Source organism: Pantoea endophytica (assembly GCF_002858935.1).
GTDB lineage: Bacteria > Pseudomonadota > Gammaproteobacteria > Enterobacterales > Enterobacteriaceae > Pantoea > Pantoea leporis.
This window is the reverse complement of sequence record NZ_PJRT01000002.1, coordinates 341,300-384,547: the sequence shown is the minus strand read 5'-3', so window position 1 is coordinate 384,547 and position 43,248 is coordinate 341,300. Positions and strand designations below refer to the sequence as shown.

Annotated in this window: 40 protein-coding genes (1 of these 40 running past the window's edge); 25 read left to right on the top strand and 15 right to left on the bottom strand. The window is 56.0% G+C overall.

Translation table 11 applies throughout. The annotated features are described in order from the left end of the window. The 3 genes from PZBJ_RS02510 to PZBJ_RS02500 form a co-directional block, all read right to left on the bottom strand. The coding region (locus tag PZBJ_RS02510; protein WP_420818490.1) for a DDE-type integrase/transposase/recombinase at positions 1 to 617 on the bottom strand (617 nt) is incomplete at its 3' end. 162 nt (positions 618 to 779) lie between these two features. Further along, positions 780 to 1,319: a HutD/Ves family protein gene (locus PZBJ_RS02505; protein ID WP_101761028.1), complete on the bottom strand. Its 540-nt coding sequence runs from the start codon at positions 1,317 to 1,319 to the stop codon at positions 780 to 782. Then, positions 1,316 to 2,671 (bottom strand): formimidoylglutamate deiminase, encoded by a 1,356-nt coding sequence (locus PZBJ_RS02500; RefSeq protein WP_101761027.1) that lies wholly within the window; start codon positions 2,669 to 2,671, stop codon positions 1,316 to 1,318. The genes PZBJ_RS02505 and PZBJ_RS02500 overlap by 4 nt, the downstream gene beginning before the upstream one ends. Before the next feature lie 85 nt (positions 2,672 to 2,756). On the opposite strand from PZBJ_RS02500, the gene hutI reads away from it, so the two are divergent. The 7 genes from hutI (at position 2,757) to PZBJ_RS02465 (ending at position 9,752) form a co-directional block, all read left to right on the top strand. Then, entirely contained in the window at positions 2,757 to 3,974 is a 1,218-nt protein-coding gene (hutI, locus tag PZBJ_RS02495; protein ID WP_101761026.1) for an imidazolonepropionase, read from the top strand. Then, positions 3,971 to 4,762, top strand: a complete 792-nt coding sequence (hutG, locus tag PZBJ_RS02490) for an N-formylglutamate deformylase (RefSeq protein WP_101761025.1) — start codon at positions 3,971 to 3,973, stop codon at positions 4,760 to 4,762. Before hutI ends, hutG begins: the two co-directional genes overlap by 4 nt. 392 nt (positions 4,763 to 5,154) lie before the next feature. Then, positions 5,155 to 6,006 carry a transporter substrate-binding domain-containing protein gene (locus PZBJ_RS02485; RefSeq protein WP_101761024.1) on the top strand — a complete coding sequence of 284 codons (852 nt, stop codon included), beginning with the start codon at positions 5,155 to 5,157 and terminating at the stop codon, positions 6,004 to 6,006. 12 nt (positions 6,007 to 6,018) lie between these two features. Beyond that, on the top strand, positions 6,019 to 6,738 hold the full coding sequence (locus PZBJ_RS02480) for an ABC transporter permease (protein WP_101761023.1): 720 nt from the start codon (positions 6,019 to 6,021) through the stop codon (positions 6,736 to 6,738). Between the two features lie 11 nt (positions 6,739 to 6,749). After that, a complete protein-coding gene (locus PZBJ_RS02475; RefSeq protein ID WP_101761022.1) occupies positions 6,750 to 7,478 on the top strand; it encodes an ABC transporter permease in 729 nt (242 codons plus the stop codon). Position 7,479: 1 nt separating this feature from the next. After that, a complete protein-coding gene (locus PZBJ_RS02470; protein ID WP_101761021.1) occupies positions 7,480 to 8,274 on the top strand; it encodes an ABC transporter ATP-binding protein in 795 nt (264 codons plus the stop codon). Continuing rightward, entirely contained in the window at positions 8,271 to 9,752 is a 1,482-nt protein-coding gene (locus tag PZBJ_RS02465; RefSeq protein WP_101761020.1) for an HAL/PAL/TAL family ammonia-lyase, read from the top strand. The genes PZBJ_RS02470 and PZBJ_RS02465 overlap by 4 nt, the downstream gene beginning before the upstream one ends. A gap of 33 nt (positions 9,753 to 9,785) precedes the next feature. Here PZBJ_RS02465 and PZBJ_RS02460 read toward each other — a convergent pair whose 3' ends face one another. Further along, entirely contained in the window at positions 9,786 to 10,415 is a 630-nt protein-coding gene (locus tag PZBJ_RS02460) for a flavin reductase family protein (RefSeq protein WP_101761019.1), read from the bottom strand. Between the two features lie 127 nt (positions 10,416 to 10,542). Here PZBJ_RS02460 and rlmF point away from each other — a divergent pair, with 127 nt between their 5' ends. Next, complete coding sequence (gene rlmF / locus PZBJ_RS02455; RefSeq protein ID WP_101761018.1) at positions 10,543 to 11,469, top strand: 23S rRNA (adenine(1618)-N(6))-methyltransferase RlmF; 927 nt, start codon at positions 10,543 to 10,545, stop codon at positions 11,467 to 11,469. Between the two features lie 2 nt (positions 11,470 to 11,471). Here the strand turns inward: rlmF and ybiO are convergent, their stop codons facing one another. The 6 genes from ybiO to rhtA form a co-directional block, all read right to left on the bottom strand. After that, complete coding sequence (gene ybiO, locus PZBJ_RS02450; RefSeq protein WP_101761017.1) at positions 11,472 to 13,748, bottom strand: mechanosensitive channel protein; 2,277 nt, start codon at positions 13,746 to 13,748, stop codon at positions 11,472 to 11,474. A gap of 185 nt (positions 13,749 to 13,933) precedes the next feature. Continuing rightward, positions 13,934 to 14,656 carry a glutamine ABC transporter ATP-binding protein GlnQ gene (gene glnQ / locus PZBJ_RS02445; protein ID WP_101761016.1) on the bottom strand — a complete coding sequence of 241 codons (723 nt, stop codon included), beginning with the start codon at positions 14,654 to 14,656 and terminating at the stop codon, positions 13,934 to 13,936. After that, positions 14,653 to 15,312 (bottom strand): glutamine ABC transporter permease GlnP, encoded by a 660-nt coding sequence (glnP, locus tag PZBJ_RS02440; protein WP_007887744.1) that lies wholly within the window; start codon positions 15,310 to 15,312, stop codon positions 14,653 to 14,655. The genes glnQ and glnP overlap by 4 nt, the downstream gene beginning before the upstream one ends. An 85-nt stretch (positions 15,313 to 15,397) precedes the next feature. Next, positions 15,398 to 16,144 carry a glutamine ABC transporter substrate-binding protein GlnH gene (gene glnH, locus PZBJ_RS02435; RefSeq protein WP_036647919.1) on the bottom strand — a complete coding sequence of 249 codons (747 nt, stop codon included), beginning with the start codon at positions 16,142 to 16,144 and terminating at the stop codon, positions 15,398 to 15,400. A 322-nt stretch (positions 16,145 to 16,466) separates the two neighbouring features. Continuing rightward, a complete protein-coding gene (gene dps, locus PZBJ_RS02430; protein ID WP_036620516.1) occupies positions 16,467 to 16,970 on the bottom strand; it encodes a DNA starvation/stationary phase protection protein Dps in 504 nt (167 codons plus the stop codon). A gap of 297 nt (positions 16,971 to 17,267) precedes the next feature. Then, complete coding sequence (rhtA, locus tag PZBJ_RS02425) at positions 17,268 to 18,176, bottom strand: threonine/homoserine exporter RhtA (RefSeq protein ID WP_101761015.1); 909 nt, start codon at positions 18,174 to 18,176, stop codon at positions 17,268 to 17,270. A gap of 379 nt (positions 18,177 to 18,555) precedes the next feature. Between rhtA and ompX the strand changes: the two genes are divergently transcribed. Beyond that, a complete protein-coding gene (gene ompX / locus PZBJ_RS02420; RefSeq protein ID WP_101761014.1) occupies positions 18,556 to 19,068 on the top strand; it encodes an outer membrane protein OmpX in 513 nt (170 codons plus the stop codon). Between the two features lie 141 nt (positions 19,069 to 19,209). On the opposite strand, the gene PZBJ_RS02415 is transcribed toward ompX, so the two are convergent. Further along, positions 19,210 to 19,404: a hypothetical protein gene (locus tag PZBJ_RS02415; RefSeq protein ID WP_101761013.1), complete on the bottom strand. Its 195-nt coding sequence runs from the start codon at positions 19,402 to 19,404 to the stop codon at positions 19,210 to 19,212. Positions 19,405 to 19,605: 201 nt separating this feature from the next. Between PZBJ_RS02415 and mntR the strand changes: the two genes are divergently transcribed. From mntR to PZBJ_RS02380, 7 genes are all read left to right on the top strand, one after another. Continuing rightward, positions 19,606 to 20,064 carry a manganese-binding transcriptional regulator MntR gene (mntR, locus tag PZBJ_RS02410; protein WP_101761012.1) on the top strand — a complete coding sequence of 153 codons (459 nt, stop codon included), beginning with the start codon at positions 19,606 to 19,608 and terminating at the stop codon, positions 20,062 to 20,064. Between the two features lie 20 nt (positions 20,065 to 20,084). Next, positions 20,085 to 21,194, top strand: coding sequence for an SLC13 family permease (locus PZBJ_RS02405; RefSeq protein WP_101761011.1), 1,110 nt, complete (start codon positions 20,085 to 20,087; stop codon positions 21,192 to 21,194). Positions 21,195 to 21,309: 115 nt separating this feature from the next. Next, positions 21,310 to 22,437 (top strand): HlyD family secretion protein, encoded by a 1,128-nt coding sequence (locus tag PZBJ_RS02400; protein WP_101761010.1) that lies wholly within the window; start codon positions 21,310 to 21,312, stop codon positions 22,435 to 22,437. Beyond that, positions 22,434 to 24,002, top strand: coding sequence for a DHA2 family efflux MFS transporter permease subunit (locus PZBJ_RS02395; protein ID WP_101761009.1), 1,569 nt, complete (start codon positions 22,434 to 22,436; stop codon positions 24,000 to 24,002). The genes PZBJ_RS02400 and PZBJ_RS02395 overlap by 4 nt, the downstream gene beginning before the upstream one ends. Before the next feature lies 1 nt (position 24,003). Further along, complete coding sequence (locus PZBJ_RS02390; RefSeq protein ID WP_101761008.1) at positions 24,004 to 25,533, top strand: efflux transporter outer membrane subunit; 1,530 nt, start codon at positions 24,004 to 24,006, stop codon at positions 25,531 to 25,533. 417 nt (positions 25,534 to 25,950) lie between these two features. Continuing rightward, positions 25,951 to 26,352: an H-NS family histone-like protein gene (locus tag PZBJ_RS02385; protein ID WP_101761007.1), complete on the top strand. Its 402-nt coding sequence runs from the start codon at positions 25,951 to 25,953 to the stop codon at positions 26,350 to 26,352. A 192-nt stretch (positions 26,353 to 26,544) separates the two neighbouring features. Beyond that, the gene (locus PZBJ_RS02380; RefSeq protein WP_064741202.1) at positions 26,545 to 28,137 is read left to right on the top strand and encodes an ABC-F family ATPase; all 1,593 of its coding nucleotides are present in this window, start codon (positions 26,545 to 26,547) and stop codon (positions 28,135 to 28,137) included. 67 nt (positions 28,138 to 28,204) lie between these two features. Here PZBJ_RS02380 and moeB read toward each other — a convergent pair whose 3' ends face one another. Both moeB and moeA read right to left on the bottom strand, forming a co-directional pair. Next, a complete protein-coding gene (gene moeB, locus PZBJ_RS02375; protein ID WP_101761006.1) occupies positions 28,205 to 28,972 on the bottom strand; it encodes a molybdopterin-synthase adenylyltransferase MoeB in 768 nt (255 codons plus the stop codon). Then, positions 28,972 to 30,207 carry a molybdopterin molybdotransferase MoeA gene (gene moeA / locus PZBJ_RS02370; RefSeq protein WP_276308730.1) on the bottom strand — a complete coding sequence of 412 codons (1,236 nt, stop codon included), beginning with the start codon at positions 30,205 to 30,207 and terminating at the stop codon, positions 28,972 to 28,974. The genes moeB and moeA overlap by 1 nt, the downstream gene beginning before the upstream one ends. Positions 30,208 to 30,565: 358 nt before the next feature. Between moeA and PZBJ_RS02365 the strand changes: the two genes are divergently transcribed. From PZBJ_RS02365 to gsiD, 5 genes are all read left to right on the top strand, one after another. Next, positions 30,566 to 31,531, top strand: coding sequence for an isoaspartyl peptidase/L-asparaginase family protein (locus PZBJ_RS02365; protein WP_101761004.1), 966 nt, complete (start codon positions 30,566 to 30,568; stop codon positions 31,529 to 31,531). A 9-nt stretch (positions 31,532 to 31,540) separates the two neighbouring features. Continuing rightward, positions 31,541 to 33,397: a glutathione ABC transporter ATP-binding protein GsiA gene (gene gsiA, locus PZBJ_RS02360; protein WP_101761003.1), complete on the top strand. Its 1,857-nt coding sequence runs from the start codon at positions 31,541 to 31,543 to the stop codon at positions 33,395 to 33,397. Positions 33,398 to 33,460: 63 nt separating this feature from the next. After that, positions 33,461 to 34,996, top strand: coding sequence for a glutathione ABC transporter substrate-binding protein GsiB (gsiB, locus tag PZBJ_RS02355; protein ID WP_101761002.1), 1,536 nt, complete (start codon positions 33,461 to 33,463; stop codon positions 34,994 to 34,996). Between the two features lie 49 nt (positions 34,997 to 35,045). Beyond that, positions 35,046 to 35,966: a glutathione ABC transporter permease GsiC gene (gene gsiC / locus PZBJ_RS02350; RefSeq protein WP_061717203.1), complete on the top strand. Its 921-nt coding sequence runs from the start codon at positions 35,046 to 35,048 to the stop codon at positions 35,964 to 35,966. 10 nt (positions 35,967 to 35,976) lie between these two features. Then, positions 35,977 to 36,882 (top strand): glutathione ABC transporter permease GsiD, encoded by a 906-nt coding sequence (gsiD, locus tag PZBJ_RS02345; RefSeq protein WP_101761001.1) that lies wholly within the window; start codon positions 35,977 to 35,979, stop codon positions 36,880 to 36,882. 56 nt (positions 36,883 to 36,938) lie between these two features. Here gsiD and PZBJ_RS02340 read toward each other — a convergent pair whose 3' ends face one another. Beyond that, on the bottom strand, positions 36,939 to 38,600 hold the full coding sequence (locus PZBJ_RS02340) for a methyl-accepting chemotaxis protein (RefSeq protein WP_101761000.1): 1,662 nt from the start codon (positions 38,598 to 38,600) through the stop codon (positions 36,939 to 36,941). Between the two features lie 114 nt (positions 38,601 to 38,714). Here PZBJ_RS02340 and PZBJ_RS02335 point away from each other — a divergent pair, with 114 nt between their 5' ends. After that, entirely contained in the window at positions 38,715 to 39,164 is a 450-nt protein-coding gene (locus tag PZBJ_RS02335; RefSeq protein ID WP_101760999.1) for a DUF4385 domain-containing protein, read from the top strand. On the opposite strand, the gene rimO is transcribed toward PZBJ_RS02335, so the two are convergent. Then, the gene (gene rimO, locus PZBJ_RS02330) at positions 39,161 to 40,486 is read right to left on the bottom strand and encodes a 30S ribosomal protein S12 methylthiotransferase RimO (protein ID WP_101760998.1); all 1,326 of its coding nucleotides are present in this window, start codon (positions 40,484 to 40,486) and stop codon (positions 39,161 to 39,163) included. The two genes, PZBJ_RS02335 and rimO, sit on opposite strands and share 4 nt — an antisense overlap. A 315-nt stretch (positions 40,487 to 40,801) precedes the next feature. Between rimO and PZBJ_RS02325 the strand changes: the two genes are divergently transcribed. The 3 genes from PZBJ_RS02325 to PZBJ_RS02315 form a co-directional block, all read left to right on the top strand. Continuing rightward, positions 40,802 to 41,437, top strand: a complete 636-nt coding sequence (locus PZBJ_RS02325; RefSeq protein ID WP_101760997.1) for a carbonic anhydrase — start codon at positions 40,802 to 40,804, stop codon at positions 41,435 to 41,437. A 116-nt stretch (positions 41,438 to 41,553) separates the two neighbouring features. Then, positions 41,554 to 42,210 (top strand): DUF3313 domain-containing protein, encoded by a 657-nt coding sequence (locus tag PZBJ_RS02320; RefSeq protein ID WP_101760996.1) that lies wholly within the window; start codon positions 41,554 to 41,556, stop codon positions 42,208 to 42,210. Positions 42,211 to 42,314: 104 nt separating this feature from the next. After that, a protein-coding gene (locus tag PZBJ_RS02315) for a PQQ-dependent sugar dehydrogenase (protein WP_101760995.1) crosses the window boundary here: on the top strand, positions 42,315 to 43,248 show its 5' portion. It continues 200 nt past the right edge of the window; the window shows 934 of its 1,134 coding nt (coding positions 1–934); its start codon is at positions 42,315 to 42,317; the stop codon falls past the right edge of the window.

Genomic DNA, 43,248 nt, shown 5'->3' with positions numbered 1-43,248 from the left:
GAACCGTTATCCATCGTCATCCGGTCCGGCAGGCCGTAACGTTCAAAGACTCTGACCAGCTGCTTCTGCACCGTCTCACGCCGCTCATCAGCGCAGTGTACGAGGCAAAGCGAGAAGCGGGAGTGATCGTCAAGGAGGGTAAGCGGGTGGCAGCGGCCGCCGCCAAAGGGAAAATGCCCCTTGAAATCCATCTGCCAGAGCTGGTTCGGGGCCGCATGTTCAAACCGGCCCGTGGCCGGGACACCCGGAGCTGAGCCCGGCAGCAGGTCGTGGCGGGCCATCAGGCTGTGGACGGTGCTGAAGGCGGGCATGCGGTGTCCGCGGTCTTCGAGCCAGCGCTTTATCTTGCGCGCGCCCCAGTGCTGATGAAGTTCATGCGCCATACGAAGCAGGTCAGTGATGTCGTCAGACGAGCGGTTGGGAGAGTGATGGGGTATGCAGGGGCGGTCCTCAAGACCGGATTCTCCCTCTTCAGCCCAGCGGCGAAGCCACTTGTAGGCAGTGGCGGAAGAAATGCCGTAGTGACGGCAGAGTGCGCGGATGTTCGCCCCGCCTTGCGAGGCGAGCAGAACAAACTCTTTACGTAATGACATGGTATCTCTCGCATCCCAGGACATAAGCGACTCCATAAACGGGTTCTTATGCCTTAGTTGTAAGTGTCTACCATGTCCCCGAACAAGTGTTCACCATGTCCCCGGACTGTACACAGGCGGGAGAGGGGGACTAATTGCGCCTTCTCCCGCGTGCGGGAGAAGGCTGGGATGAGGGGAACGCGGCACTTATTCAACCCGACTGAGCATCACAAACAGCAGGCTGGCATCTGAGGTTAACGGTTCAAGCTGCGTAAGTTCATCCATCCACCACACACCTTGATTGACGGCTAGTTTTTCCCCCGCCGATGTTTGCCATTCTCCCGCCAACACCCACGCCACGCCGTTTTCACTGCTGGCCGTTTTTTGCTCAACGGTAACCTGAGAATGCCAGCTGTCGCGGCGCGTCATGATATTAAAATCCTCACAGCTGCCGCGAATGCGGGCCTCAATCGCCCATTCACCGGGAAACGGCCAAGGTTGATGCGGCTGTAAAACGTGTTCCCCGTGATTGCCGCGCAACAGCACGCTATCGCCGTGCAGCAGGGTAATCACGCGATCGATGCCGGGAAAAGGTGAAAACGGCCCGTCGGCGGAGATGGTAGCGATGCTGGCGCGCCAGGCAAACTGCGCGTCGCCCGGCGGATAGCTGACGATTTCTCGTGTTTCACCGCCGCCGTTGCGCCAGCGGCTTACCGGAAGCTGGTCGTAGGCAAAACGGGTGCTCATTGTAATGCCCTCATCGCCCCGGCAAAGTTCGCTGCTGCACGCTCTTCTGCAGCATGATGGCCTTCGCTGATCACCTGCTTGCCCGCCACAAACACGTCGCGGATCTGTTCGCGCTGGCCGCCAAACAGCCAGCGGTTCAACAGCGCTGTGCTGCTAACGCTGCTGAGGAACGCGTCTTCTGCCAGCACCAGCCAGTCAGCACGTTTGCCTATCGCCAGTTCACCTGCCGGCAAACCACACGCCTGCGCGCCACCCTGTGCGGCTTGCTGCCACAGCAGATCGCCTATGGAAGGTTGATTGGGCAAGGTGATGCGGTTGCGACGACGATCGCGCAGTCGCTGGCCGTACTCCAGCCAGCGCAGCTCTTCCAATGCGCTAAGCGACACGTGGCTGTCGGAGCCAATGCCCCAGCGGCCGCCGCGCGCGATGTACTCCACCGCTGGGAAAATGCCGTCGCCGAGGTTGGCTTCCGTGGTCGGACACAATCCCGCCACCGCGCCGCTTGCCGCCATGCGCTGAATTTCGTCGTCATCAAGATGAGTGGCGTGAATCAAGCACCAGCGCTGATCGACCGCGAAGCGATTGAGCAGCCACGCCACCGGACGCTCACCGCTCCACGCCAGGCTGTCGTTAACCTCTTTCTCCTGCTCGGCAACGTGAATGTGCACTGGCACATCCTGCGGGCAGGCGGCTAATACTTCGTGCATCTGCGCTTCATTCACCGCGCGCAGCGAATGGAAGCAGATGCCATGATTAAGCAGCGGCTTATCCGCGCTCCAGCTCGCCACGCGCTGCTGCTGTTGCAGATAGGCGTCGGTTTGCTGAATGAAACGGCGCTGGCCGTCGCTGGCCGGTTGCGAACCAAAACCGCTGTAGCTGTAGAGCACCGGCAGCAAGGTTTGACCGATGCCGGCGGTCTCCGCCGCCGCCATCAGTGCCAGCTGCATGGCATCATCGGCGTAGGGTTTGCCGTGCGCATCGTGGTGCAAATAGTGGAATTCCGCCACCTGGCTGTAGCCGCCTTTCAGCATGTCGATGTAAAGATGCGTGGCGATAGCGCCAACCTGCTCGGGCGACAGGCGCTGCACCATGCGATACATCAGATCGCGCCATGTCCAGAAGCTGTCCTGCGGATCGCCCGCCACTTCAGCCAATCCCGCCATCGCGCGCTGGAAGGCGTGTGAATGCAGATTCGCTATCGCCGGAATCACCGGTCCGGCAAGACGCGTAGCATCGCCGGGCTCGCTGTTGGGCGCGAGTTGGGTGATCTGTCCGGCTGCGTTGGTGGTAATCAGCACGCGCTCATGCCAGCCGTCGGCCAGCAGTGCGCGTGGGGCAAAATAGGTTGTCATGGTTGATCCTGCATGGCGGAAAGTTGTATATACATATACATACTTTGAAGCGCAGTGTAAATCGCCCAACGCGAAGGGGAGTGGGATGGCAGAAACAGAGCAGATCGACAGCCTGTGGCTGGGGGCCGACATCGTTACGATGCGTGACGGGCACTACAATCTGATTGCCGACGGCGTGCTGGCGGTCGATCAGGGAAAACTGATTTGGGTGGGGCCACGCAGTGAATGCCCGGCTTTTTCCGCGCGCGAACAGCACCAATTTTCCGGCGGCATCATCACGCCCGGTCTGGTGGATTGCCATACGCATCTGGTGTTTGGCGGCGATCGCAGCCAGGAGTTTGAGCAGCGTCTTAATGGTGTGAGCTATGCAGAAATCGCTGCGCAGGGCGGCGGCATTCTTTCCACGGTGCGCGCCACCCGCGCGGCCTCGCAGCAAGAGCTGGTGGCAAGTGCGCGCTGGCGACTGGATCGCCTGCTGGCGGAAGGCGTCACCACGGTAGAGATCAAATCCGGTTACGGTCTCGATGAAGCCAGCGAACTGACCATGCTGCGCGCCATTCGTGAGTTGGCGGAAACGGTGCCTGCCGATGTGCAGGCCACTTGCTTAGCCGCGCACGGTTTCCCGCCGGAGTTTAAAGACAATCCGCAAGGCTGGATCGATATCATCTGCCAGCGCCTGTTACCGCAGGTGAAAGCAGAAGGGTTGGCGGATGCGGTGGATGCGTTTTGCGAGCATTTGGCCTTTTCTCCTGAGCAAGTTCGCACGGTCTTTGATGCCGCCAAAGCATTGGGCATGCCGGTGAAACTGCACGCCGAGCAGCTTTCGGCGCTGGGCGGCGCGGCGCTGGCGGCCAGTTACGGTGCGCTCTCCGCCGATCATCTGGAGTACGCCACCGCAGCGGATGCGCAAGCGATGGCGCAGCACGGCACCGTGGCGGTGTTGCTGCCAGGCGCGTTTTATCTGTTGCGTGAAACCCAGCGTCCGCCGGTAACACTGTTCCGTGAACACGGCGTAGCAATGGCGCTGGCCAGCGATGCCAATCCGGGCACCTCACCGGCGCTTTCGCTGCGACTGATGTTGAACATGGGCTGCACGCTGTTTGGTTTAACGCCGGAAGAGGCGTTAGCGGGCGTGACCTTGTGGGGCGCCAAAGCGCTGGGATTACAGCACTCGCACGGTTCGCTGGAAGCGGGCAAGGTGGCGAATTTTGTTCACTGGCCGCTGGCGCGTCCGGCTGAGCTGGTTTACTGGCTGGGCGGCGAATTGCCGTGCCAGGTTATTTATCGTGGAGAAGCGCAATGACACCTTTTCATTTTACCGCCGGTAAGATTCCGCTGCTGGTCAGCATTCCTCACGCCGGCACGCAGTTAACGCCGGAAGTGGACGCCGGCCTGAGCGACGCAGCGCGCGGCCTGCCGGATACCGATTGGCACTTGCCGCTGCTGTACGATTTTGTGCGCGATCTCGGCGCCAGCGTGTTAATTGGTCACTATTCACGTTTTGTTATTGACCTTAATCGCCCGGCGGATAATCAGCCGCTCTACACCACGGCGACCACCGGCTTGTATCCGGAAACCCTGTTCGACGGCAGCCCCACCTTTGCACCGGGTAAAACGCCGAGCGCCGAGGTACGCCAGGGTTATCTGGACACGATTTGGCAGCCTTATCATCAACAGCTGCAGCAGGAGCTGGCACGCCTGAAAGCTGAACATGGCTACGCATTGCTGTTTGATGCGCACTCGATCGCCTCGGTGATCCCGCGGCTGTTTGAGGGGCGTTTACCGGATCTCAACATCGGTACCAATGATGGCGCCAGCTGTTCAACGGCGGTGATCAACGCGATCAAACAGGTGTGTAATGCGCAAAACGATTACAGTTGGATCGCGAACGGACGCTTTAAAGGCGGCTATATTACCCGCGCCTACGGCCAGCCGGATCAAGGCGTGCAGGCGGTGCAGCTGGAGCTGGCGCAGCTCAATTATATGGATGAAACCCCGCCGTTTGCCTGGCAGCAGGATCGCGCAGCGCAGCTGCAGAAGGTACTGAAACCGCTGATGCAGGCGTTTCTAGACGCCGGTAAATCGAACTAAATCCCCGCACCTATTCGTAGCGGCGCAATTTATTGCACGTTATTCAGATTGGCAATGTGGTCGCCATTCATACGCGCGATTAATCGCGCCACTACGATTCATGTTCCTGCACCATCACAATGCACACCTTGCCTCCTCGCGGTGCAATATTACGTCCATCGCGTGACCATCTCCCTGAATTTGCGGCTTTGCCGATTTGGCATAGTGCTTGCTAGGTTGTATGTACAAGTAAAGACCGCGCAGCGATTATTAATTTTTATACTGGCTGGCTCACAAAAAGCTTATGCCGACAATGATCTGCCGCACGCTAACTTGTATATACATGAAAGGTCATCTGCAAATATTGCACAAGCAGAGACTGCCAAATTCGATTAATAGCCAGGAGAAGCCGCATGACGCACCGCGCCCCGATTCGCCGTTTTTGCCTCACGACCCTGTTTGCCAGCCTGATGATCAGCGGCATTGCCGTCCAGGCGAAAGAGTGGAAATCGATCACCATCGCTACCGAAGGCAGCTATGAACCCTGGAACCTGACGCTGCCGGGCGGCAAGTTGGGCGGCTTTGAACCGGAACTGATGGAAGACCTGTGCAAGCGCATGGGCATTCAGTGCAAGCTGGTGGTGCAGAACTGGGACGGCATGATCGCCGGCCTCAACGCCGGAAAATATGACGTGATCATGGATGCGATTGTCATCACGCCAGATCGTAAAAAAGTGGTTAACTTCACCACGCCATACGCTTCAACGCCCGCCACCTTTATCACCACTAAAGACAATCCGATGCTGCCGGCCGATCACAACATCATCAAGCTGCATGACGACGAGAAAGCGATCAACGCGGCAATTGCCCCACTGAAAGCGGCGCTGAAGGGTAAAACCATTGGTATCGCTTCCGGCACGGTTTACACGCCCTTTATCGACAAGTACTTCAAAGGCGATACCGAGGTACGCGAATACACCTCTTCGGCGGACGCGATGCTCGATCTGCAATCCGGTCGTATCGATGCGGTGTTCGATGACGTGACCTTTGCGCAATCGATGCTGGCGCGCAAAGAGAACAACAATCTGGTCTTCAGCGGCCCACAGCTCGGCGGTCCAATTTGGGGCGAGGGCGAAGCGATGGGCGTACGCATGGCGGATAACGATCTGAAAGCCAGGCTGGATGAGGCGATCCATGCCGCGCTGGCTGACGGCACGGTGAAAAAGCTCAGTGAGAAGTGGTTTAAAACTGACGTAACTCCGTAAGTGAGGTGAAAGATGATGAGCCTGCTGAGTTTTGGTGCTGATGGTTGGGGCCGCCTGATCCTGAGCGCCGCCTGCACCACGCTGCTGCTGTCGCTGGTGGCGCTGATGATTGGTGCGGTGGTCGGTTCCGGTGTGGCGGCCGCCAAATTATCGCCTCAGCGCTGGCTGCGCTGGTTGGGTGAAGGCTATTCGGTGGTGTTTCGCGGCATCCCGGAACTGCTGGTGATCTACCTGTTCTATTTTGGTGGATCCGGCCTGATTACGCTGGTTGGGCAGATGTTCGGCGCAGATGGCTTTATCGAAGCGCCGCCGTTCCTGATTGGGGCGCTGGCCATCGGGCTCATCTCGGGTTCGTATCAGGGTGAAGTGTATCGCGCGGCGCGTCTGGCGCTGGCCAAAGGCGAAGTGGAAGCGGCGGTGGCGATTGGCATGCCACGCTGGCGCATTGCGCAACGCATTCTGCTGCCGCAGGTGGTGCGTTACGCGCTGCCGGGCATGTCGAACGTGTGGCAGATGAGCCTGAAAGACTCGGCGCTGGTGTCGGTCACCGGCATCGTCGAGCTGATGCGCGCCAGCCAGGTTGCGGCGGGATCCACGCGCGATTACTTCACGTTTTATCTGGTTGGCGCTGCCTGTTATCTGGTGCTGACGCTGGTGTCTAATCATGCGTTTCGTCGGGCAGAGTCGCGCCTCGGACGCGCGTGGCAAAGTCGCACTGCGGCGCAGCATTAAGGAGCAGCAGCATGATCGACTTCGCTTTTCTCTCGGATACCTTCCTCAAGCTGAGCGCCGCGCTGCCGGTGACGCTTGGCCTGTTTATCAGCGCCTTTCTCTGCGGCGGCATATTGGCGATTGGCATTTTGTCACTGCGCATGAGCCGCTGGCGGGTGCTGAGCGGCTTCGCACGCGGCTACATTCTGGTGTTTCGCGGCTCGCCGCTGATGATTCAGCTGTTTCTCATCTATTACGGTCTTGGCCAGTTTGGCGTCATCCGCCACAGCTTCGTCTGGCCGTTCCTGCGCGAGCCCTTTATTTGCGCGGTACTGGCGCTGTCACTCTGTACGGCAGCCTACACCGCTGAGATTTTGCGTGGAGCGCTGCTCGCCGTACCGGCCGGACAAGTGGAAGCCGGTCTCGCCTGCGGCATGTCGCGCTGGCTGCTGCTGCGCCGCATTATCGCGCCGATCATGCTGCGCTATGCGCTGCCGGCGTACTCCACCGAAGCGATTTTGCTGGTGAAATCCACCGCACTCGCCAGCCTCGTCACCGTGTGGGACGTGACTGGCGTGGCGCAGCAGATCATTCAGCGTACCTATCGCACCATGGAGGTGTTTGTCTGTGCGGCGGCGATCTACCTGATCCTCAACTTTATTATCGTCCAGCTATACGCGCTGTTAGAGCGCCGTCTGACCCCGGCGCATCGTGTCGCAAAAAAGCCGATGCCCGCCGTTAAACCGCTTGCCGGAGAGTAATATGCATTCCACATCACCCGTTACCTTATCCGCCACTGATATCCATAAATCCTTTGGCGCGATGGAAGTTCTGAAAGGCATTTCGCTACAGGCGCATCAAGGCGATGTCATCTCGATTCTTGGTGCCAGCGGCTCGGGCAAAAGTACCTTGCTGCGCTGCATCAACCTGCTGGAAACGCCGGATGCTGGCGTGGTGAGCGTCGGCGGTGAAACCATTGAGATGAAACGCCATGCGCGCGGCCATCAGCTGGCGGCCAATCCGAAACAGATTGAGCGCTTGCGTTCGCGCCTTGGCATGGTGTTCCAGAGCTTTAATCTTTGGTCGCACATGACGGTGCTGCAAAACGTCATTGAAGGGCCGCACTATGTGCTGAAGCGCGACAAGAAAAGCTGCATCGCCCAGGCGGAGCAACTGCTGGATCGCGTTGGCTTACTCAATCGCAAGGATTTCTACCCGGCGCAACTCTCGGGCGGCCAGCAGCAGCGCGTGGCGATTGCCCGCGCGCTGGCGATGGATCCGGAAGTGATGCTGTTTGATGAACCGACTTCGGCGCTCGATCCAGAACTGGTGGGCGAAGTGCTGAAAGTGATGCGCAGCCTGGCGGAAGAGGGGCGCACCATGCTGGTGGTGACGCACGAAATGGGCTTTGCGCGCAACGTCTCCAACCGCGTGGTGTTTATGCATCAGGGCACCATTGATTGTCAGGGCGCGCCGGAAGAGATGTTTGGCGCCCAGGGATCGCAGCGCTTTAAGCAGTTTATCTCCAGCCATCACGGCGCGGAGCAGCCAGCATGACCATTGTATGGGGCGACAGCCCATTAACCTGGCAAGAGCTGGTGCAGGTGGCGCGGCACAACGCGGAACTGAGTTTGAGCGTCAGCGCCTGGCAGCGTATTGCGCAGGGGCGCGCGATTGTCGATGAGATTGTCGCCAGCGGCCTGATAGCTTACGGCATCAATACCGGCCTCGGCGCGCTGTGCAACATCACGCTGCCGGAAGATCAGCTCAGCCAGCTGTCGCGCAATACGCTGCTGAGTCACGCCTGTGGCGTGGGTCCGCTGCTGACGCGTGAGCAGGCGCGCGCCATTCTGTGCGCGGCGATTGCCAATTACAGCCACGGCAAATCGGGCGTGTCGGTGGCGCTGGTGCAGCATCTGCTGGCGCTGCTCAATCAGCAGATAACGCCGCAGGTGCCGTCGCAGGGTTCGGTCGGCTACCTCAGCCATATGGCGCATATCGGTCTGGCGCTGATTGGTGTCGGCGACGTGGAGTATCAAAACCAGATCATGCCCGCGGCGCAGGCGTTAACGCTGGCGGGATTACAGCCTTATCGTCCGGGGGCCAAAGAGGGTTTGAGCCTGGTCAACGGCACGCCGTGCATGACCGGCTTGTCCTGCCTGGCGCTGGATGATGCGGCGCGTTTGCTGGATTGGGCCGATGTCACCGGTGCGATGAGTTTTGAGGCGCTGCGTGGACAGCGGGTGGCCTTTGATGCCGAAGTGATCGCGCTGAAAGCCAGTCCGGGCATGCAGCTGAGCGGTCAGCGCTTACGCGCATTGCTGAGTGATAGTCCGCTGCTGGCGACCAGCGTTGGCATTCGCACCCAGGATGCGCTCAGCCTGCGATCCATGCCGCAGGTACATGGCGCCAGCCGCGATCAGTTCGATCACGCGGCGCGCCAGATTGAAACCGAACTCAATGCCTGCACCGATAATCCGCTGGTGCTCGGCACGGCGGATAACTGGCGCGTAGTGTCGCAGGCTAACCCGCACGGCGAATCGGTGGCGATGGCGGCGGATCTGCTGGCGATTGCCATGGCGGAAATCGGCAGCATCGCTGAGCGGCGGCTTGATCGTTTGGTCAATCCGCTGGTGAGCGGCTTGCCGGCGTTTCTGGTGGCGCAGCCGGGCGTTAACTCCGGCATGATGATTGCGCAGTATGTGGCGGCGTCACTCTGTGCGGAGAATCGCCAGCTGGCGCAGCCGGCGGTGCTGGATAACTATGTGACGTCGGGTTTGCAGGAGGATCATCTCAGCCTCGGCACCGGCGCGGCGCTGAAGCTGCTGAAGCTGGTGGGCAACGTGTGGCAGATTCTGGCGATCGAGTATCTGCTGGCGGCGCAGGCGCTGGATTTCCACGGCGAAGAGCAGCTGGCGCAGGGAACGGCGCAGGCATTGCGACGCTTGCGCGCGGTGGTTGCCAACTGGCAGGAAGACCGCTGGCTGGCACCGGAGATCGCGCGGGCGGTAGAGGTGTTGAAGAGCGGTTTGTAACATGGTCGCCATTTACGGCGACCTGACCAAGGATCAGCGGCGAGCGTCCGGGCGCACCAAATCGAAACGCAGTTCTTCGCTGATGCCGTAATAGGCCGACGGGCCTCCGGCACGCAGGATCGGCTGCGCTTTGGCCGTTTGATAAATACCCTCTTCCAGCAGGGCTTCATCAATATGAATGGCGACCGCTTCGCCCAGCACCAGCCAGCTATCAATCGGCTGGCCTTGGGCATCCTGCAACTGAATCAACTGCGTCAACTTACACTCAAAATTCACCGGGCTTTCCGCCACCATGCTGACATTGACATGTGACGCTGCAAGCGGCGTTAATCCCGCCAGCGCAAACTCATCCTGTTCGGACGACACTGATGCGGAGCTCTCATTCATCGCCTCGGCCAGCGGACGCGTGGCCAGATTCCAGACAAACTCTTTGGTCTCTGAAATATTTTGTACGCTGTCTTTCCAGCCGCTGCTGGCAAAACCAATAATCGGCGGATGATAGTTAAAGCAGTTAAAGAAGCTGTAGGGCGCTAAATTGCGAACCCCGCTGGCGCTTTGCGAGCTGACCCAGCCGATTGGGCGAGGGCCGACGATGGCGTTCAACGGATCGTGCGGCAAACCGTGTCCCGCGCGGGGCTGATAAGAGTAACGCTGACGAGTCATAACCATCCTTATAAGAGAACCTGAGTGTGGTGCACTAATCTCATCTAATACGGTGAATTCGATTAAGCGCATTGTGCGATGCCGCTAGCCAGAGTATCTTACGCCCGCGCTATTTTCCGGAGAAACTATGAACAAGCCAGCCGCCACGTCACCTTTCCATCCGCGTAACCGCCACCAGGGCCGTTATGATTTTGCTGCTCTGACCGCAGCCCATCCGCCGCTGGCGGTGAAAGTGCGTCCCAACGGCTACGGCGAATTATCGGTGGATTTCGCCGATCCTGAAGCGGTGATGCTGCTGAATCAGGCGCTGCTGAAGCTGTTCTACAACCTCAACTGGCAGCTACCTACAGGTTATCTGACGCCGCCGGTGCCGGGCCGTGCCGATTACGTGCATGCGCTGGCCGATCTGCTGGCGAGCGACAACGGTGGCGTGGTTCCACGCGATCTGGATGTAATGGATATCGGCTGCGGCGCGAACTGCATCTATCCGCTGATTGGCAACGCCGAATATGGCTGGCGCTTCACCGGCACCGATATCACCGCCGAAGCGATTACCGTGGCCGGGCAGATTGTGGCGAGTAATCCGGGCTTGCAGCGCGGCGTGCGTCTGCGTCGGCAAAAAGAGCCCTCGGCGATTTTCGCCGGCGTGGTGCATAAGAATGAACGCTATCATGCGGTGCTGTGCAATCCGCCTTTCCATTCATCTGCGGAAGAGGCGGCCAGCGTGGGTCAGCGCAAAACGCGCAACCTTGGCTTAGGCAAAAATGCGCCGCTCAATTTTGGTGGCCATCACAACGAATTGTGGTGTGACGGCGGCGAGCGCAAGTTCGTTGGTCAAATGATTGCTGAAAGCGTGACGCACTCAGACGCCATTATTTGGTTCACCTCGCTGGTCTCGCGCAAAGAGAATTTACCGGCGCTGCGCGACCAACTGCGCGATCTCGATGCTTATGAAGTGCGCATCATCGAAATGGCGCAAGGTCAGAAGCAGAGCCGCTTTATCGCCTGGACGTTCCAGCCGCCGGCGACGCGCGCCAAACGGCTGAAACGCTAACCTCATTGCGCCGGCGGCAACGCCGGTAAGCTGGCAGCGGTGGTAATATCGCTGCCGGTTTGCATCACTGCTACCGTTTGATGCGGCGCTTTAATGCCGGCCGCATCAAAATGCTTCTTCACCTTATCATCCAGCGCAAAACGTACCGTCCACTGCTTCAGCGGCTGGGTGGTGAATGACACGCGCACGGTAAAGGATTGGTTGGTTAATCCCACTAATCCGGCAAAACTCGGCTCGCCAATCACCATGCCGCGAATCTCCGGGTTCTCCAGCAGCTCTTTCACCGCGCCCTGCAGCGTTTGGTTAACGCGTTCGGTATCTTCACTGCGATCCACATCGTAGTTCGCCACGAACGAGCCGATGCCGCGCACAAAGTTGGCGAAGGTGGTGATCGATGACCACGGAATAATGTGATACGCACCGGTATCCTGACGCACGCCCACCGAGCGAATCGACATGCGCTCTACGGTGCCGGTGATCGGGCCAATGGTGACTAAATCACCGGTGTTCATGCCGTTCTCAAACTGGATAAAAATGCCGGTGATGATGTCTTTCACCAGCGTTTGCGAACCGAATGATACCGCCAGACCGAGCGCACCGGCACCGGCTAGCAGCGGCGCAATATTCACGCCCACTTCCGACAGCAAAATCATAATGGTGATGGTGCTTATTACGACCGCCAGCGCGTTACGAAACAGCGTCAGCAGCGTGCGGGTGCGTGCGCTCGGCATGGGGCGGCCATGCGAATCCGAGGCGAGGCGACTTTCGATCAGGCTTGCCAGCAGCGTCCAGCCGACTGCCGACAGCAGCACAATGATCACGATACGAATCAGCACATCCACCATTTTTTGGCCGGCGCCAAGCGTGAGCCAGTGCCAGAGATCAAACAGATTCCATGCGTTGAGCAGCAGCAACAGCGTGGCAAACACCGTGACCACGCGCGCCAGTTTCAGCAGCGCTTTCACCCAATCGTTAACGCGCTTTTGCAGCTCGGGATAGTTGCGGCGCATGTCGGGCGACAGCGTGACGGTTTTGCCAATCCAGCGCGTCAGCATGCCGGAAATCAGCGCAGCGATAACCACGATCGCCAGGCTGCGCACCGTGGCGGACATCATAAACTTCAGGCTGTCGCCGGGATTGAAGATCGAGAACAGGAACAGCGCGATACAGTAGGCGCTGGCCAGCCAGTGCCACACCATGCCAAAGGCGCGGATGAACAGCGCAAAGAAGCTCAAGCTGCGATCGGCAAGACGCGACAGTTCATGATGGATGTTGCTTTTGTTGCGGAAAATCAGCCACAGCGCCCAGCCGGTCATGATCCCCATAATCAGCATGTTGACCAGCGCCGCCACCTGAATATTCACCTGATTGGAGACAATCGGCACCACCACCAGTAAACCGTAACCGATGATGCCGCTTAGCCAGCTCAAACGTGTGTTCCAGTAGCTGGCGCGCGCATCGGTTAAGTGGAAGAAGCGCAGCGAAGGGAAACGCGGGCAGAATATCAGCCGCAGCACCGCTTTAAAGAACTCAATCAGCGCGAAAGCGTTAAGGAAAAGGCCTTGCTGATAGGCGATGGTGCGGTTGTTGTTGTGATAGTTGTCGCTGATGATCTGACCGACAAACAGCGTCAGCGCTAGCAGCACAATATCGAGCACAAAGGCCATCAAGATAGTGGCGGGCAAGTGCAGCCACTTGGTGCGCTCAAGGTTTTGATCGCGTCCCCAGCGGCCCATGCGGCGCCACACCGGCCACATCAGGCGGCGTGTCAGCCAGTAAAATGCAAACACCGCGGCGGAGAGCGCAGCGAAGTATTTCAGCGCGTTGAAGAAGGTTTGCTGGTTAAAGGATTTGTGTGGCGCATTGGTGATGTTGTCATGCAGTTGCACAAACTGCGCGGCCACCGCGCCGCCATATTCACGCGTTACGCTGGTGACGCTCTCCAGTACCGTGAGATCGTCCTGATTGGCCTGCGGCGGCGCCAGCACCGGTTGGTCGCTGGTGGATTGGCTGTTGGCAGCCTGACGTAACTGATCGATCAGCTCCTGACGCGAGGCGTTGTTATCCAGAATATTCGCCAGCGCGGCATAGGCGGCTTTTTTCTCGTCTAAGCTGGGTTCGCCTTCGGCTTTATCATCCGCTGCCGGGGTTTGCGACTGCTGTGCTGCGACGGCCGCCTGCGGCAGATTAACGGCCTGCGCCGGGGGAATGAGAAACAGAGTGAACAAACTGAAGAGTAACCACACGGCTGAACGCCATGGTGGGCTGGCAGACGACATCGCTTTTCTCCTTTAGCTTCGCGCAGCGGCACAAGAGAGAAGTATAGTCAGTGATGGAAGGTGAAGATTTTGAAAAGGAAAATTGAATCGTGGTACCTGCCGTAGTGGCGCGATAAATCGCGCCGCTACAAATGCTGCATGTAAAAAACCGCCGCCGAAAATGGGCGACGGTTTAATGGCAGAGCTTAGGATACGTGCTGCAGGAACTCGCGCAGACGGTCGCTCGGCGGGTTGGTGATCAGATCGTCCGGGTTGCCATCTTCTGCGATGGTGCCTTTGTCGATAAAGATCAGACGCGAAGCCACTTTTTGGGCGAAACCGACTTCGTGCGTCACGATGACCATCGTCATGCCTTCTTCCGCCAGATCCTGCATCACTTTCAGTACTTCGTGACGCAGCTCGGGATCCAGCGCTGAGGTTGGCTCATCAAACAGCATCATCTTCGGTTTCACCGCCAACGCACGCGCAATCGCCACGCGCTGCTGCTGACCACCGGAAAGCTCAGACGGGAAGTGGTGTGCACGCTCGGCGAGGCCCACTTTACCCAGCAGCTCACGCGCCAGCTTATGCGCTTCCTCTTTCTTCGTACCACGCACGCGAATCGGACCAAAGGCGACGTTATCCAGCGCGCTCATCTGTGGGAACAGATGGAACTGCTGGAACACCATGCCTGCTTCCTGACGAATCAGTCGCTCATCCACTTTCGGATCATTGACCTTCATACCATCGACGATCAGCTCGCCGGTGGTGATCTCTTCCAGCTTGTTGATGCAGCGCAGCAGCGTGGATTTACCGGAACCGGAAGGTCCGATAATCACCACCACTTCGCCTTGATTAATCTTCAGGTTGATGTTGTGCAGAACCTGAGTCTGGCCGAAATTCTTCGAGACGTTTTTAAATTCAATCACAGAATTTTCATCCTTTTCTCAATACGGCGCAGCACAAAGCTCAACACCAACGTAATAACCAAATAGATAATGGCAACGGCGCTCCAGATCTCCAGCGCGCGGAAGTTACCGGCAATGATCTCCTGACCCTGACGCGTCAGTTCGGCCACGCCAATCACGATAAACAGCGACGTATCTTTGATGCTGACAATCCACTGATTACCCAGCGGTGGCAGCATACGGCGCAGGGCCAGCGGCATGATCACATAACGCAGGGTCTCGCGGCGCGACAGACCCAGCGCCAGACCCGCTTCACGGAAGCCTTTATTAATCGACAGTACCGCACCGCGCGTGATTTCCGCGATATAAGCGCCGGAGTTGATCATGATGGTGACCACCGCCGCGCTGAACGGATCGATACGCAGATCCGGGAAAGCCATCGGCAGGGCGAAGTAGATAAACATCACCTGAACCACGATTGGCGTGCCGCGAATCAGTTCGATGAAGACTAAGGCGATGTTGTTGGTGATCCAGCCGCCGTAGGCGCGGGCAAAACCGGCAACTAAACCGATAATTAAACCGCCGACCAGGCCGAGGACCGAGATCAGCAGGGTCATTTTGGCGCCTTCGATTAAAATCGGCAGGGCAGGCCAAATGACGCTCCAGTCAAACTCCATGGTGTGACTCCAAAATCTGTTGCGTGGAAATGTAAAAAGCAGGGAGTGTCAGGCTCCCTGCTGGAAAAATCGGCTCAGGCCGCAATTATTTTGGTTCAGTACCGAACCATTTTTTATAGATGGTGTTGTAAGTGCCGTTATCGCGCAGAGTTTTCAGGGCGCCGTTCACTTTTTCACGCAGGTCGTCGCTGCCTTTCGGGAACGCGATGCCATACTGCTGCGCTTCAATTGACTCGCCTACCGCTTTGAAGCGGCCTTTACCGGCGGTGTTGATGAAGTACAGGATGTTCGGCGTATCGTGCAGCACGGCGTCAGCACGGTTAGTGCCTAACTCCATGTACGCGTTGTCGATGTTAGGGAACTGGCGCAGGTCTTTAGACTTGATGTGCGCTTTGGCGTAATCCACCGAACCGGTGCCGCTCTTCACCGCCACCACTTTGCCGTTCAGATCGTCAATGCTCTTAACGTCTTTTTCATTCTCGCGCACCATCACCAGCAGGCCGCTTTTGTAGTAGCCGTCAGAGAACTCGATGGCTTTTTTACGTTCTTCGGTGATGGTGATACCCGCCAGCGCCAGGTCAATGTTTTTGGTTTGCAGCGCAGGAATGATGCCGCTGAAGTCCATTGGCTTGAAGGCGTAATCCAGTTTCAGTTCTTTCGCTATGGCATCCCACAGATCGATGTCAAAACCGACGTATTTATCGCCTTGTTTGAACTCAAAGGGAACGAATGCGGTGTCGGTTGCGACGATCAGTTTTTTGTCTGCTGCGGTGGAGGAAAGCGAGAAGGCCAGCGCCAGCGCGGCCACGGAGACTTTAATCAATGACTTCATCATTTTTTTCCTTATTACCCCTCAGGCCTGGTGGCCCGATGTACGGCCTATCATATGAAAAAATTATGCCAACTTTTCATTTTGCTCGAAATCAGTAGTTTTAAGCACTTGCTGACACGATTTTGCGCAGAAGAAAAGTTTTGCACCTTATTGGTGCTTCATTTTGGTGCGTGGTGCTGTTGTGGTGCAGGCACAGTGTGCACCAAGGGCGGGGAGAGCGAAAGAAGGGATTAAGGAAATGTTAACAACGTCAAAAAAAGCACCACAATGTTACAGACGTAAAAAAAGGCGGGATAACCCGCCTTCGTTATAACACTGAAATTTATTCAATATTCGATTCGATAAACCACAGGAATTTATCCAGATCGCGCGATGCCGCAGTGAAGATGTCAGCGGTATCTTCATCGCTGACTTCAGTGATAGCTTTACGCGTGTCATTCGCCACAATCGCATAGCGATCGGCCAGCGCTTTCAGGTGATCCTGCACGCTGTGAATGTTCAACGGATAGCTTTTCAGTGGTGTTTTATCGTTGACGATCTGAGTGGTACCCAGCGCCACGCCGCCTAGCTGAACTACACGTTCAGCGATAGTGTCCTGGTGATCGGTAATGGCGGTACGGAAACCATCCAGCATCTCATGTACGCCAATAAAGTTGGCGCCACGCATGTTCCAGTGCGCCTGCTTGGTGATCAGCGACAGGTCAATAAACTCCACTACCAGACGGTTGAGCACCTCGATGGTCGCTTTTTTATCGCTGTCAGCGACGTCATTACGGGTGTAAATCAGATCAGACGATTTAGTTTTAACCAGTTTTGCGGTACTCATCATTAATGTCCTCTTATTGATGGTTGTCCTAATCAAGCACGGAAATAAGTATAGCAGCAGTTTTTTAACTTGCAGGGTTGATTAAATCAATGACAGGAATAGATAAACCTTAATATTGCTCAGGGATTGTGCATCTTGACGATTATTTCAGTTAAAACAGATGCTTGTGAGGTATGTTAATTATTTATTAAACGTGTTGCAAAATAATAACGGAAAAATCTTAATACCGCGTTAAAAATGATAATGAGAATGCTTCTATATTTAGCCTGCCGCGCAGCAGGCTGAATTATTGAATATTTATTGCGGATGCGTAATGTCGACTTCGCTTATTTTTGCGCTTTTTTGTTTCATGGTGAGCGTTGAACCGGCCGAGGCGATGATGATCGCCAGCAGCGCAATCCACTGCTTCAGCGTCAATAGCTCGCCCAGGAATAACATGCCTGATAACGCCGCCATCGCCGGTTCCAGACTCATTAAGGTACCAAAAATGCGTGCCGGCAGTCGTGTCAGCGCCATCATCTCTAAAGAATAGGGAATGGCGCTGGAGAGCAGGGCGATCAGCAGTGCCAGCGGCAATACTTCCCAATGCCAGATGCCCGGCGCGGCAAAGGTCAGGCCGAGCGGCACAAAAATCACCGAGGCAATTAGCGAACCCATCGCCACCGTCGCCGGACCATGCTCCGCGCCGGCACGCTGTCCTGCAAGGATGTACACCGCCCAGCAGGCACCCGCGCCTACCGCCAGCAACGCACCGAGCGGATCGATATGACTCATCCCTTCACCGATGGGCAACAGGAACCACAAACCCGCCACCGCCAGCAACACCCAAAGAAAATCAAGCGGACGACGCGCGCCGATCAACGCCAAAGTCAGCGGACCCAAAAACTCCAATCCGACGGCAACGCCCAGCGGCACGGTGCGAATCGCTAAATAGAAGAGATAGTTCATGCAGCCCAGCGCCAAGCCGTACATCAGCAGCGGTTTGCGCTGCTCGCGCGTGAAGCGCAAACGCCAGGGTTTAAAGATAATGCAGAGAATCAGGGTGCCAAGACCAAGACGCAGCGCGGTAATGCCGGTGGCGCCAACGGTGGAAAACATCGATTTTGCCAGTGAAGCGCCGCCCTGTAGTGAGAGCATGGCAATCAGCAGCACAGCAATAGGGAACAACACCGGGGCCATATTTTTGGTCGTCAGAGGGGCAGACATCCTGTAATCCATTCCTTTTATTTATTAACAGTAGAGCAACAAGCGCTCAGTGTAATGGAATCTCAGGCAAATAAGGAGACGCGAATCGGGGAAATAAAACGCGCTGACAGGTCAGAATTTGGCCATTTTTAGTGCCATTTCCGTAAAGAAACGTCAGGTTAGTTTAGGAATTTACTTAAAGGCATTTTTTGTGATCGTTATTTATGTTGCAGGAATATGATGCTTTTTATAAGTAAAATGAATGACATAGGAAACTTCATTAACTTTCTGTTACACCAAACAATCTGTTAGACAACAAAATGCGGGCAGAGTTTCTTGCTGTTTTTTGTTATATTTAAAGCGTTGTCAGGAGAGAAGTATATTCACATTTGAGGTGGTTATGAAAAAAATTGCATGTCTTTCAGCATTGGCTTGTGTACTTGCAGTTTCTGCAGGTTCTGCCATGGCACAAAGCACCGTTACCGGTGGTTACGCTCAGAGCGATTATCAAGGCGTTGCTAACAAAGCAAACGGCTTCAACCTGAAATATCGTTACGAAGACGGTACTAACCCACTGGGTTGGATCGGTTCTTTCACCTATACCGAAAAAGATCGTACTGATGCTGGCGCTTATAACAAAGCTCAGTACTACGGCATCACCGGTGGTCCTGCTTACCGTCTGAACGACTGGGCGAGCATCTACGGTGTTGTTGGTGTGGGCTACGGTAAATACCAGCAGAACGACAATTCAGTACGTTCTAAGTCTGATTCAAGCGACTACGGTTTCTCTTACGGTGCGGGCATGCAGTTCAACCCAATCGAAAACATCGCCGTTGACGTGGGTTACGAGCAGAGCCGTATCCGCAACGTTGACGTTGGCACCTGGATTGCTGGCGTAGGTTACAGCTTCTAAGTTCTTGCTTAGACCAGTTGCACAATAAACGGTCCTTCGGGACCGTTTTTTTATGGGCGCGATTAACGATTTACCTGCCGCCAGAAACACAAAGCCCGCTACATGAGCGGGCTTTATTGGAATTTGTATGCGTCAGGAACGTTAGCCGCGCCAGATTAGTTTTGGGCACGGACGTTCAACCAGCTGTTTGCCGGTGAGCTTTTCAATCAGCATCAAGCGCAGCGCAAACGGCGAGCGGGTCAACAGGCACAGCAGCGATTTCAGCTCAAAAGCCGGTTTGCTTTGTTCAGCCTGGAAACATTTGCCACAGTCGAGGCAGTTTTTCATGGTAGTCATGTTCACCTCCCGAGTGAATGACGACATTTCTTTGTAGCCTTTATAAGCTATTCGCTTACATTATCAACAAAGATAGCACTGGCTATACTCTTTAGCCAACACTATTTAGGAAAAATTTGTGCTTATTTGTGCCTGGTTTACAATGGGCGCAGCCAGCCCGCACCGCAGGTAAAGTGCGGCAGATAATAAAGAGGAAGTTAGATGAGTCGTCGTGCAAAAATCGCCACCAACATGCCCCAGGGCCCGCTAAAAGAGATAGAGGAGCATGTCGAAGGATTTCGTCAGGTGCGCGAGGCGCATCGTCGTGAGCTGATCGATGACTACGTTGAATTAATTTCTGATTTGATTCGTGAATTTGGCGAAGCGCGTCAGGTGGATATGGCTGCACGTTTGGGGGTTTCCCAGCCGACAGTGGCGAAAATGTTAAAGCGTCTTGGCACCACCGGCTTGGTTGAGCAAGTGCCTTATCGCGGTGTATTCCTCACCGCCGAAGGCGAGAAGCTGGCTGAAGCGAGCCGCGTCCGCCATCATATTGTTGAAACTTTCCTGTTGGCGCTGGGCGTTAGCCCGGAAACCGCGCGCCGTGATTCAGAAGGCCTGGAGCATCACGTCAGTGATGAAACTCTGGCCGTGTTCCAGAAATTCTACGAGAATCGCTAACTACAAGGCCTTCCGCCATCATGCCCAATCTGCTTCGTTCTTTTATGCGCGATCGTATTTTGCATTTGTTGTTGCTGTTGGGTGTGATAATGTTGCCGCTGGCGAATTTCCGCTGGTCGCAACTGCCTTCCGCTGTGGACTGGCATACCATCATGACGCTCACCGGCTTACTGGTGCTGACCAAGGGGCTGGAAAACAGCGGCTATTTTGATGTGCTCGGCGCACGTCTGATTCAGCGTTTTCAGCATGAACGCGCATTGGCGTTATTCATGGTGTGCGCCGCCGCGTTGCTCTCCACTTTTCTCACCAACGATGTTGCGCTGTTTATTCTGGTGCCGCTGACGCTGACGCTGCGTAAATTCTCGCGGCTGCCCATTTCGCGCCTGATCATTTTCGAAGCCTTGGCAGTGAACGCGGGTTCCTTACTGACGCCGGTTGGTAACCCGCAAAACATTCTGCTGTGGAGTCACGGCACGCTTAGCGTGCCCGGTTTCATTGCGCAGATGGCGCCGCTGGCGGCATTTTTACTGCTTTCGCTGATGGCGTTAACCTGGTGGAGTTTCCCGGCGCGCGCGATCCAAAAGCATGAGCAGAGTGAAACTCAGGCGTGGCGCAAACCGTTGTTCACGATTAGCGTGCTGCTGTATATCGTATTTATCGTCGCGCTCGAGCTGAAAATGACCGGCTGGGCGCTGCTGCTGGTGGCGGCCTGTTTCCTGATCATGGCGCGCAGCGTGTTGATCAGCATCGACTGGAGTTTGCTGCTGGTGTTCGTGGCGATGTTTATCGATGTCTTCCTGTTGATGCATTTGTCCTGGCTGCAGCCTCACTTTGCCGCTATCGGTCAGCTAGGCGAGGGCGGAATCTATTTGCTGGCGATTGGCTTGTCGCAATTCATTAGTAACGTTCCCGCCACCATTCTGCTTTTGCAGAAAGTGCCACCGTCGGAGGTGCTGGCGTGGGCGGTGAATATCGGCGGATTTGGCTTATTGCCGGGTTCGCTCGCCAACCTGATTGCCTTGCGGATGGCGCAGGACGCGCGCGTTTGGTGGCGTTTCCACTTGTTTTCCATCCCGATGCTGGCCTGGTCGATGTTAGGCGGATGGCTGCTGTTACACCTCATGCGTTAGCACCGTGCCAATGTCGGCTTGTGTAAAGTTGCATTGGCATTTGTCAATTTCCCATCTAAGGTTATGTTGACCGTTTTTGCCCGGGAATCGGGACAACTGCCTACGATGAAAAATTATGGAAAACCAGAATCAACCGTCTGAACGCGATCAGCAGGATCCGCAAAAAACCGCCAATACCCATCAAGATAACAACGAACCAGAACGTAAACGTCCCGGAAAGAAACCACTGATTTTTCTCGCCATTGTGGTGGTGATTATGATCGTGGTGGGATTATGGTTTTGGCTCACCACGCGCAATATCGAAAGCACGGATGATGCCTTTACCGAAGGCAATGCGGTGACCATCGCGCCGAAAGCAGCCGGATATGTGGTCAAGCTGCTGGTGCATGATAACCAGCGCGTGAAGCAGGGCGATTTGCTGGTGGAGATCGATGCGCGCGACAGTGAAGCGCAGCGCGATCAGGCCAAAGCCCAGCTTGGCTTGGCGCAGGCGCAGCTGCATCAGGCGCAGGCGCAGTTAGCCTTGTCCCGCGTGCAGTATCCGGCACAGCGCGATCAAGCTCTCGCCGATCAGGCCAAAGCGCAGGCCAATTTGCTTAACGCCCAGGCCGATTATCGTCGCCAGCGCGGTGTTGATCCGCGTGCCACTTCACAGCGCAATATTGATACTGCCGCCGCGCAATTGCGTTCGGCTGAAGCGCAACTGCAAAGCGCTAAGGCGCAGGTTGAAGTGGCTTCTCAGGTGAAGCTGCAAATCCGCCAGCAGGAAACCAATGTGGAAGCGCGTGAGCAGCAGGTTGAGCAGGCGCAGGCGCAGCTCAACACCGCCGAATTGAATCTCTCATATACCCAGGTTCGCGCACCTTACGATGGCTTTGTCACCAAGCGTAACGTGCAACTCGGCACGCTGGTTCAGGCTGGCAGCGCGCTGTTCTCGCTGGTTTCGCCTGAAATCTGGATTAATGCCAATTTCAAAGAGTCACAGCTGGCGCGCATGAAGCCGGGTAATAAAGTGGAAATCAGTGTCGATGCCTGGCCGGATATGAAGCTGGAAGGACATGTGGATAGCGTGCAGATGGGATCAGGTTCCCGTTTCTCCACCTTCCCGGCGGAAAACGCCACCGGCAACTACGTGAAAATCGTGCAGCGCGTGCCGGTGAAAATCGTTATCGATAAAGGATTGGATCCCAATCATCCGCTGCCGCTGGGCTTGTCGGTTGAGCCGAAGGTCACAGTGGAATGAGTGCGAGCGAAAGCTGGCGTCCGGCCAGCAATCCGTGGCTGGTCGCCATTACGGTGACGCTGGCGGTGTTTATGGAGATCCTCGACACCACCATCGTCAACGTCGCGCTGCCACACATTGCCGGTTCGCTCTCCTCCAGCTACGACGAATCGACCTGGGTTTTAACCTCTTATCTGGTGGCGAACGGCATCGTGTTGCCCATTTCGGCGTTCTTCAGCCGCCTTTTTGGCCGCAAGCAGTTCTTCCTGATTTGCATCGTGATGTTCACCATCTGCTCCTTCCTGTGCGGCATCGCAACGGAGCTGTGGCAGATCATTCTGTTCCGCATCCTGCAGGGCTTTTTTGGCGGCGGATTGCAGCCGGTACAGCAATCGGTGCTGCTCGATTACTTCAAAGCGGAAGATCGCGGCAAAGCCTTTGGTCTATCGTCGATTGCGATTATCGTCGCGCCGGTGATTGGTCCGACGCTGGGCGGCTGGATCACCGACAACTACAGCTGGCGCTGGGTGTTCTTCATTAATATTCCAGTCGGTATTTTGACGGTAATGGCAATTTACCAGCTGCTGGAAGATCCGCCGTGGGAGCGCAAGTGGGATAAAGGCCGCCTGAAGATCGACTACATTGGCATCAGCCTGATCACGCTGGGACTTGGCTGTTTGCAGGTGTTCCTCGATCGTGGCGAAGATGAAGATTGGTTTGCCTCGCACTTCATTCGCCTGTTCGCCATGCTGGCGGTGATCGGCATTATCGGCGCCATTTATTGGCTGCTGTATGCACGCAAACCGGTGGTCGATCTTAGCGTAATGAAGGATCGTAACTTCTGGGTGGCGGGCTTGCTGATGGCGGGCATGGCGATGATTTTGTACGGCAGTTCGGTGGTACTTCCCCAACTGGCGCAGCAGGATCTCGGTTACACCGCAACCTGGTCGGGGCTGGTGCTGTCGCCCGGCGCAATATTGATTGTGCTGACGATACCCATCGTGCTGAAGCTGATGCCGATTGTGCAAACGCGCTACATTATCGCATTCGGCTTCACCTGCCTTGCCAGCGCCTTCTTCTATTCCACCCGGCTTACGCCCAACGTTGATTTCACCACGCTGGTGTTAATGCGCAGCGCGCAGTCGATTGGCCTTGGCTTCCTGTTTGTGCCGCTGACCACCATTGCGTTCATCACCGTGCCGCAGCGATTAAACGCCGATGCGTCGGCGCTGTTCACCATGTTCCGTAACGTCGCGGGTTCGATCGGAATTTCGCTGTCGACGGCGGGCATTACCGAACGCATGCAGACGCGATCGGCCAACATGGTGCACAACATGTCGCCGCTCAATGAGCCTTACAATCTCACGCTGCAGCATTGGGCTGATTCGATCCGTAATTTCACCACCGCAGTGGGCGATCCGCTGGTGCTGGCGAGCGGGCAGCTCTACCAGGAGATGATCGCGCAGGCCCGTATTCTGGCGTACATCGACGTATTTACGGGCCTGAGTATCGTGGCGTTGCTATTGATTCCATTTTGTTGGTTGCTTTCGCCGATCAAGAGCGAAGGCAGTGCAGGAGCACATTAAAATGAGTAAGTTTTCGCGCTCTACGCCGTCACTGACGTTGCTGGCGCTGTCACTGTTGCTGGCCGGATGCGCCGTAGGACCTGATTATCAGCCGCCGCAGGCGCACACGCCGGGCGGTTACCATGATTTGCCTTCACAGCAAGCGTCTAAGCCGCTGGCGGCAGCGACCAATCCGCTGTGGTGGAAAAGCTTTAACGATCCGCAGCTTGATAGCCTGATTGAGCGCGCTATTGCCGGCAACTTAACGCTGCAACAATCGGTGCTGCGTATTGCCGGGGCGCGTGAGCAGCTGGCGCAGGCGCGCGGTGGGTTATTCCCTTCGCTTAACGGCTCGGCAAAAGTGACCCGTCAGCAGCTCGGTTTAAAAGGCTTGCTGAAATCCAACGGCGTTTATGACCAGGTTGATAGCGATGTCGCCAGCCAGCTCAACGGTTTAGACCATTCCGTCACCCTGTATCAGGGCAGCTTTGACGCCAGCTGGGAGCTGGATCTATGGGGCAAAGTACGCCGCCAGATGGAAGCCGCGGATGCTCAGCAGCAGGCGGCCATTGAGCAACGCAACGATGCGCTGGTCTCGCTGGAAGCCGAAGTGGCGCGCGCCTATCTGCAATTGCGCGGTTCGCAGGCGGTGCTGGCGACCTTGCAGCAGCAAATTGAGGTCGCGCAGCAAACCTGGGAACTGACAAAGAGCCAGCAGCAAAACGGCTTAGCGCCGACCACGGATGTGGAAAATGCCCGCGCGCAATTAGCCTCGCTGAATGCGCAGCTGCCGCAATATCAGGCGCAGCAGTTGCAGGCGATGAACGGTTTGGCGGTGCTGCTGGGTAAAACACCGGGCGCACTGGATAACGAATTGATGAACAAAAAACCGCTGCCTGATTTGCCGAAATTGGTGCCGGTGGGCATTCCGTCAACGCTGGCGCGCCGACGTCCGGATATTCGCCAGGCTGAAGCCACGCTGCATGCGCAGACCGCGAATATTGGCGTATCCGTTGCCGAGCTGTTCCCCAGCTTGTCGCTCACCGGGCAACTGGGCGTGCGAAATACCGATGCCAGCTATCTGGATGACTGGAGCAGCCACTTCTTCAGCGTTGGTCCGTCGCTGTCGATTCCAATTTTTCAGGGCGGCCGTTTAGTCTCCAGCGTAAAACTGGCGCGCGCGCAGCAAGCCAGCGCGGCGCTCGATTATCGGCAAACGGTATTAACTGCGCTGCAGGATGTGGAGAACGCGTTGGTCAGTTATCGCGCCGATCAGCAGCAGGTTATAGCGCTGGATGAAACCACCGGCGCACTGCAACGTGCATTTGATTTGGCCAGCGACAGTTATCGTCAGGGTATTTCCACCTTCCTCGATGTATTAGATGCGCAGCGACAACTGGCGCAAGCTAAAGCGCAATCGACACAGGCGCGGATGCAAAGTGCACTTGATTTAGTGGCGTTATATAAAGCGCTGGGCGGTGGCTGGGAACCTTATCAAAACGTCAATTTGCCAGACTATTCTGTGTTTGGTCCCGCAACGGAAGTGCATTAATTTCCCTTAGCAGCCGGTTAAACACCGGCTTTTTTTATCGGCACGATATGAAAAAATGAGATTCTTCTCTCATCCCGGGCAATATAATAATCCGTGATGACATCAGGTTTTACGTTACACCATTAATCCTTGCTTACCATTATGCTCACTAATGCTGCAGCGCGTAATAGCCGCTAAATGATTGTTTATTACCTGGGAATATTGCTTTGAAATCGATTCCAGTTGCTACATATGGAACACATTACGGTTGTTAATTCAGGGTTAATTAAAGCGGTTATCCGCGTTTTAAACCCTAACGTAAGAAATATGTAAGCAACTTCAGATTAATCCGGGCAATAAAATTAATTTATTTTTTTATTTGAATTAGGTAATCTTGCCACTACAGTTTATTTAACCCCCTTAAGCAAGGACATTGTGATGAGTGACGCATTTAAAGTTCTGAACAACATTCGCACATTACGTGCACAGGCTCGTGAACTGCCATTGAGCGATCTGGAAGAAATTCTGGAAAAATTAACGGTTGTCGTGACTGAACGTCGTGACGAAGTAAACGCTGAAGAAGCGCAGAACCGCGAAAAAGAAGAGAAGCTGTCTAAATATCGCGAAATGCTGCTGGCTGATGGTATTGACCCGAACGAATTACTGGGCGCTCTGGAAGTTGGTAAAAAACGCGCTAAGCGTGCACCACGCCCGGCAAAATATTCCTACACCGACGAAAACGGTGAAGTAAAATCTTGGACCGGTCAGGGCCGTACACCAGCAGCGATTAAAAAAGCGCTGGATTCAGGTAAAAGCCTCGACACTTTCCTGATCAAATAATCCGCACAATCCTTGTAAGTGGGAGCCGGGGGCAAATGCCCCCGGCTTTTTTGTTGTTTTTATTTCTTTATGAGCAACAACACCTTTAGCCCAACGTAACGTCTGCCTCTGGCGCAGAGGTGGCGTCCGGGTGCCCGCTTCTGGCATAATGCCCGCTGTTTTTTCCTCCACTGCGTAACAAAGGTCAATGCCGTGTTAGTTTCCAGCAATATCACCATGCAGTTCGGCAGTAAGCCGCTGTTCGAAAATATCTCCGTTAAATTTGGCGGCGGTAATCGTTACGGTTTAATCGGTGCGAACGGCAGCGGTAAATCTACCTTTATGAAAATACTGGGCGGCGATTTGGCGCCAACGGGTGGAAATGTTTCCCTCGACCCAAATGAGCGTATCGGTAAGTTACGTCAGGACCAATTTGCCTTCGAGCAATATAGTGTGCTGGACACCGTGATCATGGGCCACAATGAATTGTGGGCAGTGAAGCAAGAGCGTGACCGTATATATGCATTGCCAGAAATGAGCGAAGAGGAAGGCTATAAAGTGGCCGACCTTGAAGTCGAATACGGCGAGATGGACGGTTACAGTTCAGAATCACGTGCCGGTGAATTATTACTGGGCGTTGGCATTCCTGTGGAGCAGCATTACGGTCCGATGAGCGAAATTGCGCCGGGCTGGAAATTGCGTGTCCTTTTAGCGCAGGCATTATTTGCCAATCCTGATATTTTGTTGCTCGATGAACCGACCAACAACCTGGATATCGATACCATTCGTTGGTTGGAGCAAGTGCTCAACGAACGTAACAGCACCATGATCATCATTTCGCATGACCGTCACTTCCTGAATATGGTGTGCACGCACATGGCGGATCTGGATTACGGTGAACTGCGCGTTTATCCGGGTAATTATGACGAATATATGACCGCGGCTACCCAGTCACGCGAACGTTTATTATCGGATAACGCCAAGAAGAAAGCGCAAATTGCCGATCTGCAATCGTTTGTTAGCCGTTTTAGCGCCAACGCCTCTAAATCGCGTCAGGCGACTTCGCGTGCCAAACAGATTGATAAAATTAAGCTGGAAGAAGTTAAAGCCTCCAGCCGTCAAAACCCGTTTATCCGTTTTGATCAGGATAAGAAGCTGTTCCGTAATGCGCTGGAAGTTGAAGCGCTGACCAAAGGTTTTGATAACGGTCCGCTGTTTAATAAACTCAACCTGATGTTAGAAGTCGGCGAGAAATTGGCGATTCTCGGTGCCAATGGTATCGGTAAAACTACGCTGCTGAAAACGCTGGTCGGTGAACATACGCCGGATAGCGGCACAGTGAAATGGTCTGAGAATGCGCGCATTGGTTATTACGGCCAGGATCACGCGGAAGACTTCGCTGACGATCTGACGGTATTCGACTGGATGAGCCAGTGGAAGCAGGAAGGCGATGACGAACAGGCGGTGCGCAGTATTCTTGGTCGTCTGCTATTTGGTCACGACGAGATCAACAAGCCCGCTAAGGTGCTGTCCGGTGGTGAGAAGGGTCGCATGCTATTTGGCAAGCTGATGATGCAAAAGCCAAACATCCTGATCATGGATGAACCGACTAACCACCTGGATATGGAATCGATCGAGTCGCTCAACATGGCGCTGGAGATGTACGAAGGCACCCTGATTTTCGTCTCGCACGACCGTGAGTTTGTTAGCTCGCTGGCTACCCGCGTGATGGAGATGAAAGCCGATCGTATTATCGACTTCACCGGTAACTATGAAGATTACCTGCGCAGCCAGGGTATTGTTTAATTGTGAAAAACCAGGTGCGCATGAATGCGCACCCTACGAAAACCCGCGACTTACATCTGTAAGGTCGTCATTCATGGCGACCTTGTTCACCACACACTTCACAATGCGCATCCTGCGCCACCTTCATGCTGCGGAACTCCGCGCTCATCGCGTCGTACATCAATAAGCGTGCGCTAGCAGGTTGACCGAACGCCGTCAGCACTTTTAAGGTTTCCATCGCCTGCATTGCACCAACTACGCCAACCAGCGGCGCCATCACGCCGGCTTCTACGCAACTTAATACCTGATCGCCAAACAAACGGCTGATGCAACGATAACACGGCTCGCCGGGCTGCCAGGTAAATACGCTGAGCTGGCCTTCCATGCGAATCGCTGCGCCGGAAATCAGCGGCACCTTGTGCTGAAAACAGAGGCGGTTGATCTGCTCGCGGGTATCGACGTTATCGGTGCAATCCACCACCGCATCATGGCGCGCAATTAACGTGCTGAGCTGCGCGTCATCCAGCTGCGCATCAATCGGCTCCAGCTGGCAATGCGGATTAATTGCCGCCAACTGCTGCTGCGCCGAGGCGACTTTCGCTACGCCAATTTTCGCATCACTGTGCAGGATCTGGCGCTGGAGATTACTGAGGCTAACGCTGTCGAAATCGAGCAACGTGAGATGTCCCACACCCGCCGAGGCCAGATAGGGCGCCGCCGCACAGCCGAGTCCGCCGAGGCCGATCACCAACACCTGTGCCGCCTTTAGCTTCTCCTGGCCATCAAAATCAAAACCGCGCAGGACAATCTGACGGTTATAGCGCAGCATCTCTTCATCGCTCAACTCAACGCTCATTAGCCCTCCAGCAAGCTATTAAAGGCTTCGATCTCCACCCATTCGCCCGGTTCCACATCGCCGCGCTCGCGCTCCAGCACCACAAAGCAGTTAGCCAGCGCGAACGAGCTGAACACATGCGAACCTTGCGCACCGGTGCTGCGCACTTCCAGCACACCATCGTCACCGCGGCTGAGAATCGCACGCTGGAAGTCGAGACGACCCGGCGATTTCTTCAAACGCTGGGTGGCGCGCGCACGTTGGCGTAGCGGCATGATGCGCGTGGTTTGGCCGGTTAAGGTGGCCAGCAGCGGCTGGACCAATTGATAGAAGGTTACCGCCGCAGAAACCGGATTGCCCGGTAAACCGCAGAACCAGCTGTTGGCCAGGCGACCAAAAGCAAAGGGTTTGCCCGGTTTGATCGCCAGTTTCCAGAAGGTAATAGCGCCGAGCTCTTCCAGTATCGCACGGGTGAAATCGGCTTCGCCAACCGACACGCCGCCGGTGCTGATCACCACATCGGCCTGGCGATCGGCTTCGGTAAAGGCGGTACGCAGCGCCGCCTGATCGTCAGCAATCACACCGAGATCGATCACTTCGCAGCCCAGCTTGTTAAGCATTAACGCCACGGTAAAGCGGTTGGTATCGTAAATCTGACCTTCCGCCAGCGGCTGGCCGACCGCCTGCAGTTCATCGCCGGTGGAGAAGATTGCCACGCGCAGTTTGCGCAGCACGCTGACTTCAGCAATCCCCAGCGACGCCAGCAGCGGCAGTTCGGCCGCACCAAGGCGCACACCGGCGTCCAGCACCTGTTTGCCCGCCTGAATGTCTTCACCGATGCGACGAATATTTTGCGCAGCCTGCACCGGCGCGGTAATCACAATGCCGCCGTCGCGTTGCTCCGTTTGCTCCTGCATCACCACGGCGTCACAACCGGCGGGAATCGGCGCGCCGGTCATGATGCGGATCACGCTGCCCGCGGGCCACGCACCGTTAAACGGCGCACCGGCGAAGGCTTTACCGGCCACCGGGAACACGCGATCGGGTGCGATGTCGGCCAGACGCAGCGCGTAACCATCCATCGCCGAGTTATCAAACGAGGGGACATCGAGCGGCGAGTTGATCGGCCTGGCGGTGATACGTCCGGCGGCCTCAAACAGCGAGACGTTGATCGAATCGCTAATCGGCGTCAGCTGTTGCAGCATCTTTTGCTGCGCGTCTTCGAGGGAGATTAATCCTGCGGTAAAAGGTTCCATGTCCATCTCTGCCTGGTTAATTTCAGATGCGGTCTATTATGGGTAATGCGTGGCCGTTAAGCGAGAGTGCACTTTACTCAATCAATGCACATTCCGTAGCGGCGCAATTTATTGCGCGATAAATCGCGCCGCTACGGAATGTGCGAATGGTAAAATGGTTTTCCTGTTTTACAGGTGCGCATCCGCTAAGCACATCACAACCAAAAAAGCATAATCCACAATAAAAGGTTATGACCGCGCAGGCAGTTTCTGCTTTACAAGATGAGGGTGCCTTTCTATAGTCGAAAATTGCCAAAAAAAGATGAAAACCATTCTAAATCAGTGTTTTTGGTTCTGATTCCTTAACAGGGTACCGGTTATGGCTAAAGCAGTTATCGCAATTCACGGCGGTGCGGGCGCGATTACGCGTGCGGCAATGAGCGCCGAAAAAGAGCAGCACTATCGTCAGCAACTCACCGCAATCGTTACCGCAGGCCAGCAAATTCTTGCGGCGGGCGGCAGCGCGTTAGATGCCGTTACCGAAGCCGTACGCCTGCTGGAAGAGTGTCCGCTGTTTAACGCTGGCAAGGGCGCGGTGTTCACTCATCAGGGCACGCATGAACTCGATGCCAGCATTATGGATGGCCGCACGCTGGACGTCGGCGCGGTCGCGGGCGTCAGCCACATCCGCAATCCGATTCTGGCGGCGCGTAAGGTGCTGGAGAATAGCCCGCACGTACTGTTTATCGGTGCGGGCGCAGAAGCTTTCGCCGCTGAGCAAGGTTTAGCGCCGGTCGACGCCGATTTCTTCTCCACGCCAGAGCGCTGGGAGCAGCTGCAGCGCGCGCTGCACAGCCAGCAGATGGTGCTGGATCACGACGGCGAAGCAAACAGTCACAGCGACGATCCGCTGGACCCGGATCGCAAATTCGGCACCGTCGGTGCGGTCGCGCTCGATCTTCAGGGTAATCTGGCGGCCGCCACCTCAACCGGCGGCATGACCAACAAACAGGCCGGTCGTGTGGGCGATTCGCCTTTAGTCGGCGCAGGCTGCTACGCCAGCAACGACACCGTAGCGGTCTCCTGTACCGGTACCGGCGAAGTGTTTATCCGTACGCTCGCCGCTTACGACGTGGCGGCGCAGATGCATTACGCCGGACGCTCGCTGCAACAGGCCACCGCCAACGTCATTCATGACAAAGTGCAAGAGCTGGAAGGCAGCGGCGGGCTGATTGCCATTGACGCCGCAGGAAATGTGGCGCTGCCGTTTAACAGCGAAGGCATGTATCGCGGATTCGCCTATGTGAATGGCGATGTTGAGGTAGCGATTTACCGCGACAGCTAAGGAGCAGGCATGACGGACCAACAGCTGCAGTTTGCGCCGGAGCAGGTTCTGGCGGTGCGCGATCTTAACGTGCGCTTTGAGCATGAAGGGCGCATTACCGAAGCGGTACGCAACCTGTCGCTCGACCTGCATCGCGGTGAAACTCTGGCGCTGGTGGGCGAATCGGGCTCGGGCAAATCCGTCACCTCGCTGGCGCTGATGCGCTTGATTCAGCAGGCCGGCGGCGAAGTGAGCGGAGATATCCAGCTGCGGCGTCGCAATGGCGAGGTGCTGGATGTGATGCGCGCGTCGAACGGTCAGATGCGCAAAGTGCGCGGCGCCGATATGGCGATGATCTTTCAGGAGCCGATGACCTCGCTCAACCCGGTGTTTACCGTTGGCGAGCAGATTGCGGAATCCATCCGTCTGCATCAGGGAAAAAGTCACCAGCAGGCGCTGGCGGAAGCGCGGCGCATGCTCGATCTGGTGCGCATTCCCGAAGCGCAAAATGTGTTATCACGCTATCCGCATCAACTCTCAGGCGGCATGCGCCAGCGCGTGATGATTGCCATGGCGCTGTCGTGCAAACCGGCGCTGCTGATTGCTGACGAACCCACCACCGCACTCGACGTCACTATTCAGGCGCAAATTCTGCAGTTGATCCGCGTGCTGCAAAAAGAGATGCAGATGGGGGTGATTTTCATCACCCATGATATGGGCGTGGTGGCGGAGATGGCCGATCGCGTGCAGGTGATGTATCGCGGCGATGTGGTAGAGCGCGCGTCGGTGCAGCAGCTGTTTGCCGACCCGCAGCAGCCCTATACCCGCGCGTTGCTGGCGGCGGTGCCCAAACTGGGGGCGATGCATGGCCAGCCGCTACCGGCTAAATTTCCCTTATTGCATAGCAACGGACGTGAAGAACAGGCCGCGCCGCAGGACACGGTGCGTCACGATCGACCGCCGATTTTGCAGGTGCGCGATTTAGTCACGCGCTTTGATATTCGCGGCGGTTTACTCAATCGCGTTAAACGCCGCGTGCACGCGGTCGAGAAAGTCAGTTTCGATCTCCATGCCGGTGAAACGCTGGCGCTGGTGGGGGAATCCGGCTGCGGAAAATCCACTACCGGGCGTTCGCTGCTGCGGCTGGTAGCCAGCCAGGGCGGTACCATTACTTTTGACGGCCAACGCATCGATGCGCTGCAGGGCAATGCGCTGGCGTCGCTGCGTCGCGATATCCAGTTTATCTTCCAGGATCCTTACGCCTCGCTCGATCCGCGTTTGACCGTGGGTTTTTCGATCATGGAACCGCTGCTGGTGCACAAAACGCTGGATCGCCGTCAGGCGGAGAAGCGCGTTGCCTGGCTGCTGGAGCGCGTCGGCCTGCTACCGGAACATGCGCAGCGTTATCCGCACGAATTTTCCGGCGGCCAGCGCCAGCGCATCTGCATTGCGCGCGCGCTGGCGCTCAATCCCAAAGTGGTGATCGCCGATGAATCGGTGTCGGCGCTGGATGTGTCGATTCAGGCGCAAATCATCAACCTGATGCTCGATTTGCAGCGTGAATTTGGTATCGCTTTCTTATTTATCTCGCACGATATGGCGGTGGTGGAACGCATCAGCCATCGCGTGGCGGTGATGTATCTCGGACAAATTGTGGAGATGGGGCCGCGTCAGGCGGTATTTGAGCAGCCGCGCCATCCCTACACCAAAAAACTGATGGCCGCGGTGCCGGTGGCCGATCCGGCCCATCGGCATCGTGAGCGGGCGCTGATGGTGGATGAGATCCCCAGCCCGATTCGCCCGCTGGGCGATGAGCCAGAAGTGGCGCCTTTACTGGAAGTGGCACCGGGCCATTTTGTCGCCCGGCACGCAATTAGCGGCGCCTGAGCAGCAAACAACCGCACATCTTTGGATGTCGCGCATGACAGGGATTACAGGAGAACGATAACGATGCACCATATTATGCGAAAAGGGGTTATCACTGCCGGTTTGTTGAGTTCGGCGCTGGCGCTGCCCGCGTGGGCGGCGAAAGATGCGGTGATTGCGGTGGCCTCGACCTTTACCACGCTCGATCCGTATGACGCTAACGATACGCTGTCGCAGGCGGTGGCAAAGTCCTTCTATCAGGGCTTGTTCGGCTTCGATAAAGACATGAAGCTGACCAACGTGCTGGCGGAAAGTTATCAGGCGAGCAGCGACGGCCTGACCTACACCATTAAGCTGCGCGCTGGCGTGAAATTCCAGGATGGCACTGACTTCAATGCCGAAGCGGTGAAGGTGAACCTCGATCGTGCCAGCAATCCGGATAACCATCTCAAACGCTATAACCTGTTCAAATATATCGCCACCACCGAAGTGGTCGATCCGCGCACAGTGAAAATCACCCTGAAGCAGCCGTTCTCGGCCTTCATTAATAATCTCGCGCATCCGGCGGCGGTGATGATTTCCCCGACCGCGCTGAAGAAATATGGCAAAGATATCGGCTTCCATCCGGTAGGAACCGGCCCGTTTGCCTTTGATACCTGGAACCAGACCGACTTCGTGAAAGTGAAGAAGTGGGACGGCTACTGGAAAAAAGGCTATCCGAAGCTGGATAGCATTACCTGGCGTCCGGTGGTGGATAACAACACCCGCGCGGCGATGCTGCAAACTGGCGAAGCGAGCTTTGCTTTCCCGGTGCCGTTCGAGCAGGCCAAACTGCTGGAAGGCAACAGCAAGCTCGATGTGGTCACCACGCCGTCAATCATGCAGCGCTACATCAGCCTCAACGTGACGCAAAAGCCGTTTGATAATCCGAAAGTGCGTGAAGCGCTAGAGTACGCCATCAACCGTGAGGCACTGGCAAAAGTCGCCTTTGCCGGTTACGCCACGCCAGCCACCGGCATCGTGCCGCCGAGCATCGACTTTGCGCAGAGCTATCCGGCAATCAAATATGATCCCGGCAAAGCGCGCGAACTGCTGAAAGAAGCGGGCTTCCCGAACGGTTTCGAAACCACGTTGTGGTCTTCGCACAACCACAGCACCGCGCAGAAAGTGCTGCAGTTCACCCAGCAGCAGCTGGCACAGGTGGGCGTGAAGGTGAAAGTGACGGCGATGGATGCCGGTCAGCGTGCCGCTGAAGTAGAGAGCAAAGGGCAGAAAGAGAGCGGTGTGCGCATGTTCTACACCGGCTGGTCAGCCTCGACCGGTGAAGCTGATTGGGCGCTGACGCCGTTGTTCGCCACCACCTCATGGCCGCCAGCGATCTTCAACACCGCCTTCTACAGCAATCCGCAGGTGGATAAAGATCTCGCCGATGCGCTGAAAACCACCGATCGCGACCAGAAAGCTAAGTTGTACAAAGACGCGCAGGATCGCATCTGGAACGACCATCCGTGGATCCCGCTGGTGGTGGAACAACTGCTGTCAGCCAACAATAAAAACCTCAGCGGTTTTTATGTCATGCCCGATACCTCATTCAATTTTGATGAGGCCGATCTGAAGTAACAGACGCGGCCAGCCTTAACGGGCTGGCCGATGCTGCGCAGGACTTCGCATGCTCAACTATTTTCTCAAACGATTACTGGGACTGATTCCCACGCTGCTGATTGTGGCGGTGCTGGTGTTCCTGTTCGTCCATTTGCTGCCGGGCGATCCGGCGCGCCTGATTGCCGGCCCGGAAGCGGATGCCTCGGTGGTGGCGCTGGTGCGTCAGGATCTCGGCCTCGATCAGCCGCTGATCAAGCAGTTCTGGCACTTTATGATTAATGCGGTGCAGGGCGATTTCGGCCATTCGCTGGTCTCGAAACGTCCGGTGATTGACGAAATTGCCGCGCGCTTTTTCCCGACGCTGTGGCTGACACTCAGCAGCATGGTGTGGGCGGTGATTTTCGGTATGGCGATTGGCATCACCTCGGCGGTGTGGCGCAATCGCTGGCCGGATCGCATCGGCATGACGCTGGCGGTGTCGGGCATCTCGTTCCCGGCGTTTGCGCTCGGCATGCTGCTGATGCAGGTCTTTTCCGTCGAGCTCGGCTGGTTGCCGACCGTTGGCGCGGATAGCTGGAAACACTACATTTTGCCATCGATCACCTTGGGTGCAGCGGTGGCGGCGGTGATGGCGCGTTTCACCCGCGCGTCTTTCGTGGAGGTGATGCAGGAAGATTACATGCGCACCGCGCGCGCCAAAGGGGTGCGCGAATCGTTGGTGGTGGTGAAACACGGTCTGCGTAACGCGATGATCCCGGTGGTCACCATGATGGGATTGCAGTTTGGTTTCCTGCTCGGTGGCTCGATTGTGGTGGAAGTGGTGTTCAACTGGCCAGGCTTAGGCCGCTTGCTGGTGGATTCGGTGGAGATGCGCGATTACCCGGTGATTCAGGCCGAAGTGCTGCTGTTCTCGCTGGAATTCATCCTGATTAACCTGATTGTCGATGTGCTGTACGCGGCAATCAATCCGGCAATTCGCTACAAGTAAGGAGTTGCAATTGAAGAACTGGCGACGAGCCGCGGCATTGAAAACCCTGCCGACTATCACGGAAAACCGGGTACGCACGCCGTGGCGCGAATTCTGGCGGCGCTTTCGCCGTCAGCATGTGGCGCTGCTGGCCGGACTGTTTGTACTGCTGCTGATTGTGGTGGCGTTTATCGCGCCGCTGATTGCGCCATTTGATGCGGAAAACTATTTCGATTACGACCGGCTAAACGAAGGGCCATCGCTGATGCACTGGTTTGGCGTTGACTCGCTGGGGCGCGATATCTTCAGCCGTGTGCTGGTGGGCACGCGCATCTCGCTGATTGCCGGTTTCTTCTCGGTGGCGATTGGCGCGCTGATCGGCACCGTTTTAGGTCTGCTGGCGGGCTATTACGAAGGCTGGTGGGATCGCATCACCATGCGTATCTGCGATGTGCTGTTCGCGTTCCCCGGCATTCTGCTGGCGATTGCGGTGGTGGCGATCATGGGCAGCGGCATGAGCAACGTGATTGTCGCGGTGGCGATCTTTAGCATTCCAGCGTTTGCCCGTTTGGTGCGTGGCAATACGCTGGTGCTGAAACATCAAACCTATATTGAGTCGGCACGCAGTATTGGTGCGTCGGACTGGACCATTATTATGCGTCACATCCTGCCCGGCACGGTGTCGTCGATTGTGGTCTATTTCACCATGCGTATCGGTACCTCGATTATCACGGCGGCGAGTTTGTCCTTTCTCGGCCTCGGCGCGCAGCCGCCCACGCCGGAGTGGGGCGCGATGCTCAATGAAGCGCGCGCCGATATGGTAATTGCGCCGCATGTCGCCATCTTCCCGAGCCTGGCGATTTTCCTCACCGTGCTGGCGTTTAACCTGCTGGGTGATGGTTTGCGTGATGCGCTGGATCCGAAATTGAAGACCTGATGGTGGGTCCGGTCGCCATTTATGGCGACCTCTTCAATAAACGCACCACTCCGGTTTTAGAACGTTTCCCAATTGTCATTACTGTGCGCGGCGGCAGGCTGCGCGCGGGTTGGTGTTATCACCGGTTTCACCACTTTCGCCACCGTTGCAGTCGCCTGGCGCGTGCCAGTTTTGAAGCGGGCCACCGCAGAAGAGAGGCTGCTGGCCTGCTGCTCCAGCGACGCTGAGGCGTTAGCCGATTCCTGCACCAGCGTGGCGTTCTGCTGCGTGACGCGATCCATCTCGTTCACCGCCTGACCAATCTGGTCGATGCCGCGGCTCTGCTCATCGGACGCTGAAGCAATCTCGCCCATGATATCGGTGACGCGGGTAACAGCGCTGACGATTTCCTGCATGGTTTCACCGGCGCTGCTCACCTGCTGCGAACCGGTGTTGACACGCTGCACGGAATTCTCAATCAGCAGTTTGATCTCTTTCGCCGCCTGAGCGCTGCGCTGTGCCAGATTGCGCACTTCACCCGCTACCACGGCAAAACCACGGCCCTGTTCACCGGCGCGCGCCGCTTCTACCGCCGCGTTGAGCGCGAGGATGTTGGTCTGGAAGGCGATGCCATCAATCACGCTGGTGATATCGGCGATTTTCTTCGAGCTGTCGGCGATATCGCGCATGGTTTTCACCACACCATCCACCACGTTGCCGCCTTTATCGGCGGTTTCCGAGGCGGTTTTCGCCAGCTGCGTGGCCTGACGCGCGTTATCGGCGTTCTGTTTCACCGTGGCGGTCAGCTGTTCCATGCTGGCGGCGGTCTCTTCCAGCGATGCCGCTTGCTGCTCGGTGCGTGAAGAGAGATCGTTATTGCCGCTGGCAATCTCGCTGGCGCTGCCAAAAATCGCATCCGCGCTATCACGCACATTGTTAATGGTGCTGAGCAGCGACTGCTGCATATGGTTGAGGCTGGCGGCAATCGATGCCATTTCACTGCGGCCTTCCACCTGCAAACGGGCGGAGAGATCGCCGTCGGCGAAGCGCTCCATCTGCTGCTGCACCTGCTTCATCGGTGCCAGCAGGATGCGACGCACCAGAATCCACACCGCAACCAGCAACAGCACCACAACTATCGCCATCACGGCGACCAACACCAGCATGTGCTGATAGTTATTATCATATTCCGCGTTGCGCTCGGCCAGCAGCTGCACGTTGTGCTCGCGCCATTGCTTGTACGCGACTTCCAGATCGTCCTGCGCCTGCTGGGCGTCAAGGTTGCCATAGGCGGCGTAATCATTGGCTTTCAGGAACGCTGCCGACTGTTTCAGTAATTCTGCGAAGGCAGCAAATTTAGCGTCGACTACACTGGCTGAATCAGCGCTTTGTCCGGCAATGCGCGGCATGCTCTGGTAGAGGTCATAATGTTGCTTTGCTTCATCCAGTGACGCACCCGCGCTGATCAGCAGTTTGTTGATGGCGGCGACGGACGCTTCATCCGTTTGTTTTTTCAGGATACGAATGGCGACGCGGTTAATGATTACGCGCGTTTTCACCAGCGTTTGCCAACCGTCTGCCAGCTCACGCTGCTGATGTGACAGCTGATTACTGGTGGTGAAATTATGCTGTCCGGTAATCAGTGATGATAAAAACAGCGAGCCGGAAATCGCCTGCATCGCGGTGAAAACCACCAATATCATCATGATGGCTGTCACAATTTTCATTCGTTTAAACATAGGTGCGTCTCTGAGGAAGTAGGCTGATATCCAGGTTATCGGTATAAAAGCAAATCGCTTAAGTGCCAGCAGGAAATAATTACGTCACGGGACGATGAGAGGCGGGAAAAACAGATGAAAGCGTTTAACTACGAGCAGGATTTCAAGCACATCAATTTTCGCCAGCAGCCTGAGCTGTATCAGGTGGGGCGCGGCGAGCAGGGCGTGCTGATGGTCGAGCCCTATAAAAGTGAGATTCTGCCGCACTGGCGTTTTCGCACCGTCGAGCTGGCAAAAGAATCTTCACAGCAGATTATGCAGCTGTTTGAGGCATATCGCGCGCAGGACGATTTTGTCGGTATGGACATGGCGCGCAAATATATTCAGATGGGTTATACGCGTGCACGCCGCTACAGTAATCATCAGGGCGGGCGTAAATATGACGAGGCGGGCAACGAACTGCCGCGTACCACAGAAAAAGAGAAGGCCGCTGCGGCGGCCGTTTTCAAAGCGTGCTGGGATAAACTGCGCGCGGATACTGACTATCTGGCGCGCAAGCGTGCGCACCAGCAGAAGTATGGTTAAACGCGCGTGCCCCACAGATCGTATTCATCGGCGTGTTCCACTTTAACGCGGACCACGTCGCCGACTTTCACCTGACGATCGCCGTTCAGATAAACCGCGCCATCGATTTCCGGGGCGTCAGCCATGCTGCGTCCCACCGCGCCTTCTTCGTCCACTTCATCAATCAGCACCAGCACTTCGCGGCCGATTTTCTCCTGCAGCCGTTCGCTGGAGATCTTCTGCTGCAGCTGCATGAAGCGATCAAAACGATCCTGCTTCACGTCGTCCGGTACCTGATCCGGCAGCTGGTTAGCAGTTGCGCCATCTACCGGGCTGTACTGGAAGCAGCCAACGCGATCGAGGCGCGCTTCCTGCAGGAAGTCGAGCAGCATCTGGAAATCTTCTTCGGTTTCACCGGGGAAACCGACGATAAAGGTTGAACGCAGCGTCAGCTCCGGACAGATTTCACGCCAGCGCTTAATGCGCTCCAGCGTACGCTCTACCGCGCCGGGACGCTTCATCAGCTTGAGGATGCGCGGGCTGGCGTGCTGCAGCGGAATATCGAGGTACGGCAGAATCTTGCCTTCGGCCATCAGCGGGATCACATCATCCACATGCGGATAAGGATAAACGTAGTGCAGACGCACCCACACGCCGAGTTTGGCTAACTGCTCGCACAGGCTCACCATGCTGGTTTTCACCGGCGATCCGTTCCAGAAACCGGTGCGATGTTTAACATCCACGCCGTAAGCGGAGGTGTCTTGTGAGATTACCAGCAGCTCTTTCACGCCCGCTTCGACCAGACGTTTAGCTTCGTCGAGCACCGAACCGATTGGGCGGCTATCAAGATCGCCACGCATTGATGGAATGATGCAGAAGGTGCAGCGATGGTTGCAGCCTTCGGAAATTTTCAGGTAGGCGTAATGGCGCGGCGTCAGTTTGACACCTTGCTCTGGCACTAAACTCAGGAACGGATTGTGTTCTGGTTTCGGCACATAAGTGTGCACATGCGACAGCACCTGCTCGTAGCTGTGCGGGCCAGTGATCTCCAGCACCTTCGGATGCACTTCGCGGATCTGATCCACTTTGGCACCGAGGCAACCGGTGACGATCACTTTGCCGTTTTCATTCAGCGCTTCACCAATCGCTTCCAGAGATTCCTGTACGGCGCTGTCAATAAATCCACAGGTGTTAACGATGACGATCTCCGCATCATCGTAGCGTGGCACCACGTCATAGCCTTCAGTACGCAGCTCCGTCAGGATGCGTTCAGAGTCGACGAGGTTTTTCGGACAGCCGAGGGAGACGAACCCCACGCGCGGTGGATTTTTGACATGGCTCATAAGGATAAAAATTCATCATAATTAGTGTGGATAGGGGGGCGATTGTACAGAGGTTGCCGGGGAAAATGTATAGGCTGTGTAAGAATCTCCTTATGGGGTAACTAATGCATGATGATTGTGCTTAACTCTGTTGGCGGTGCGGCTCACTCGCTGGCGCAATGGCCCTCTGTGGCGATCCGAGTTGTGTAAGCTGGCGCCTTTTGCTTAAATGTTGGGTCGGTGAAGGTAAGTTGTTATCTTCGCTGAAAATTTCAAATCGCACTGATAGTGAATCCTCACTGCCAGGGCAGAAGTGGATAATGTGAGAGCAGACATATGCAAGAGATCGTCAAAGGTTTTCTGAATTTTCAACAGAATGTGTTCCCTGAAAGGAAGGATCTTTTCAAAAGTTTGGCATCCAACCAAAATCCTAAAGCCCTGTTTATCTCCTGCTCAGACAGCCGTCTGGTGCCAGAGCTGGTGACGCAGTCGGAGCCGGGTCAGCTGTTCGTGATCCGAAACGCCGGTAATATCGTGCCACCGTTTGGTCCAGAGCCGGGCGGCGTGTCCGCCACCATTGAGTACGCGGTTGTCGCTTTGGGCGTGACCGAAATTATTATTTGTGGTCACTCTAACTGCGGTGCCATGAACGCCATTGCTTCCAATGCCGATCTCGAAACCATGCCCGCGGTCGATCACTGGTTGCACTACGCCAACGCGGCGAAAGCGGTGGTGGAAGAGCGTAACTACGATTCCGTTGAGAAGCGTCTCAACGAAATGGTGAAAGAGAACGTGATTGCGCAGCTGAACAATATCAAAACACACCCTTCCGTAGCGGTAGCGCTGCGTAAAGGCAAAATTCGCCTGCATGGATGGGTTTATGATATTGAGAGTGGCGGAATCATTGCCCTGACCAAAGGCGGTGAATCCTTTATTTCGCTGTCGGAAAACCCGGAAACCTGCTTCGAGTAATTCCGCCTAACCACCTGCTTGCAGGTGGTTATCCTCGCATTTCGTTAATATTTCCCGCCACGTTTTTGACGACCTCCTACACTTGAGAAGCAATTACCTCTGATAAGGGCTTTCTCATGCGATTTCCCCTTTATGCTTCTGTTTTAACGCTGGCAATACTGGCGGCGGGCTGTACCTCTCATGTGACTAATCAACAACAATATTCAGGATTTCTCGGCGATTACAGTGAGTTGAAGGCCACCGAGTCGCCCAGCGGTAAACCGACCTTGCGCTGGATTTCACCCGATTACCATGATGCTGATTATAAAGGCGTGGTGTATACGCCAGTGGTCTATTATCCGGCGGCGCACCCCACGGCACGTATCGATCAGCAAACATTGGATGCGATCCGCAGCTATACCGATACGCAACTCAAGCACGCGATTTCCCAGCGTAAACCGCTGGTGACGCAAAAAGGCCCTCACACGCTGGTAGTTAAAACCGCTATCACCGCCGTTTCTGCCGAAAATGAAGGCGTGCAGTTCTATGAAGTGGTGCCAATTGCCGCTGTTGTTGCCAGCACCATGGCAGCGACTGGACATCGCACGCAAAACAGCGCGCTGTTCCTCGAAATGGAAGCGCTGGATGCGCAAACTGGCAAGCCGCTGATCAAGGTGGTGCGCAAGGCATTTGGTAAAAATCTGCCGAACAACAGTGCGCCAATCACACTCAACGATCTGCGTCCGGGCATCGACGAGATGGTACGCGATGCGCTGACCTTCCCCGCACAGTAAATTCTCGCCCGGCGGCGTGCCGGGCTTAATTTTTTGTAAATCCTGCACATCCTTTGTCACGCGCTGACTACGCTTTACGGCAGACTGCGATAAAGGAGAATGCCATGCGTTTACTGCCCGCCGCGCTGCTGTTTGGCGCTTTAAGCACGTCCTTACCGTTATTCGCTGCCGATGTGCAGGTTCAGGTGCTTCAGGACAAGCTCGACCATCCGTGGTCCGTGGCTTTTCTACCCGATAATCAAACGCTGTTAATCACTGAACGATCCGGCCAGCTGCGCAGTTGGCAGCCGGGTAAAGGCTTGTCGCCACCGATCGGCGGGGTGCCGAAGGTGTGGGCGAATCGTCAGGGTGGCTTGCTGGATGTGGTGCTGGCACCGGACTTCGCCGAAAGCCGCCGCGTGTGGCTCAGCTACACCACCGCCGATGCCAGCGGTCGGGCTGGTGGCGTGGTGGGTTATGGTCGCCTGAGCGATGACAACCGTCAGCTGAGTGACTTTAAAGTGGTGCTGGAGCAAACGCCGAAGCTGTCGGGCGGCGCCAATATCGGCACGCGACTGGCGTTTGATCGCCAGGGCTTTCTCTATATCGCCTTCGGTGACAACTTCGCCAGCAGCAGCGCGCAACAGCTGGATAAGCTCTCCGGTAAAATCGTACGTCTGACCAAAGACGGTGAAATCCCGCCGGACAATCCGTTTGTTGATCGTCAAGGCGCGCGCGCGGAAATCTGGTCCTACGGCATGCGCAATCCGCAAGGGCTGGCGCTCAATCCGTGGACGCAGCAAATATGGGAAAGCGAACACGGCCCGCGCGGGGGTGATGAGGTCAACATCCCCGAGAAGGGCAAAAATTACGGCTGGCCGCTGGCGACGCACGGCATTGATTACAGCGGGCAGAAAGTGCCGGAAGCAAAGGGCAGTGAAGTGGAAGGCACTGAGCAACCGCTGCATTTCTGGAAAGTCTCGCCGGCCATCAGCGGCATGGCGTTCTACAACAGCGCGCGTTTCCCGCAGTGGAAAAATTCCCTGTTTATTGGTGCGC

Bases quoted from the DNA above. Each gene is read 5' to 3' on its own strand.
- PZBJ_RS02505 (WP_101761028.1), bottom strand. From the start codon at position 1,319: ATGAGCACCCGTTTTGCCTACGACCAGCTTCCGGTAAGCCGCTGGCGC.
- PZBJ_RS02500 (WP_101761027.1), bottom strand. From the start codon at position 2,671: ATGACAACCTATTTTGCCCCACGCGCACTGCTGGCCGACGGCTGGCAT.
- hutI (WP_101761026.1), top strand. From the start codon at position 2,757: ATGGCAGAAACAGAGCAGATCGACAGCCTGTGGCTGGGGGCCGACATC.
- hutG (WP_101761025.1), top strand. From the start codon at position 3,971: ATGACACCTTTTCATTTTACCGCCGGTAAGATTCCGCTGCTGGTCAGC.
- PZBJ_RS02485 (WP_101761024.1), top strand. From the start codon at position 5,155: ATGACGCACCGCGCCCCGATTCGCCGTTTTTGCCTCACGACCCTGTTT.
- PZBJ_RS02480 (WP_101761023.1), top strand. From the start codon at position 6,019: ATGATGAGCCTGCTGAGTTTTGGTGCTGATGGTTGGGGCCGCCTGATC.
- PZBJ_RS02475 (WP_101761022.1), top strand. From the start codon at position 6,750: ATGATCGACTTCGCTTTTCTCTCGGATACCTTCCTCAAGCTGAGCGCC.
- PZBJ_RS02470 (WP_101761021.1), top strand. From the start codon at position 7,480: ATGCATTCCACATCACCCGTTACCTTATCCGCCACTGATATCCATAAA.
- PZBJ_RS02465 (WP_101761020.1), top strand. From the start codon at position 8,271: ATGACCATTGTATGGGGCGACAGCCCATTAACCTGGCAAGAGCTGGTG.
- PZBJ_RS02460 (WP_101761019.1), bottom strand. From the start codon at position 10,415: ATGACTCGTCAGCGTTACTCTTATCAGCCCCGCGCGGGACACGGTTTG.
- rlmF (WP_101761018.1), top strand. From the start codon at position 10,543: ATGAACAAGCCAGCCGCCACGTCACCTTTCCATCCGCGTAACCGCCAC.
- ybiO (WP_101761017.1), bottom strand. From the start codon at position 13,748: ATGTCGTCTGCCAGCCCACCATGGCGTTCAGCCGTGTGGTTACTCTTC.
- glnP (WP_007887744.1), bottom strand. From the start codon at position 15,312: ATGGAGTTTGACTGGAGCGTCATTTGGCCTGCCCTGCCGATTTTAATC.
- glnH (WP_036647919.1), bottom strand. From the start codon at position 16,144: ATGAAGTCATTGATTAAAGTCTCCGTGGCCGCGCTGGCGCTGGCCTTC.
- dps (WP_036620516.1), bottom strand. From the start codon at position 16,970: ATGAGTACCGCAAAACTGGTTAAAACTAAATCGTCTGATCTGATTTAC.
- rhtA (WP_101761015.1), bottom strand. From the start codon at position 18,176: ATGTCTGCCCCTCTGACGACCAAAAATATGGCCCCGGTGTTGTTCCCT.
- ompX (WP_101761014.1), top strand. From the start codon at position 18,556: ATGAAAAAAATTGCATGTCTTTCAGCATTGGCTTGTGTACTTGCAGTT.
- PZBJ_RS02415 (WP_101761013.1), bottom strand. From the start codon at position 19,404: ATGACTACCATGAAAAACTGCCTCGACTGTGGCAAATGTTTCCAGGCT.
- mntR (WP_101761012.1), top strand. From the start codon at position 19,606: ATGAGTCGTCGTGCAAAAATCGCCACCAACATGCCCCAGGGCCCGCTA.
- PZBJ_RS02405 (WP_101761011.1), top strand. From the start codon at position 20,085: ATGCCCAATCTGCTTCGTTCTTTTATGCGCGATCGTATTTTGCATTTG.
- PZBJ_RS02400 (WP_101761010.1), top strand. From the start codon at position 21,310: ATGGAAAACCAGAATCAACCGTCTGAACGCGATCAGCAGGATCCGCAA.
- PZBJ_RS02395 (WP_101761009.1), top strand. From the start codon at position 22,434: ATGAGTGCGAGCGAAAGCTGGCGTCCGGCCAGCAATCCGTGGCTGGTC.
- PZBJ_RS02390 (WP_101761008.1), top strand. From the start codon at position 24,004: ATGAGTAAGTTTTCGCGCTCTACGCCGTCACTGACGTTGCTGGCGCTG.
- PZBJ_RS02385 (WP_101761007.1), top strand. From the start codon at position 25,951: ATGAGTGACGCATTTAAAGTTCTGAACAACATTCGCACATTACGTGCA.
- moeB (WP_101761006.1), bottom strand. From the start codon at position 28,972: ATGAGCGTTGAGTTGAGCGATGAAGAGATGCTGCGCTATAACCGTCAG.
- moeA (WP_276308730.1), bottom strand. From the start codon at position 30,207: ATGGAACCTTTTACCGCAGGATTAATCTCCCTCGAAGACGCGCAGCAA.
- PZBJ_RS02365 (WP_101761004.1), top strand. From the start codon at position 30,566: ATGGCTAAAGCAGTTATCGCAATTCACGGCGGTGCGGGCGCGATTACG.
- gsiA (WP_101761003.1), top strand. From the start codon at position 31,541: ATGACGGACCAACAGCTGCAGTTTGCGCCGGAGCAGGTTCTGGCGGTG.
- gsiB (WP_101761002.1), top strand. From the start codon at position 33,461: ATGCACCATATTATGCGAAAAGGGGTTATCACTGCCGGTTTGTTGAGT.
- gsiC (WP_061717203.1), top strand. From the start codon at position 35,046: ATGCTCAACTATTTTCTCAAACGATTACTGGGACTGATTCCCACGCTG.
- PZBJ_RS02340 (WP_101761000.1), bottom strand. From the start codon at position 38,600: ATGTTTAAACGAATGAAAATTGTGACAGCCATCATGATGATATTGGTG.
- PZBJ_RS02335 (WP_101760999.1), top strand. From the start codon at position 38,715: ATGAAAGCGTTTAACTACGAGCAGGATTTCAAGCACATCAATTTTCGC.
- rimO (WP_101760998.1), bottom strand. From the start codon at position 40,486: ATGAGCCATGTCAAAAATCCACCGCGCGTGGGGTTCGTCTCCCTCGGC.
- PZBJ_RS02325 (WP_101760997.1), top strand. From the start codon at position 40,802: ATGCAAGAGATCGTCAAAGGTTTTCTGAATTTTCAACAGAATGTGTTC.
- PZBJ_RS02320 (WP_101760996.1), top strand. From the start codon at position 41,554: ATGCGATTTCCCCTTTATGCTTCTGTTTTAACGCTGGCAATACTGGCG.